53 protein-coding genes and 1 pseudogene (1 of these 54 running past the window's edge) are annotated in these 57,671 nt (G+C 36.7%); 13 read left to right on the top strand and 41 right to left on the bottom strand.

The features are described from left to right. On the bottom strand, positions 1-29 hold the 5' end (the start) of the coding sequence (colA, locus tag BAQ44_RS00945; protein WP_071720283.1) for a collagenase ColA. 2,887 nt of this gene lie to the left of the window's left edge; 29 of the gene's 2,916 nt are visible here — the first part of the coding sequence; it begins with the start codon at positions 27-29; its stop codon lies beyond the left edge, outside the window. 203 nt (positions 30-232) lie between these two features. Further along, positions 233-910: an MgtC/SapB family protein gene (locus BAQ44_RS00940; protein WP_071720281.1), complete on the bottom strand. Its 678-nt coding sequence runs from the start codon at positions 908-910 to the stop codon at positions 233-235. 303 nt (positions 911-1,213) lie between these two features. On the opposite strand from BAQ44_RS00940, the gene BAQ44_RS00935 reads away from it, so the two are divergent. Both BAQ44_RS00935 and BAQ44_RS00930 read left to right on the top strand, forming a co-directional pair. Beyond that, positions 1,214-1,732 carry a GNAT family N-acetyltransferase gene (locus BAQ44_RS00935; RefSeq protein WP_071720279.1) on the top strand — a complete coding sequence of 173 codons (519 nt, stop codon included), beginning with the start codon at positions 1,214-1,216 and terminating at the stop codon, positions 1,730-1,732. Further along, positions 1,729-2,646, top strand: coding sequence for a GNAT family acetyltransferase (locus BAQ44_RS00930; protein ID WP_071720277.1), 918 nt, complete (start codon positions 1,729-1,731; stop codon positions 2,644-2,646). The genes BAQ44_RS00935 and BAQ44_RS00930 overlap by 4 nt, the downstream gene beginning before the upstream one ends. A gap of 21 nt (positions 2,647-2,667) precedes the next feature. Here the strand turns inward: BAQ44_RS00930 and BAQ44_RS00925 are convergent, their stop codons facing one another. Together BAQ44_RS00925 and BAQ44_RS00920 are read right to left on the bottom strand one after the other, a co-directional pair. After that, positions 2,668-3,576, bottom strand: a complete 909-nt coding sequence (locus BAQ44_RS00925; RefSeq protein WP_071720275.1) for a VOC family protein — start codon at positions 3,574-3,576, stop codon at positions 2,668-2,670. A 173-nt stretch (positions 3,577-3,749) separates the two neighbouring features. Then, positions 3,750-4,661 (bottom strand): VanW family protein, encoded by a 912-nt coding sequence (locus BAQ44_RS00920; RefSeq protein WP_061677723.1) that lies wholly within the window; start codon positions 4,659-4,661, stop codon positions 3,750-3,752. Between the two features lie 531 nt (positions 4,662-5,192). Here BAQ44_RS00920 and BAQ44_RS00915 point away from each other — a divergent pair. Beyond that, positions 5,193-5,519, top strand: a complete 327-nt coding sequence (locus BAQ44_RS00915; RefSeq protein ID WP_063262520.1) for a hypothetical protein — start codon at positions 5,193-5,195, stop codon at positions 5,517-5,519. A gap of 116 nt (positions 5,520-5,635) precedes the next feature. Then, the gene (locus BAQ44_RS00910; protein ID WP_000345047.1) at positions 5,636-6,727 is read left to right on the top strand and encodes a DUF3900 domain-containing protein; all 1,092 of its coding nucleotides are present in this window, start codon (positions 5,636-5,638) and stop codon (positions 6,725-6,727) included. 394 nt (positions 6,728-7,121) lie between these two features. On the opposite strand, the gene BAQ44_RS00905 is transcribed toward BAQ44_RS00910, so the two are convergent. Then, complete coding sequence (locus BAQ44_RS00905) at positions 7,122-7,469, bottom strand: hypothetical protein (RefSeq protein ID WP_071720273.1); 348 nt, start codon at positions 7,467-7,469, stop codon at positions 7,122-7,124. A 262-nt stretch (positions 7,470-7,731) separates the two neighbouring features. Between BAQ44_RS00905 and BAQ44_RS31710 the strand changes: the two are divergent. Next, a pseudogene (locus tag BAQ44_RS31710) lies at positions 7,732-7,854 on the top strand (hypothetical protein); the annotation flags it as partial. 291 nt (positions 7,855-8,145) lie between these two features. Here the strand turns inward: BAQ44_RS31710 and BAQ44_RS00890 are convergent. The 7 genes from BAQ44_RS00890 to BAQ44_RS00860 all read right to left on the bottom strand — a co-directional run bounded on the left by BAQ44_RS00890 (position 8,146) and on the right by BAQ44_RS00860 (position 12,544). After that, on the bottom strand, positions 8,146-8,991 hold the full coding sequence (locus BAQ44_RS00890) for an exonuclease (protein WP_071720269.1): 846 nt from the start codon (positions 8,989-8,991) through the stop codon (positions 8,146-8,148). Positions 8,992-9,184: 193 nt separating this feature from the next. Then, a complete protein-coding gene (gene cspB, locus BAQ44_RS00885; RefSeq protein WP_001179148.1) occupies positions 9,185-9,385 on the bottom strand; it encodes a cold shock-like protein CspB in 201 nt (66 codons plus the stop codon). A 216-nt stretch (positions 9,386-9,601) separates the two neighbouring features. Next, positions 9,602-10,501 (bottom strand): hypothetical protein, encoded by a 900-nt coding sequence (locus tag BAQ44_RS00880; protein WP_071720267.1) that lies wholly within the window; start codon positions 10,499-10,501, stop codon positions 9,602-9,604. Between the two features lie 16 nt (positions 10,502-10,517). Beyond that, complete coding sequence (locus BAQ44_RS00875) at positions 10,518-10,961, bottom strand: flavodoxin (RefSeq protein ID WP_001062768.1); 444 nt, start codon at positions 10,959-10,961, stop codon at positions 10,518-10,520. A 142-nt stretch (positions 10,962-11,103) separates the two neighbouring features. Next, entirely contained in the window at positions 11,104-11,724 is a 621-nt protein-coding gene (locus tag BAQ44_RS00870; protein ID WP_000070938.1) for an acetate uptake transporter, read from the bottom strand. Positions 11,725-11,810: 86 nt separating this feature from the next. Further along, positions 11,811-12,206 (bottom strand): NUDIX hydrolase, encoded by a 396-nt coding sequence (locus BAQ44_RS00865; protein ID WP_071720265.1) that lies wholly within the window; start codon positions 12,204-12,206, stop codon positions 11,811-11,813. Beyond that, complete coding sequence (locus BAQ44_RS00860; RefSeq protein WP_061678466.1) at positions 12,203-12,544, bottom strand: ASCH domain-containing protein; 342 nt, start codon at positions 12,542-12,544, stop codon at positions 12,203-12,205. The genes BAQ44_RS00865 and BAQ44_RS00860 overlap by 4 nt, the downstream gene beginning before the upstream one ends. A 140-nt stretch (positions 12,545-12,684) precedes the next feature. Between BAQ44_RS00860 and BAQ44_RS00855 the strand changes: the two genes are divergently transcribed. After that, positions 12,685-13,242: a CatB-related O-acetyltransferase gene (locus tag BAQ44_RS00855; RefSeq protein ID WP_063262515.1), complete on the top strand. Its 558-nt coding sequence runs from the start codon at positions 12,685-12,687 to the stop codon at positions 13,240-13,242. A gap of 51 nt (positions 13,243-13,293) precedes the next feature. Here BAQ44_RS00855 and BAQ44_RS00850 read toward each other — a convergent pair whose 3' ends face one another. Beyond that, positions 13,294-20,766 (bottom strand): beta strand repeat-containing protein, encoded by a 7,473-nt coding sequence (locus BAQ44_RS00850; RefSeq protein ID WP_071720263.1) that lies wholly within the window; start codon positions 20,764-20,766, stop codon positions 13,294-13,296. Positions 20,767-20,882: 116 nt separating this feature from the next. Between BAQ44_RS00850 and BAQ44_RS00845 the strand changes: the two genes are divergently transcribed. Beyond that, positions 20,883-21,632: a (S)-benzoin forming benzil reductase gene (locus tag BAQ44_RS00845; protein ID WP_071720261.1), complete on the top strand. Its 750-nt coding sequence runs from the start codon at positions 20,883-20,885 to the stop codon at positions 21,630-21,632. 34 nt (positions 21,633-21,666) lie between these two features. On the opposite strand, the gene BAQ44_RS00840 is transcribed toward BAQ44_RS00845, so the two are convergent. The 6 genes from BAQ44_RS00840 to BAQ44_RS00815 form a co-directional block, all read right to left on the bottom strand. Continuing rightward, positions 21,667-22,500, bottom strand: a complete 834-nt coding sequence (locus BAQ44_RS00840; RefSeq protein ID WP_071720259.1) for a GNAT family N-acetyltransferase — start codon at positions 22,498-22,500, stop codon at positions 21,667-21,669. 66 nt (positions 22,501-22,566) lie between these two features. Further along, the gene (gene argH / locus BAQ44_RS00835) at positions 22,567-24,075 is read right to left on the bottom strand and encodes an argininosuccinate lyase (protein WP_071720257.1); all 1,509 of its coding nucleotides are present in this window, start codon (positions 24,073-24,075) and stop codon (positions 22,567-22,569) included. Between the two features lie 221 nt (positions 24,076-24,296). Next, a complete protein-coding gene (locus BAQ44_RS00830) occupies positions 24,297-25,406 on the bottom strand; it encodes a serine hydrolase (RefSeq protein ID WP_061678472.1) in 1,110 nt (369 codons plus the stop codon). Between the two features lie 116 nt (positions 25,407-25,522). Further along, positions 25,523-26,455 carry a nucleoside hydrolase gene (locus BAQ44_RS00825; RefSeq protein WP_071720255.1) on the bottom strand — a complete coding sequence of 311 codons (933 nt, stop codon included), beginning with the start codon at positions 26,453-26,455 and terminating at the stop codon, positions 25,523-25,525. A 117-nt stretch (positions 26,456-26,572) separates the two neighbouring features. Then, positions 26,573-28,012, bottom strand: a complete 1,440-nt coding sequence (gene panF, locus BAQ44_RS00820; RefSeq protein WP_071720253.1) for a sodium/pantothenate symporter — start codon at positions 28,010-28,012, stop codon at positions 26,573-26,575. 3 nt (positions 28,013-28,015) lie between these two features. Further along, entirely contained in the window at positions 28,016-28,294 is a 279-nt protein-coding gene (locus tag BAQ44_RS00815; RefSeq protein ID WP_000656242.1) for a YhdT family protein, read from the bottom strand. Positions 28,295-28,567: 273 nt separating this feature from the next. On the opposite strand from BAQ44_RS00815, the gene dhaS reads away from it, so the two are divergent. Beyond that, the gene (gene dhaS, locus BAQ44_RS00810; RefSeq protein ID WP_061678475.1) at positions 28,568-30,052 is read left to right on the top strand and encodes an aldehyde dehydrogenase DhaS; all 1,485 of its coding nucleotides are present in this window, start codon (positions 28,568-28,570) and stop codon (positions 30,050-30,052) included. 50 nt (positions 30,053-30,102) lie between these two features. Here the strand turns inward: dhaS and fabG are convergent, their stop codons facing one another. Further along, positions 30,103-30,843 (bottom strand): 3-oxoacyl-ACP reductase FabG, encoded by a 741-nt coding sequence (gene fabG / locus BAQ44_RS00805; protein ID WP_000395026.1) that lies wholly within the window; start codon positions 30,841-30,843, stop codon positions 30,103-30,105. A gap of 133 nt (positions 30,844-30,976) precedes the next feature. Between fabG and BAQ44_RS00800 the strand changes: the two genes are divergently transcribed. Further along, positions 30,977-31,126, top strand: coding sequence for a YfhD family protein (locus tag BAQ44_RS00800; protein ID WP_063262508.1), 150 nt, complete (start codon positions 30,977-30,979; stop codon positions 31,124-31,126). Positions 31,127-31,199: 73 nt separating this feature from the next. Here the strand turns inward: BAQ44_RS00800 and BAQ44_RS00795 are convergent, their stop codons facing one another. The 17 genes from BAQ44_RS00795 to fdhF form a co-directional block, all read right to left on the bottom strand. Beyond that, on the bottom strand, positions 31,200-33,053 hold the full coding sequence (locus BAQ44_RS00795) for a terpene cyclase/mutase family protein (RefSeq protein ID WP_071720251.1): 1,854 nt from the start codon (positions 33,051-33,053) through the stop codon (positions 31,200-31,202). A gap of 99 nt (positions 33,054-33,152) precedes the next feature. Then, on the bottom strand, positions 33,153-33,578 hold the full coding sequence (locus BAQ44_RS00790; RefSeq protein ID WP_061678478.1) for a divergent PAP2 family protein: 426 nt from the start codon (positions 33,576-33,578) through the stop codon (positions 33,153-33,155). A gap of 77 nt (positions 33,579-33,655) precedes the next feature. Continuing rightward, positions 33,656-34,597 carry an EamA family transporter RarD gene (gene rarD / locus BAQ44_RS00785; protein WP_071720248.1) on the bottom strand — a complete coding sequence of 314 codons (942 nt, stop codon included), beginning with the start codon at positions 34,595-34,597 and terminating at the stop codon, positions 33,656-33,658. 91 nt (positions 34,598-34,688) lie between these two features. Continuing rightward, the gene (locus BAQ44_RS00780) at positions 34,689-34,937 is read right to left on the bottom strand and encodes a DUF1294 domain-containing protein (protein ID WP_071720246.1); all 249 of its coding nucleotides are present in this window, start codon (positions 34,935-34,937) and stop codon (positions 34,689-34,691) included. Positions 34,938-35,100: 163 nt separating this feature from the next. Further along, positions 35,101-35,499: a nucleoside triphosphate pyrophosphohydrolase family protein gene (locus BAQ44_RS00775; protein WP_071720244.1), complete on the bottom strand. Its 399-nt coding sequence runs from the start codon at positions 35,497-35,499 to the stop codon at positions 35,101-35,103. Between the two features lie 42 nt (positions 35,500-35,541). Next, a complete protein-coding gene (locus BAQ44_RS00770; protein ID WP_071720242.1) occupies positions 35,542-35,766 on the bottom strand; it encodes a group-specific protein in 225 nt (74 codons plus the stop codon). 15 nt (positions 35,767-35,781) lie between these two features. Beyond that, the gene (locus tag BAQ44_RS00765) at positions 35,782-36,831 is read right to left on the bottom strand and encodes a P-loop NTPase (protein ID WP_071720240.1); all 1,050 of its coding nucleotides are present in this window, start codon (positions 36,829-36,831) and stop codon (positions 35,782-35,784) included. 60 nt (positions 36,832-36,891) lie between these two features. Continuing rightward, positions 36,892-37,128, bottom strand: a complete 237-nt coding sequence (gene moaD / locus BAQ44_RS00760; protein ID WP_071720238.1) for a molybdopterin converting factor subunit 1 — start codon at positions 37,126-37,128, stop codon at positions 36,892-36,894. Positions 37,129-37,132: 4 nt separating this feature from the next. After that, positions 37,133-37,597: a molybdopterin synthase catalytic subunit MoaE gene (gene moaE / locus BAQ44_RS00755; RefSeq protein ID WP_063262502.1), complete on the bottom strand. Its 465-nt coding sequence runs from the start codon at positions 37,595-37,597 to the stop codon at positions 37,133-37,135. Continuing rightward, complete coding sequence (gene moeA / locus BAQ44_RS00750; RefSeq protein ID WP_071720236.1) at positions 37,578-38,885, bottom strand: molybdopterin molybdotransferase MoeA; 1,308 nt, start codon at positions 38,883-38,885, stop codon at positions 37,578-37,580. The genes moaE and moeA overlap by 20 nt, the downstream gene beginning before the upstream one ends. A gap of 18 nt (positions 38,886-38,903) precedes the next feature. Further along, positions 38,904-39,920 carry a molybdopterin-synthase adenylyltransferase MoeB gene (locus BAQ44_RS00745; RefSeq protein ID WP_071720234.1) on the bottom strand — a complete coding sequence of 339 codons (1,017 nt, stop codon included), beginning with the start codon at positions 39,918-39,920 and terminating at the stop codon, positions 38,904-38,906. Between the two features lie 24 nt (positions 39,921-39,944). Then, positions 39,945-40,724 (bottom strand): formate channel, encoded by a 780-nt coding sequence (locus tag BAQ44_RS00740; protein ID WP_071720232.1) that lies wholly within the window; start codon positions 40,722-40,724, stop codon positions 39,945-39,947. 200 nt (positions 40,725-40,924) lie between these two features. Further along, positions 40,925-41,941, bottom strand: coding sequence for a GTP 3',8-cyclase MoaA (moaA, locus tag BAQ44_RS00735; protein ID WP_071720230.1), 1,017 nt, complete (start codon positions 41,939-41,941; stop codon positions 40,925-40,927). 20 nt (positions 41,942-41,961) lie between these two features. Further along, the gene (fdhD, locus tag BAQ44_RS00730; protein ID WP_061678489.1) at positions 41,962-42,759 is read right to left on the bottom strand and encodes a formate dehydrogenase accessory sulfurtransferase FdhD; all 798 of its coding nucleotides are present in this window, start codon (positions 42,757-42,759) and stop codon (positions 41,962-41,964) included. Positions 42,760-42,775: 16 nt separating this feature from the next. After that, entirely contained in the window at positions 42,776-43,120 is a 345-nt protein-coding gene (locus BAQ44_RS00725) for a Na-translocating system protein MpsC family protein (RefSeq protein WP_000039580.1), read from the bottom strand. 116 nt (positions 43,121-43,236) lie between these two features. Further along, a complete protein-coding gene (locus BAQ44_RS00720; RefSeq protein WP_000729894.1) occupies positions 43,237-43,719 on the bottom strand; it encodes a helical membrane plugin domain-containing protein in 483 nt (160 codons plus the stop codon). Between the two features lie 12 nt (positions 43,720-43,731). Next, positions 43,732-46,671 carry a formate dehydrogenase subunit alpha gene (fdhF, locus tag BAQ44_RS00715; RefSeq protein WP_071720228.1) on the bottom strand — a complete coding sequence of 980 codons (2,940 nt, stop codon included), beginning with the start codon at positions 46,669-46,671 and terminating at the stop codon, positions 43,732-43,734. A 449-nt stretch (positions 46,672-47,120) separates the two neighbouring features. On the opposite strand from fdhF, the gene BAQ44_RS00710 reads away from it, so the two are divergent. The 3 genes from BAQ44_RS00710 to BAQ44_RS00700 are packed head-to-tail and all read left to right on the top strand — an operon-like array spanning position 47,121 to position 50,890. Next, positions 47,121-48,659 carry a spore germination protein gene (locus tag BAQ44_RS00710; protein WP_071720226.1) on the top strand — a complete coding sequence of 513 codons (1,539 nt, stop codon included), beginning with the start codon at positions 47,121-47,123 and terminating at the stop codon, positions 48,657-48,659. Beyond that, positions 48,656-49,753 carry an endospore germination permease gene (locus tag BAQ44_RS00705; RefSeq protein WP_071720224.1) on the top strand — a complete coding sequence of 366 codons (1,098 nt, stop codon included), beginning with the start codon at positions 48,656-48,658 and terminating at the stop codon, positions 49,751-49,753. The genes BAQ44_RS00710 and BAQ44_RS00705 overlap by 4 nt, the downstream gene beginning before the upstream one ends. Next, complete coding sequence (locus BAQ44_RS00700; protein ID WP_071720222.1) at positions 49,754-50,890, top strand: Ger(x)C family spore germination protein; 1,137 nt, start codon at positions 49,754-49,756, stop codon at positions 50,888-50,890. It begins immediately after the preceding gene. 79 nt (positions 50,891-50,969) lie between these two features. Here the strand turns inward: BAQ44_RS00700 and BAQ44_RS00695 are convergent, their stop codons facing one another. The 4 genes from BAQ44_RS00695 to BAQ44_RS00680 all read right to left on the bottom strand — a co-directional run bounded on the left by BAQ44_RS00695 (position 50,970) and on the right by BAQ44_RS00680 (position 57,283). Then, positions 50,970-51,104: a hypothetical protein gene (locus tag BAQ44_RS00695; protein WP_001116178.1), complete on the bottom strand. Its 135-nt coding sequence runs from the start codon at positions 51,102-51,104 to the stop codon at positions 50,970-50,972. A 57-nt stretch (positions 51,105-51,161) separates the two neighbouring features. Continuing rightward, positions 51,162-54,524, bottom strand: coding sequence for a tubulin-like doman-containing protein (locus tag BAQ44_RS00690; RefSeq protein ID WP_071720220.1), 3,363 nt, complete (start codon positions 54,522-54,524; stop codon positions 51,162-51,164). A 73-nt stretch (positions 54,525-54,597) separates the two neighbouring features. Then, entirely contained in the window at positions 54,598-56,697 is a 2,100-nt protein-coding gene (locus BAQ44_RS00685; protein ID WP_071720217.1) for a vWA domain-containing protein, read from the bottom strand. 250 nt (positions 56,698-56,947) lie between these two features. Further along, positions 56,948-57,283, bottom strand: coding sequence for a hypothetical protein (locus BAQ44_RS00680; protein ID WP_071720215.1), 336 nt, complete (start codon positions 57,281-57,283; stop codon positions 56,948-56,950). A 135-nt stretch (positions 57,284-57,418) separates the two neighbouring features. Between BAQ44_RS00680 and BAQ44_RS00675 the strand changes: the two genes are divergently transcribed. Then, on the top strand, positions 57,419-57,671 hold a 253-nt coding region (locus BAQ44_RS00675), incomplete at its 3' end, for a hypothetical protein (protein WP_071720213.1).

The raw sequence follows: 57,671 nt of genomic DNA, 5'->3' as shown, positions 1-57,671 counted from the left end.
ACTAACACTTTTTTTGAATAGCCTTTCATGCTCTCCCCTACCTTACATTTTTTAGTGTCCCGCACCATTATTTTACTATTCTTACTTTTTATTCTGTATTGAGAAAAAATAAGGGAACGTTCACACATGTATCCATGCCTAGCAAAACTAACACTTGACTTTATGTGAATTTTATATCAAAAAAAGATAGATAATAGCGAAATTCCTGCTACATCTATCCTCGTTTTCAACGCTATGATTTTAACTTTATAAACGTAACTTCCTGTAATGTTTGCATATGCTGAATAAATTCATTCTTTTCTTCTGACGATATATTTTTCAGCTGCATCCCTACCTTATAAACTATTTCTGTACCTTGCTGTAAAGCTTCTACTTCATATGAAAGTATTGGAATACCTTTCACTTGTAGCATTTCTACTATTTGTTGTACCACTTCATGTTTATTTATACACATTTGCACTGTTATATTTTGCGGAAATAAAAATTGCACCTTAAAAATACGACTCACAATCTCTAAACCAATTAAAACGAGAATTGTCGCTCCAATCCCTACTACATACATGCCAGCACCAATTGCTAATCCAATTCCGGCTGTAGCCCATAAACCAGCTGCTGTCGTTAATCCTTTCACCGCCTGCTTTTGTATAATAATTGTACCTGCACCTAAAAACCCTACACCACTAACAACTTGTGCTGCAATACGGCTCGGATCAAGAGCCATATGTTCCTCGTTCATAATATCTGAAAAGGCATATTTTGAAACGACCATTATTAAAGCACTTCCTACCGCTACTAGGAAATGTGTTTTTAATCCCGCCTCTTTTGATCGAATTTCCCTTTCAATACCAATTATTGCTCCTAACAAACCCGCAACACCGATTCGTATAATTAGATCAACATCTACACTCACGAGTCCTTCCCCCTTTCGTTCATTATAGATAGATAAAACAAAAATTATCACACACATCTATTTATCGATATAAAAGCATTTCATTAAAATATACTTAATATCCCAGGTGATTTATGTTAATATTTTTAATATTAACATAAAATGAATTCAATCTACTTTTTATACGAAAAACCATAAACTGTACTTTCCATTTAAAAACGAGATATGGATTGCATAAAATGAGGTTGAGAAAGTTAAGAAAACGTTTTCATTTTGTGTCGTAATTTTTTAAAAATACTACATAAATAAAGGGGATTACCAACAATGAACGTCTCTTTACTAACACCTACTACTGATTTACAAGAAGAATACTTAGATTTTTATAAAGAATGGAAAGATAGCGGTGAAACGATGATTCCATGGGTTATCTCAAAAGATCCATCTAATTTCATAGCAATGATTCAAGAACTTCACGATGCGCATAACGGCATAAATCTTCCTGAATCTTGGGTACCAGACTCTACATATTGGCTCGTCACAGATGAAAATAAAATTGTAGGGGCTGTTAATATACGTCATAGTTTAACCGAACATTTATTTAACGCTGGAGGTCATATTGGTTATGGCATTCGCCCTTCTGAAAGAAAAAAAGGTTATGCTACGAAGTTATTAGAATTGTCGCTAGAAAAAACGAAGGAATTAAACATCGAGAAAGTACTTGTCGTTTGCGACGAAGTGAATACTGCTTCTGAAAAAACAATTTTACATAACGGTGGGCTTCGTGATGATGATTTCACTGAAGAAGATGGAAATGTAGTAAGAAGGTTTTGGATTAATCTATGAAAAAGTCATCCAATGAAAATAATCTTATTATAGAGAAATATAGTAGAAGTAACGAGCTAAAAGGAAAACAACTTATTGATTTATATAGTGAAGACTCTTATCTATTTAACTTATTACGAGATAGTAAAACAAAATGTGCGTATGTTGCCTGCTATAGAAAAGATGTAGTAGGCATCTTTTTCACTTGGAACAGTAGCTTCCATCCATACTGCACATACTTTCGAATATATACGAACCCTCTCTATTCAGAGCTACACATAGAACAATTTTTATTAAACGAGATTCTAAAACGAGAAAACTTCAAATTACCATTACAAACCTCTATATGGGAAACATCGGCTCATTTACAAGCCTATTATGAAGAACATAATTTTACGGAAATCCGAAGAACTTATATGCCAATGTTAGACGTACAAAAAATCATCCCTATCGATACAATGCTTCATTCAAATTATGATGTACAAAGCTTATCAAACATCTTGTCCAATAATAGTTTCTTTGAAAAGCTAGCTCACTTAGTAAAAACGAATTATGAGGATACTCACTTAGCAAATCCGGTTGCCTCATTCCCGCTCGAAGCTTGGAAAGAACAGATCTTAGCTGATGACGTATTACTAGATGGGAGCTTTGTAATGATAGATGAAGAGAATGAAATTATTGCGTACTCTTTCCTCCATACATCAGAAAAGACTAATACAGTAGAACTAGGATGGGGCGGGACCCACACTACAGAAAATTTACCCTTACTGAAACTTCTCGTTTTCAAACAAGTTATGTATGCAAGTAAACACGGTTATTCTTTCATTCAAGGTGAATTCGATTCAACGAGTATACATGCAATGGAAATATTAAAATCCTTTCCTTTCAATCCTTGTGCTACTTGGATTACATATCAAAAAGAAGCCGGAAAGTGATTATTCACCTTCCGACTTCTTTTATGCTGTTTCTATTTCAAACTGCACTGTAATACCGCTAGGATCTACTACTGTAAATCCGTTTGTATTTTCGTTTACTTTATGTTGTTTTTCTATTAATCTTTCTTTCACTTCATCTAACGCTTCTTTATGCGGTAATACAATTGTATACACTTTAAGTCCAGTTGCATGTGCGGGTGGGTGTGGATTATTTACGCCGTTCCACGTATTTGCACCTATATGGTGATGATATCCTCCTGCTGAAATGAATAAGCAGTCATCTTCGCGTTGTTGCACTTCAAACCCTACTGTCTCTACATAAAACTCATGTGACTTCTCTACATCAGCTATTCGTAAATGTACGTGCCCAACGACAGTATTAGCAGGTAATCCATCAGCCTCATAATCAACGAGTGTTGCCAGTTCTTTTAAATCTAGCGGCGTACTTCCTCCTGGTCCTTCTCCCCATTGATCACGCGGACGGTCTGCGTAAATTTCAATACCATTTCCCTCTAAATCTTGTAAATAAAACGCTTCGCTATACGTATGATCACTTGCACTATTAAACCTTGAAATTGGTAAAATTTCATTAGAATATGTATAACGCCCTTCTTGTTCAGCTGGGCTATCAATTACATTCTTGTTACGAATCACCCCAAATAAAGCCGAAGCAAAGGCTTCACGAGTCGGAACTAAAAAGGCTACATGATATATACCAGTCGTACGTGGCTCTTGCAGTACCCCATCCTCTAACTTTTCAAGAACAAGTAACGTGTTCTTTCCACCTTGTCCTGATAAATATGCTTTATTCCCCTCTTGTTTAATTACTTCTAGGCCTACTACACTCTCATAAAAAGCAATTTGACGCTCTAAATCTTGCACTTTAAATTCAACATGACCAATACGTGTTTGCGGATGAATTTGTATCATGAATAACTCCATCTCCTTATCCCAATATTTTTCCATTACATATTACCGTTACTTTGAAGGATACAACTAAAACCACCCTATGTAAATAAGAAAAGTCAGAATTTATACACTTTTTCTTTTCATAATAAAAAAGTCACCTCTTCTAACTTTCAGAAAAGGTGACTTTATAACTCTTATTTCATTTTATGTACTTCAGCAACTAATTTTCCACCTTGAATACCCATATAAAGCTTCACAGGTGCATCATTCGTGTTTTCAAACACTAAGTCTAAGTATGGATATGCAATTGTAGCATCTCTTCCTTGTGGAACGTAACCTACCGTTTTAGAATGTGTCGTTCTTTCTACCATTTTCAAACCAGCTTGATCTGCTGCATTGTATAATGTTGATGATGTTTGACAAACACCGCCGCCATATCCATCTACTAATTTACCATCTACAATTTCTTTTCCTAATTGATATCCTTTATCTGGCGTTGTATCACCAATTAATGCATTGAAAGAGAAACTGTCTCCTTTTGCTAATACAACTCCATTTATGCTCGCTGCTGACAAACGGATATTCTCAATACGGCCACCTGCTGAGCCACCTAAATTCGTTTCATATCTACCAATTACCGTACCACTTCCTTGCGCATCACTTAGTGTTGCAGTAGGCTTTTTCTCAACAATAGGTAATTGATATGAAGAATCCCACATACCAACATTTAATAATTTATCTACTAATTCTTTTTCCATTAATTCATAAGAAGGTTTTCCTTCCTGCCAACTTCCATCAGATGCTAAACGTGAAGGAACCATCTTTTTGTCAACGTTTTTACCAACTTCCTTAGCAACCTTCGTTACCGATTTTTTAAATTTTGCTTCGTCTTCAAAATAACCTAGACTCGATAAATCTAGCTTTTTCACTTCCGCACCAGTTCGACCATCCACTAAACTAATAGAATCCTGAACCTCTGCTTTAGCCTCTACCGTGTGTCCACCAATATCACTTACTAATGCAACATCACTTACTTTTGCACCACAACCACTCACTATAGCTACACATAACACCCCAACTAATATACCCTTTACTTTACGGAACAATATACTCTCCCCTTTTTCCCAATATTACTTTTATGTATTATTTCATTTTTATGTATGTTTTGTTACAATCATTTTACAATATATTTATAAATTGTTACAAGTTATTTTTTACTCTATATAAATTACCCTTTTCTTTTCCAAATGTCTATACATATTTACATAAAAGTTTGAGTTTGATTGAATTGTAACCTTTATGTAACCTCATTATATTATCCAGTATATACCATAAAACGAACGAAATACAAATGTAAAAACTCCATATTCTTATTTATAAAGGAACATCCTGTGAACATAAAGTGAAACTTTAATCAGTGGGGGTTTTCTTCATCCCCCACTGATTATTAGTTGAACCAATCGGACTTTTAGGGGCAGTTGATCCCCCACCTAACTTCTTTGCTTTCGCTGCATTTTGAGGTGGGGGTCTTACTGCCCATTAAAGCGGGATAAATAGGTATTTGCCGTGCCACCGCTCCGCTTTTGCACATACATTATGGTGAAATTAACCTATTTTAAAGAAATGGAGGATGTTTTATGTACCCCTACAATCCATACGATCCATATAACCAAAATGGTTATCAGCCTCAATATGATTTACAAGCACAATACCAGCAATATATAGATCCGGTAGAACAAGTTAATCCATATGATCAAAATCGACAATTCCAACTTCCAATCTCTTTTCCTGGTACTGGAAATCGTCAACTAGAAAGACGAGTAAATGAGCTTGAACAAAGAGTACGTCAATTAGAAAACACGGTTGAGCGTCATACACGTAGATTAAACCGCTTAAACCAACGTTTACGTACAATAGAAAATAGACTAAACATTCCATTTTCAGCATTAGAAGACGGATTTTAATTTCGAAAGGAAAAAATATATGAAGGAAGGGGCTCCCCCTTCCTTATATAAATTGACGAAAGTTTTTTCCATCTCTATACTGATAAGAGTTAATGAAATGAAACAAGGTGATAAATATGGATTTTGAAATAAATTATCTTTCCTTTTATGTTGTACAAGTAGAAGGAAAAGGTGAAGCTGTTGATAAACGCTACAAACATTTTCAAACATTAGACGCTGAAGAATATGAAGATAGCTCCTTAAAAGAATTTTTGAATGGTGAATTATTAAAAATTTCAAAGCGAAAAGTAGAACGTCATGCGAAAACAGAACAAGCTCCGACAAAGATTGGTCGCTTCATTGTAGAAGAAGGACACGAACTTGATTCAAACCCTCATTACAACCTATTTAATCGCATTCGCTTTGCAGAAACTAAAGAAAACTTTAAAGATATGAGCGAACCTCTCGTTTATACATATCTTGACACAAGTGCTGTACGCGGTGGTGTATTTTTAATTGCGCAAGCAAAACTACGCAAATACTTTGATGATCCATTCGTTTTCGTTATGAAATGTGACTTTGAACCGAAAGTTGCTTCAATTTCAGATGAATCTACACTGATTCGTAACGTTGAAATGGCCATCACAACAAAAAACATGAAATCTATCCAATATCCGTACATGCCTGAAGAAGGTATGGTCGAAGTGGGCGAATTAAAAATTCACCAAGCATCACACGCCCGCTACTTTGAAGACTTCTTAAAATTCGTCGAATACGAACGCTCTATGCCTGAAATTATGAAAACACAAGTAATGGACATGGTATATGACCAAATTGAAGATGTATTTGAAGAAGGTACGGAAGAACGTGAACAATTCGACCAAGCGATGGAAGTATGGGCTGCCAGTCCGAAACGTGAAATTATGGAACAATTTTCAACCGAAGAAGTAATGGAAGCTACAGCTCAAATCGTCGAGCATGCTCCTGAAGTGGAATTAAAGCTAAAAGCAGACCATATCTCTGTAAAGGCCCTGCTCGCTGATTTCGGGGATCAAATACATATCGCAAAGGTAAATGACCGATACGTATTAATGATTGAGGCTGATACACTTACGTTTGAGAAAGGCTTCTCTCCAATTGAGTTTCTGAAGCCGGATGAGTTGCAAGATGTGATTGAACGGATTGAGAATAAGCAGCAGTATTCTTATGACCCGAACGGGATTGAATAAAGTGAAACTTGAATCAGTAGGAGTTTTGTTTATCCCCACTGATTATTAGTTGAACCAATCGGGCTTTTACGGGCAGTTGATACCCCACCTAACTTCGTTGCTTCAGCTGAATTCTAAGATGGGGGGTCTTACTGCCCGTTAATGCGGGATAAATGCTTCCATATAACTATTTTTCCTGAGCGCTGTTAACAAGCGCTCTTTTATTTGTGGGGCATAGTTGATATTTATAAAAAAACCGATTCTACTAAGAATCGGTTGCTCTGTTTTATAACAATATATGCTTATTTTTTAACTCAAGATGACATTTGTTGCGGAATCTAGTAGATTCCTTCCTTTATTGTACAAGCGTATTTCCATTAGAGTAGTCACTATGTATGTGATTAAAATGAAAATTTCACTTTACTACCTCAAATTTATTGTACTCGTAAAAAGATAATTGAAAACGATATTCTGGATGCTCTCTCACCCAATCGTAAGCTTCTTCTAAAATATCCATTTTGTTTTGTAAGTCATTCAGTTCACTACATTCGTCCCTTTTCTGTTTGCACAGAGGGCAGAATCCATTCACTATTTCGGCACTCGTTGCCCTAATAGTTTTACTTTCTAAGTCAACTACTAGACGAAGAAGAAGAGAATGCTCTTCTTTTGTAGTCACGGTCATTTCAGCAATCCCATCCTCATTCCAAAAGACTCCATTTAATTCCATCTGTACCGTGACGTCTTTAATATCCATATCTATCACTATCGCACCCCCCTTGTATAAATTCTTATCTTACCCTCCGACTTTAATCTATAATACACCGCAACTTAAAGATATATTAAGCATTTTCCAAGTCTTCTAAATTAAGTTACCTTTCCTTTCATTTATACATATACTACTATAGATTAAACTTACTTTAATAGAATGGAGGATATATATGGGGTGTTACAATTCATCAGAAAGAAGAATATTCGAACTTGAACAAAAAATAAATAAGTTAAACTTTCAAGTGAATAACTTAAATGAAAGAGTTCATCAATTAGAAAATACAGTTGAGCGACACACCCGCCGGCTGAACCGTTTAAATCAACGTTTACGTACTATAGAAAACAGATTAAATATTCCGTTTTCAGAAAATGAATATTAACTCGTTAATTCGAACAATGTAAACAATGCTTTTCCTATTATATTTCAAACTGGAAATTCACGTTATCTCTCCCTAAATAATGAATCCTCTGCGTAATCTTCTCTCTTTTTTGTTCTATTTCTCACACTACTCTCAATTATCTTTCTTAGAAAACAAATAATATGTACATTCGTACTAACAACAATAAAATATTCCATTACTAATACGGGACAAGCCGGAAATTTTCCAACTAAACCTCAGCGACTTAATCCTGAAGTTTAGTTGTACATATGAATAAAATAGATTATAGCACTAACTTTCTTCTACTACTTTCTCCATCTCAGCCAAATGCCTAATCAGCCTTTCCGCCTTTCTAACCGCCGTAGGAAAATGCTTTTTCAACAGTTCTATTGTAGATTCGCTTATATAGTATCTTTCCGTTATATTTTCCCACGTGTCACTATTTTCAAATGTACTCCAAATGAAAGGACGCTCTGTATTTTTTCTCATTTCTTTAAATACCCATTTGCGCATCTTTTTTTTCGCTTTTTCTGTTAGTTTTCCGTTCTCTACAAGTTCAAGTTCACCATGTCTTTTGTACCGTTTATGAATATCTCTCTCGCTATATACTTTAAGAAGTATCTTGGCTGTATTTTCAGCATCTGCTAAAGCTCGGTGTTGCTTTCCTTCCCATGTTAAACCAAGCTGTTCTACTGCAAATTGTAAACTTGGTGTATGCTCAAATAGTTCTTCATACGCTTGGAAAACAAATTTCTGTAAATCAAATTTCCTCTCTTTTTCCATACTTGGACATTCTATACCGTGTAACGTACAATCATGAGATAGAAAACGATAATCTTCTCTTCCCCACGAAACAAATAGAGAGTCTTCTCCAATAAACTGAATAAATTTCTCTATAATTTGCGGGAAGTTCTCCACACCAATTAAATCTTCCTTTGTAATTCCCGTTAATTTTGTCGTATGCCGAGTAAGACGTGCACTCGGTTTTACTAACTCTGAAAATTCTCCAATTACCTTCATTGTACTTACTTCTATTTTTACAGCCCCGATATCAACTATCTCTGACGGATCTTCTGATTTATACGGCCTAAAATTTCTCTCTATATCAAACACAATAAAATGTGTAGCGTTTTCCAATTTATTTACCTCTTTCTACATTCCTTTTCACACACATACTCTATTTTCAGTATTTATTTATTCATTCATGCACTTTATGCATGAAATACTTCGTCTAAAAACGAAAATTAAATCTCATTATGCTATGTACATAGGAGGCTATTCAATAAAAAATGCAAAAAAAAAGAAGGGCAAGCCCTTCTTTTTTCCGTAATTACTTCTTGTTAACGTTTGTAGCTTGAGGTCCACGGTTACCTTGTTCTACTTCGAAAGTAACTTCTTGGCCTTCTTCTAAAGTTTTGAAGCCGTCGCCTTGGATAGCTGAGAAATGAACGAATACGTCTTCTCCGCCTTCAACTTCGATGAAACCGAAACCTTTTTCTGAGTTAAACCATTTTACTTTACCGTTTTGCATTTAAAAAATCCTCCTACAATGTACCTATATGTACATATTCATTTTCAACCACTTTACAATAATACTTCAGACATTAAAAAACTGCAACCCCAGAGGAGATTTAACATTGCTATCCTCCTCGGAAGTTACAGCTCATTTAAATCTCTATATTATTAAAAGTAAAATGGTTTAGATATAATATATCATATCACTATAATAAAAGCAAAGTTTTTTTTGCTATATAACTTTTTTCTTCCGCTGCATTGCTTTTGATTCACCTGATCCAGCTACAACATAGCCCTCTTTTTGGTTAACAATGCGCCAGCCATGCCCTTTAACTGAGTCACATACTGTAACAAGTCCTTCTTCTAGGAGTACACGACAAACCGTACTAATTCCCGCCTTATTTTGCGTTGACGTTGTATATAGCACATGTTGATCTACACTTAAGGCTAAATAGCTACTTGCTTTCTGCTCACTTTGACATGTGTGCCAATGTATTTTTTCACTATCAATACTTTCATCTATTTTACAAAAAGAAATATTCCCGCTACTCCCCTTGCACGACCCACTGGCTGCTACTATATAAGAATTGTGTAAAGTCAACGCTGAGATCATCTGATTTATCACGATCTTAATCCTCTTTAATTTACGTGTCTCCAAATTAAAGAGCCAAACACCACCATATTTAGCATGTATTTTCGTACCGATAAATAAGTAATGTTTATATAAAAATAACGATCGAATAGATGGTGCCTCGCCACCATACTCAAGAAATGGATGAATGGTTTCCCATGTCGAACCAAAATCATTCGAATGATACAACGTTTTATCTCCATGAGCAATGACAGTTCCTTGTACATTACTACACACATTCCAACTCGTTGCTTTTGTTGGAAAACGCTGCACCGTCCAGTTCTCTCCACCATTCATACTACGAATAAAAATCCCTTCGTCCCCTACACCATACACTACATTATCCTCGCTATGTAAATCCCTAATTCGTTTTTGAAAACCATTTAAAATTTGTTTCCATTCTCCGTCTTGTTCAATAAATAAGCCATTATATGTAGTAGCTAACATAAGTTTTCCATCTCTTAACTTTGTGATAGCGGTCGCACTTAGCATTGTCTCCACGTTGACACTCCCATTCTTAGAACTTCTCAGCAAATGCAATTGCAAAATTACTGCATTTTTCAACATCCTCTTCATCTTCTGGAGCTAGTTCAATTTTCAACCCTTCTTGTACAAGCTCTGCACCGCGTTCTACAAGTTTCTCTTCAAATATCGTTACCGCTTCACAAAACAGTTCATACGCCGTATCCCCTGATCCGAATACCGCTACTTTTTTCCCTGATAAATCTATATTATCCAAGTCATCATGGAAATCTTCCGCTTCAAATGGTAGTTCACCATCGCCCCACGTATAAGATCCTAAAATAATTCCATCATAGACTAACAATTCTTCTGCATCCATGCCTTCCATTTCTTGTAATACTACTTCATGATCAAAAGCATCTAAACTAACTTTAATTAAATCAGCAATACTCTCTGTATTTCCTGACATACTTGCATAAGCTATTAAAATTTTCGCCACTTCGGCATCCCCCTCTTACAATAAATGATTCTCATTCTCATTATATTAATAATGAGAATCAATTTCAATTATATTTTTTATTATTTCCGTTTACTTCATACAAAAAAGCACAGATGACTATACAATCATCTGTGCTTTTTTATTACTTTTTAAAAATACCAAACGGCTTTCCAACTGGTAAAACAACTTTTCCGAAGTGTGTATTTAACACTGCTGCTGCTGAACCATAGAAAGATAATAATGAAATAAGAAGTTCAGAATATGCTGCTAAATTATGCATTGCATGCGGCATAACACCTAAAGTACTTAATGAAAGACCGATAAATAAGAAATCAATAAGGACGAAAATCATAAATAATACTTTATGTGTTTCCATTGCACCAATTGTCATAAAGATCGTGAAAATCAAATATCCGATAAAGGCTACCCCAAGCTGTTTTGAATCTGCAGCTTGTGCTAATTTTTCGCCAAATACTCCAAGTTGAATTAACCAAGTCATTCCAACACCTAACCAAAATAGGCCGTATGCACCGAATGCTGTTGTACCGAACGTATTGTTATGCTTTGCATCGTGAATGCACGCAAAGATTTGTGCGAATCCTCCTAAAAAGATTGCCCATGGTAATACAAGTGAAACGCCATCTGTTAAGCCTAACTTTTGAGATGATGCTACAAGTGTTACCATCGCTAATCCAAATAGTCCAATTCCAGATGGATCCGCTGTTGTCATTTTCACATGATGTGTAGTAGTTTGATTGCTCATATAAACCTCCTGATTATAAACATACTCGAATACAATACTTAAATCAGAAGACTATGTCAATGGTTTTTTTTGTATGTTGTCAGACCTTACATTTTGTAATGATTGAAAATACTTCCGACCACTTCATACGGTTTTATATTCACTTTTTTCAACTCATGTATCGGCATCCACAATGGAATATAAATCCCTCTATCTTTCAGCTCGAATTCCTCAGCTTCACCACTTCCGAAAACTCCATCTGTAATATAGGCATTATAATAATACTCCGTACCCTTATACTCCACCGTTGCAATTAGATGCTCCACTTCTATATGTACCCCTAACTCTTCATATACCTCTCGCTTCGTTGCTTCTTCAGGTGTTTCTCCTTTTTCAATTCCTCCGCCTGGAAAAACATAATATGTTTCCCCTTCTCGAATACGTTTTATAAGAGCAATTTTACCTTCCTGCACAATGATAGCCGCGCCGCGATTTCTTATCATTTTATTCCCTCAATACCAATCGCAACTGTTCCCCACTTTTGTTCTTGTTCTTTCGTATATATTTTGTATGTATTTTCTAGCATCTCCTCCAAACTATCATTTTCACAATCCAATAATTTTTTATCAATTTGTTCGTACATTGCTTTAAAACTTTCGTATCGTTTTATTTCCGTTACTTTTACAGTCATCGTTGCTGACGTCGTAAGGTTCGTAAATACAATATGATCTCCTTGTTTTATAAGCTGACGTTTTGTATCGTATAAACGTACTTCATATACTTTTTGTCCTGATTGAATTGATTGAAAAGGTTTATTATATAACCCCATTTCGTATATCATTCATTCCACTCCTTTTTTATTCGTTGCATCTACTACTATATTTGTACATTACCAATTCATACAACACAGTTCGACTTATTCTAAGTTGCATATAATGTTCCATATCCATTACTTGCTTTAGAGAGGATGCTAAAATTGGTATGTTATATTTAAATCAAAATCCTGAATATAATAAATATGATATCGGTGATTATACTTACAGTAAAGTAGGTCCAACTATTTTTTCTTGGAATGATGAAACAAAATTAAAAATAGGTAAGTTTTGTTCATTAGGGGAAGAAGTCGTGTTCATACTTGGTGGTGAACATCGCGCAGACTGGATAACGACTTACCCATTTAATGCACTTTTTGATGAAGGAGCACATATTACTGGTCACCCTTCTTCAAAAGGTGATATCGTAGTCGGCAATGATGTATGGATTGGTTATCAATCCTGCATTTTATCTGGTGTTACGATTGGTAACGGTGCCATTATTGGTGCAAAGAGTGTCGTTACAAAAGATGTACCACCATATGCAATTGTAGCTGGTAATCCTGCAAAATTTGTTCGATATCGTTTCCCGCAGGAAATCATTGAAAAACTAGAAAATCTCGCATGGTGGGACTGGGATATTTCTGTTATAAAAGGAGCCATTCCATTTCTACTTTCCAACAAAATTAACGAGTTTTTTACCTCGCCCGAAAATGAATCTATATGATCAATACACATAAAAAGAGCATCCTATTCTTTTAGGATGCTCTTTTTTGTTTTATTTTTTATGCCTGTGCAACTGATTACACGGAGAACATTGAAATGGAATTATATCTAAGCAATTAAAGTTTGTTTCACAAATTTGTTCAATTGTTGGGACAAACGGTATGACAACAATATTACTTTCTATTATTTGTGTAACAGGTGGTAACACTGTACCTACTTGATGTTCAAAGCGAATACTCGCTTGATTTATATAATTCCCTGAACCGCTTGGCGCGCTCTCCACTGCTACTTGGAACGAAACTGTCCGTGCTTCACCTGGATTTAAACTTCCTATAAGAAATCCTGATACTGGGTTTACATTTGGCACTGGCGTATTATCAACTGTTACACTTCCAATGACAAATCGAACACTACTATCTAACATATCTTGAAAACGAATATTTTGTATGACAGTATCCCCCGTATTCGTAATAACTGTCGTAAACGTAATAACATCGCCTATCGTTGCTGTTTGATGATCTGCAGTTTTTACGACTGCCGTTGAAACATTTTGAGGAATAAACGGGATAACAACTGTATTACTATCGCCCTCAACTACTACAGGCGGTTCATTTGGATTCACAGTTGCAAATCCATTCGCTGTAGCAGTATTTGTAACTAAATTATTGATTTGCCCCCCTGTTATTACAACTTGGAAATTAATAATTGCTGCATCATTTGGCTGAAAATCACCTAACGGAATACCAGTATTCGGATTAGCAAATGGAAAAGGTACATCGTTTACTGTTACTGTGCCATTTATAAATAACGTATTCGGATCAATGATATCTGTTAAAACAATATTCGTCACTGGAACTGTACTATCATTAATAACAGCAATTCCGTAAGTGACAACATCTCCTACCATCGCTACTTCAAAATCCGCTCCTTTTGCAACAAATAAAATTGCAGTATTTACCGTTACAATAACAGTATTACTCGTGTCCATTACTGTAATTGGCGGCTCTCCTGGTACTAAAATATACTCTGCTAACGCTCCAGCAACGTTTACTACTGTACCACCATCTGGAAAACTTGTAATCGTAGCTTCATACGTTACAAGTACAGTCTCACCAACCGGAATATCTGGTATCGTAAATCCAACCTGCGGATTTAACCCCGGCTGCGGAACTCCATTTATCGTTACACTATTTGCGACAAAATCAGCTTCTTGAGATAACACATCTATAAATTGAACATTCATCGCATCAGCAGTACCGGTATTTAATATACGAACAGTATACGTTACTGTTTCTCCTACTCCAACAATTAGATGATCTACTTCTTTCAGCATATCTAAACTACCTCTATTTACTGGTGTGACTGTCGTATTACTTGAATTCGTAATTGTAAACGGAGGTTCTCCTGGAATCAATACGAAATCACCCGTTACACTCGCCGAATTCATAATACTATTAGAAGGTGGTATTGCGATTACAGTTACTTCGAACGTTATTAATACGCCATTTCCCACTGCGAGATCCGGTAATGAAAAGCCTACAAAAGGATCTAAACCTACTTGCGGAATCCCATTTATCTGTACACTTCCAGGAATGAATTCTAAACCAGGCGATGGAACGTCAATAAACTGAACATTCGTCGCTGTTACCGTTCCCGTATTTGTAACTTGCACACTATACGTTAACGTATCTCCTAATCGTGTTGCTTGCTTATTCACGGTTTTTATAACATTAAATCGTCCTCTATTTACCCTTGTTATTGTCGTATTACTCGGTTCAGTTACTACAACTGGTGGCTCTCCTGGCACTAAAGTAAAACTTCCTGTTATATTTGCAACGTTCGTGATTGTTCCTGATGACGGGATGTTTATAACTGTCGCTTGAAACGTCACTATAACCGTTTCACCAACTAGTATATCTCCAACTTCAAAGCCAGTAATCGGATTTAAGTTTGGTTGCAGGGCTCCATCTACCGTTACACTATTTGGGACAAATGACGCTCCTGCTGAAATCGTATCAATAAATTGAACATTATTTGCTGTTACTGTTCCTGTATTCGTTATTTGCACTGTATAGGTTAATACATCCCCTATTAGAGTAGCTGCTCTATTTACTTGTTTAATAATAGTAAAGCTTCCTCTATTTACAGTTGTTAGCGTTGTGTTACTTGGCTGATTCACTACAACTGGTGGTTCTCCTGGTACTAATATAAAACTTCCCGTAACATTCGCCGTATTGGCAATTGTTCCGTTTGATGGAACACTGACAACGGTTACTTGGAATGTGACTTCTACACTTCCTCCCGGGTTAATATCTGGAAGCGGGAATCCATTATTAGGATCTAATCCAGGTTGTAGCACACCATCTATCGTTACACTATCCGGTACCAATGTTATTGAGGACGGTAATACATCACTATATTGAACATTCGTCGCTATCACTGTTCCCGTATTTTGAACTACTGTTGTATATGTGATTGTATCGCCTACTGCAACAATTGGCTGACTTACTGATTTTAAAACGTTGAATCCAGGTTCATTGATTTCTGTTAATGTCGTATTACTTGTTGTCGTTTCAGTAATAGGCGGCTCTGTTTCACTTACAGCAAATGTAGCCGTAACATCTACAAAGTTTACAACTGTTCCCCCTTGAGGAATACTCGTTACCATCTCTTGATATGTGACAAGCACAAAATCATCTACAGGTATATCGGGAACTGTAAAGCCTATAAACGGATCTAATCCAGGTTCCGGGACGCCGTTTATACTCACACTTCCTGGTACAAATGCTACACCACTCGTACTTGAATCAAGAAATTGAACATTCGTTGCCGGCACTGTTCCAAAGTTAAAAATTAGGACATCATAAGTTAATATTTCCCCAACCGTCGCCGCCTCTTTATCTACTATTTTTACTGGGAAAATTGAAGCTATATTAATTGTCGTAACGACTAAATTCGTTAATATCGTTTGCGTAATCGGTGGCTCCTGCGGATTCGGTTGTGAAGTAAATGTAACGTCAGCATCATTTAATATGACTTCATTATCTGGAATTTCCGTAATGGTCACTTGGAACGTTACAGAAATACTCGCTCCAGCATTTAATAATGGACTAACTGTAAAGCCTATTTCTGGATTTAATCCAAGTTGCTGTATTCCACCTATCGTTACACTATTGTCAACAAACGTTGTCCCTTCCGGAATGACATCTTGAAAAAGTACATCTGTAACAGGAATAATTCCTACATTCGTTATTAGCACTGTATACGTTAATACATCTCCAACAGCTCCAGCGGCAACATTTACTGTTTTTATTGCTGTTACTTCACCAGGAGGAGGTAATGGTATTGTAACTACTGTCGTATTACTTGTATTCGTCGTTGTTACAGGGGGCTGTAAAGGATTTAATAAAAAAGTAGCTGTAGCAGATGCCGTGTTTAGTACAGCTCCTCGTGTGGATGGCGCAACTACTGTTACTTGGAACATTACAGTCAATGCTGTTCCAGCAGCGATATTAGGAAGCGTAAAACCTATATTTGGATCAAATCCAGGTTGAGGCGTTCCATTTATCGTTACACTATTTGCTACAAAAGTGGTTTCTAGAGCAATTGGATCAAGGAATGACACATTCGTCGCTGTTACCGTTCCATTATTTCTAATGACTATAGAATACGTGTAAGTTTCTCCAAGTGCAGCTTGTTGTACAGATGAAGATTTTTGTATATTTAATCGAGCTGTATTTACTTGCGTCACTACAAAGTTACTATTCGTAACAGTCGTTATTGGAGGGTTTGCAGGATTTATAAGAAAACTTGCAGTAACGTTCGATTGGTTTCTTATATTTCCACCGCTCGGAACACTCGTCACTGTAACTTGAAACGTAATCGTAGCCGTTTGTCCGACCGGAATATTCGGTACTGGGAATCCTGCCATAGGATTCGCACCTTGTTGAACAACTCCATTTATCGTCACACTATTTGCTACAAACGCAGTACCCGACGGAATTGGATCTTGAAAAATAATATTCGTTGCAGGAACAGTTCCTGTATTTTGAATAAGAATCGTATACGTTAACGTATCTCCTACTCCTGCTTGTGGTGTATTTACACTCTTCATTACATTTAGTGATCCCACATTTACTCGCGTCACAACAATATTACTAATCGTCACGATTGTAATTGGTGGCTGGAGAGGACTTACTTGGAAATCCGCAGTTACATTCGCATTATTCGGAAGAACTCTATTTGGTGGTACACTCGTGATCGTCACTTGAAAAGTAACTGTTACCATCCCTCCTACTGGAATATTAGCAAGTGGAAATCCAGTTGTTGGGTTTAAACCGGGTTGAGATATCCCGTTTATTGTTACACTATTCGCTACAAAAGTGGTTCCAGATGGAATTGGATCAAGGAATGACACATTTGTCGCTGCTACCGTTCCACTATTTTGTATACGAACCGTATACGTTAACGTATCTCCTACTCCTGCTTCAGTAGCGCTTACACTCTTCATTACATTTAACCCTGAAGAATTCACCACTGTCATAACAGTATTACTTGGTACTGTTACAGTAATTGGTGGCTCTGTTGGATTTACAAGGAAATCTCCAGTTACATTCGCATTATTTACGACATTATTTCCTTGGGGAATTTCATCAATTAATACTTCAAACGTAACAATTGCACTCGCGCCAGTAGGCAAATTATTTAATGGGAATCCAAGTTCTGGATCTGCCCCTTCTTGTAAAACACCATTAGCAACTACACTATTTTCAATAAATAATGTCCCTTGTGGAATTGAATCTTGGAAAAATACATTTGTAGCTGGTACACTACCTGCATTTATAATTTCGATTGTATATACTAAAACATCCCCTACTGTTGCAACATTCGTATTCACTGATTTCACAACTTCAAAGTCCCCTGATTGTACTGTTGTATTCACAACATTACTCGGAACATTGATTGTTACTGGTGGTTGACTCGGATTCACTTGAAAACTTGCTGTTACATTGGCTTGATTTAAAATATCTTCATTTCCTGGATCCTGTACAATTAATACGTCAAATGTGACTACAACTGTTTGAGCCGCAGGAATATTCGGAAGAGAAAATCCTGTATTTGGATTCAATCCACTTTGTGATACTCCATTAATTGTTACAGAATTTGCAACAAATGAAACAGCAGAGGGAATAGGGTCTTGGAAAAATACATTTGTTAACGGAACGTTTCCTGTATTTTGAACGGCAATCGTGTACGTTAAAGTGTCACCGACTGCTGCTTGTGTTGTATTCACTTCTTTTATTACATTTAAACCGCCTGTATTCACTTGTGTCACAACTGTATTCGTTTGTCTATTAATCGTTACTGGTGGTTGATTCGGTTTAACGATGAAATTAGCAGATACATTTCCGCGATTCGCAATCGTACCTCCTGATGGCGTAGAAGTTACTCGTACTTGAAATGTAACTGTCCTACTTCCACCTGGAGATATGTTAGCAACTGTAAACCCAGTTCCCGGATTTGTTCCAGGTTGCGAAATTCCATCTACAGTTACACTATTTGCGATAAAAGTCGTTCCAGTTGGGATTGGATCTTGAAAAATAATATTCGTCGCAAGTACATTTCCTGTATTTTGAATTGTTACCGTGTACGTAAGAACATCGTTAACCGTCGCAAAAGCTTTATCCACTGTTTTTCTCGTTGTTATTTCAGCTATATTAATTGTCGTAACTACAGTATTACTTGTCGCTTGCCCTGAAACTGGTTGTTGACCAGGCACTGGAATAAAGTTAAATGTTACACTCGCGCGGTTTGGAATTGGATTGATAAGAGGATTCGATGTTACTCGAACTTGAAAGCGCACTACAGTCGTTTGCGATGCATTAATACTTCCTATATTAATACTGCTTGCTGGATTCGCTCCTGGACGTGCTACTCCATTCACCGTAACACTATTTGGAACAAATGTTGTTCCACCAGGGATACTATCGACAAAAACAACATTATTGGCAGTGACATTTCCATTATTCGTCACATTAACCGTGTATGTTAATACATCATTAAGTGTTGCTGTCTGTAAATCTACAGATTTTTGCATACTTATAGTTGCTTGATTCACTGTCGTTTGTACTGTATTTGAAGAAGACATACTAGTAATAGGTGGACTACCGACAAAAGGAAGGAATTGATATGACACCATTGCACGATTTGAAATAGGATTTGGGTTTGGGAACGATGTTATTCGCACTTGAAATGTAACAACTCTTTGCGTGTTATTTGGGATTGTGCCTAAATTAATTCCATTAGCAGGGTTCGCATTCGGCTGTGTTACTCCACCTACTGTTACACTACCTGTAACAAACGTCGTTCCGTTCGGAATACTGTCTTGTAATATGACATTCTCTGCACTTCCCGTACCTGTATTAGGAACTGTAATTGTGTAGGTAAGAATATCTCCAACTCCTGCAACTGTTCTATTGACCGATTTAACAGGATTAATAATTGGCCCCGTTGCATCAATTTGAATCCCAAAACCAGCTGCCGCATATCCATCTCCATTTGTAACGAATCGAACCGTTGCTGACGTTTGATTATTTACTAATGATGCAGAGGCATTTACATTTGTAATATCCCACCCTTGTCTTCGGACCGCTAAAGCTATCCCTAATGGCTGATTCAAATCTCCAAACGTTCCAGTTGTATCTAACTCTCCAATGTCGTTACAAATTTGTGACTGAAAGAAATTATTAGCAGGGTTTCTCGGGCCGGATAATGCAACTGTAGCATTTGCATTCGGTCCAAAGCGAAGTTGATCTCCAACAATGTTAGAATCACCTTCTTGAGCAGTTACAAGCACTCGTCCTGTTACAGCTCCTGTCGCTGGAGTAGCAAATCCTAAAATAGTAGCATCAACTGGTGGTGATGAAGCATCGATAATTTCTTGACCTGCATAAACTGACAAATTTCGAAGTGGCAAACTTGCATTTTGATACACAACCTCAAGTGTCCAACCAGCCGAACGACTGATAGTTGGATCAGATGAAGTTCTTGCAGCTGGCACCGCACCCGTCGTATATGTGCCTGCCCCACCTACACTAACAAGATTCGTTACATTGGCAGAGCGCGCATAATAAAACTGATTTCCTACAGAACCTTGCTGCGCGGTAGCAGGATCTGGCGTAACAGAAAAGATCCCTGCTGGCGTTGTAAATGTAATGTTATCATTTAAAAATGGTAAAACATCTTCCGTATCAGTCCGGAAAGTACCAGCCCAAACTAATTCTGCATATAACACACTGCTTCCCGCTGGAAGGTTTAAAATTGCACTTGAAGAATTCAATTGCCACTCATCTGTTGTCCCTGCTGGGAATCCTGGTACTTGCAACGCTGTATTTACTGTCGTAAAAACAGCAAGTGTACCAAAAATATTACCTGGTGCAGGTGATGTAGGACTAAGTCCCAGCGTATTCCCAGTGAACGTGACGGCACCAGGTACTGTTGTCGTAAAACGATTTATAAAAGGCACACAATCATCTCATTTCAATTATAGTAAAAAGTGCTCTATACTATAAAATGTAGACAAACTATGCAATGTACTTTGTCCAACAAAATTCCGCACATACGAGAGGAGCTTACTACACTATGCGTTATGTTATCGTAACAGGAACTTCACAAGGTTTAGGTGAGGCAATCGCCGCACAGTTGTTAGAAGAAAACACGAGTATCATCTCTATTTCTAGAAGAGAAAATAAAGAGCTTACGAAACTCGCAGAGCAATATAATAGCAATTGTATTTTCCACTCCTTAGATCTTCAAGATGTACATAATTTAGAAACGAACTTTAACGAAATCATTTCATCTATTCCAGAAGACACTGTATCCTCTATTCATTTAATTAATAACGCTGGTACACTTGCACCAATGAAACCAATAGAAAAAGCTGAAAGCGAACTGCTCATTACGAACGTTCAAATTAATTTACTTGCACCTATGATTCTTACCTCCACTTTCATGAAACATACGCAAGACTGGAAAGTAGATAAACGCGTTATTAACATTTCATCTGGTGCAGGAAAAAATCCTTATTTTGGCTGGGGCGCTTATTGTACAACGAAATCTGGTGTAAATATGTTTACACAGTGCGTAGCAACCGAAGAAGCAGAAAAAGAATATCCGGTAAAAATCGTCGCATTTGCACCTGGTGTTGTTAATACAAGTATGCAAGCACAAATTCGTGAAACAAATAAAGAAGACTTCATACATTTAGATCGCTTCATCACACTAAAAGAAGAAGGAAAACTACTATCACCTGAATACGTTGCGAAAGCAATTCGTAGCTTACTAGAAACTGAGAATTTCCCGCAAGGTGAAGTAATTCGAATTGATGAATAACAAAAAGGCACGCTCTAATAGCGTGCCTTTCATTTTATTTCTCTAAAAATATAAGTACAGACTTCGCAATTTGTTCATAACCAATCTCTTGGTAAATTTTATTTGATGTCGGATTTGCTAGATCCGTATATAAAGTCGTTGTTTTGTAACCTCCGTCTAACATACGTTGACTAAGTGCAGCGACACAACTAGATGCGTACCCTTTTTTCCGTTCTTCTTTCGGCGTATATACGAAATTAACTGTTATATTGTTTGTAGTTGGTCTCGTTTTTGCAGCTACAGAAACAAGTTTCCCGTCTACTTCTAGACCAAAAAGACGACGATTAGTAATTAATGTATGGGCGGTTTGTTTCGCTTCTTCTTTCGTAGTAGGAAGCTTCACATCTTCGCAAAATTGATATATCCACTGTTCTATTAATGGTAGCTCCTCACTACTTACTTCTCGAAAGATTCCATCTCCGTTCCACTTTTTCTTTACTTGTTTTAATTCATATACACCTTGCTCCATTGCAACAATAGTTTTTTTCTGTTCTAACGTCGCAATCTTTTCCGCTAATTTCTGTACAATTTTCTTATTACCAATCAATCCTGGAACATTTGGGTATACTTCCGTTAATTTTTTTGCAAGTTCCACGATGTCCGCTTCCGCAATTTCAGACGTAGCAACAATGATTTGTTTCTTCTCTTCCGTTTGAAGAAATACAACTGCAATTTCTTCCTCTTGTTTTACTACCCCCATAAATATCGGTTGTTGGACCATTTGTAATACACCTAATATAAGATTATTTTCCTGCTCATTCTTTTCTAAAAATGGCGTAACTTCTTCTTTAAAAGTAAGAATCTCTTCATATACATGTAATTGAATCATCGACAATCTCTTCTCTCTATTTATAGTTTCATAAAGTATTGGCGATTAATTCTCTAAATCCTTCTTTTACGATTCAATAATATTCAAAGCTAACGTATTCAAATCATTTTCAGCTTGTAAAATTCTTTGTTTTTCCCTTTCAAATAGCTCTTCTTCATTTTGAAATGTCTCTTTTCGATTTTGAATCATGCGCTCCATTTCTTTTTTACTCGGTCCACCGTATACATTTCTTTTTTGAATAAAAGCTTCTGGCGATACAATCTCTTCCCACTCGTTTTCTAATAAATGTATTTTAAAATTTTCTTGTAAGTATATATTTACATCTTTTAAATGTAATTCATGTAGCTCCTTTTGTTGCTCCAATGACATTTTCGCAATAACACTTGCTGCATGATGCGCCTGCCGAAATGGAATGTCATAATTTTTGGTTAAAACATCTGCGAAATCAGTTATCGTAATTGCATGTTTATAGGAACGACTTTTCAACGTTTCTTCTTCTACTTTCATCGTTCGAATCACTGCATTCATAATACAAAAAACACGAATAGTCTTTTCAATTCCTTTATATAAATACGGCTGCAAGTCATCTTCCGTATCGACAATATCGCCAAATGGCGTATTATGAATCATTTGAAATACTGTAAATGCTTCTCCTAAAGCGCTACTCGTAATTGCACGCGCATGCTCAATTGAAACTGGATTTCGCTTTTGCGGCATAATACTACTAATTTGTACATATGGCTTCGCAACGGTAATACCATCATATTCTTTCGTCGCTAATAGTAAGAAGTCATGAATCCATCGGCTCGTATTCGTCATAATTACCATAAGTAACGAGCTAACTTCTAATAAATAATCCGCTCCAGCAACAGCATCATATGAGTTCTCAATTACATTAGTAAATCCGAGTAAATTGGCAACTCGCTCTCGTTTAATTGGGAAACTTGTTGTAGAAAGAGCCGCAGCTCCCATTGGAGATTGATTTAACAGTTTGTACGTTCGTTTCATTCGTTCTAAATCTCTTTGCATCGTATCATAAATCGCTAACATATAATGACCAAATGTTGTTGGCTGCGCTGGTTGTGTATGTGTATAAGCTGGCATAATCGTTTCTTTATGATCAGCAGCAAGTTGTAGTATACTTTCTTGCAATAACAAATGATGCTCCATTAATCGTAGTACATATCGCCTTAAACTCATACGATACATCGTTACACCCATATCATTTCTACTTCTGCCAATATGCATATTACTTACAAAATCGCATTTCGCTTCTTGAAAAATTAAATGTTCGACTAAAAAAAAGAGATCTTCATGCTGTTCTGTATATAGCAATTGATCTTTTGGAATTCTCTCTATCTTTTTTAGTACGTGTAATATAACTTTAGCTTCTTCCTTTTTCATTAAATTCTCTTCCGTCAGCATCGCAATATGCGCTTTATGCACTTGAAACATATCATTTAATAAGTAATCTCGCTGAAAATGAAATACATGTTGTAATACACAATCCACATATGTTTTCCCAGGGAAATCAGCGCCTTCACTCTTTATAAACTCTTCTTTACTTTGTTTCATCACCTTTTCCCCTCTCACCTAAGTATTACTACCCATCATACCCAGAGATAGAAAAAAAGTGCTTGTATATAAAGTGAAACTTTAATCAGCACTCACCAATCGGACTTTTATGGGCAGTTGATCCCCCGCCTAACTTCTTTGCTTTCGCTGAATTTTGAGGTGGGGGTCTTACTGCCCATTAAAGCGGGATAAAAATAAACTCGGTGCCCTCTGCACCGAGTTTACTTAATAAAAGTCGCATCATACTTATCACTTTGCAACACTTGGAAATGTAAGTTCGCTAAATGTTTTCGTATTTCTGCACTGTCGTCTTCATTTAAATTATTTGCTAAGAACACAATTTCTGTACAGTTCCCGCGTTTATCCATCGCATAAACTGCTTTTGTAACTGTCCATGGCGTATAGCCATTTTTTTGCCCTGCATGTCTAAATGTTTTACGGTATTTCTTAGCACTCATATCTGTTTCAACGATATTCGCCCACACTTTTTCTTCGGCTTCTGTTAGGCCACCTTTATGATTCGCCTTTTGAAGCAATACCATATAATCATTTGCAGAAGCTGCTGGTAATCGATCTGACCAAATTTTATCGTAACGTTCCTCTAAGTAAAGAGGAATTTCCTTCTGTAATAATGGCCCCTTCTTTTTTAAGCGTTCATGAATAATCATCGCATATTCACGATATTGCTCTTGAGACATTTCTTTTAACTTTTTCTCTATTTTATATTTCGGAACATGTAGTTCTTTATGCAAATATCCAGGGATGTATAAAGATGAAACAATCGGAAATAGCGGCTGATGTGCTGGAAGTGATAAACTTTGTAAATTCCGATTAATATTATCTAATCCTAACACTTCCATTAAATATTCAGCATTCGCATTCGAACTAAATTTGACCATTCCTTTTGCCACTTCTTCTAAAGAAACTGCTCCTTCTGTTATCTTGTCTGTCTTTTGTAAATACTTTTGCCATCTATCTTGTGCACCGCCATCTGTATTCGGTACGTAATAACGATTCACATCATTAATGGAAACAAAACTAGACGGATCAATTTTCCCTTCTGTAACTTGTTTCGTATATTCAAGCGCCACGATTAATTTCATCGTACTAGCAACTGGCAATACAACATTTGGATTTACAGAATAAACAATTTTATCATTTCTCTTTACTAGAAGCGCACTATTTTTTTCATCTTTATGTTCTTCAATAAAGGATGCTATATACTGCGCATCATCATTATTTGAACTCCACACTTTTTTCACTAAAAAATTACCCGATATTAGCAAAACGAAAATACCCACAATTACTGCGCATACTATAGTTTTTTTCAAGTAAAATTCCTCTCCTATTGTGTAACTCTTCTCTATTTATCTAAAAAAACAAAATAATGGAGATGGTTATTTAAATAACCATCTCCATTATTTTAACTTGTATTCTCCTATTATGTCTACGTCATAATTTTCACGAAGTCTTCGAGAAATTTTTTATAATGTAATGACCAACCGATTCGCACCCAATTCTTTAAAGCTTTTGAGTCGGGTTGCGGACGGAAATCAGCAATACTTTCACCCTTTGCAATTCCAACTGTATCTACATCGACACGGCGATATACATAATCTAAAAGAGACGGATTCGCCGCAACCATCATTGTAACGACATCATGTACTGGGCTACCTGTTATTTTTGGGTTTAACTTTTTATACGCTTTATAATAATACGTAAATATTGGTTCAATTAATTTATTAAAATTCGTTTTAGAGTGTTTCGTAATATATTTCACCATTTCTGGCGTAATAATTGCTTCAGATGTAACATTAAGTGGTACTAATGTCACATTCTTGGCATTTTGCATAACTAATTGTGACGCAATGGGATCACCATGAAAATTAGCCTCTGCTACTGGTGTCACATTGCCAGGCATTAAAAAAGCACCGCCCATTATATAATATTCTTTCACATACTTCATCATCGGCTTTTCTAAAATAAATGCTGTCGCTAGTGTCGTTGACCTACCAGCATCAACAATGATTAATTCTCCTTTATACTTTTCAAGAATATCAAAAAAAGAACAAAAAGGTTTTATATTTGGCGAAAAAGCCTTTGGAGGTTTAATTGGTCCTAATCCATCTGCCCCATGAATTTCTGGATAATACGTTGTAACATCCCCGGATAAAGGGATCTTTGCACCATTTATAACAGGTATATCTTCCCGCCCCGCCATTTGCAGCAAATATGCTGCATTACTCGTCGCCTTTTCTTGTGTTACATTTCCATATCCGGTTACAACACCAACAATATCAATATCAGGATGCATAATTCCATACATGATGGCTAAAGAGTCATCAATTCCCGGGTCTCCCAAAAATAATACTTTTTTCATCGACCTCAACTCCATCCCCTCAATTGTTATTAATTTATGAATCGCAATAGGTATACAGAATAAAAAAGAACAAATTTACACGAAAAAACGCAGTCCTATAAGGACTACGTTCTTCCTCTAACCTATACTGTTTTTCTTCACAACGCTCATACTTCCAATGATATAAGCGATAAACGCAAAACAAATTGGGAAGACAACTGTATGTATACCGAACGGATTTGGATAGAAAAGATGAATACACATATATGAACCGACCCCAACTAAAATAGAGGCAAGCGCTCCTGTTGCATTTCCTTTTCTCCAATATAACCCTAATACAATCGGCCAAATGAATGCTGCTTCTAATCCACCGAAAGAAAATAAATTTAACCATATTAAAAAATCTGGTGGTTTAATAGCTGCTGCATAAACGAGCAGCCCTACGATACCAGTAATCCACAAACTTCCTTTTCTGATCGTACTGTCTGCTGCATCTTTATTTATGTAATTTACGTATATGTCTTTAATAATTGATGAACTTACAAGTAACAATAACGAGTTTACTGTAGACATAATTGCTGCCATTGGCGCAGCTAAGAAAACACCAGCTAACCAAGGTGGCAACACTTCCATCGCGAGTAGCGGCATGACTTTATCCGGTACCGTTATACCTGGAAGTACGACTCTTGCAAATACACCTGTTAAATGCATACCAATCATAATTGTACCTACAACAACTGTTCCAATTATTAATGCTTGATGCATAGCTTTTGAATTTTTATAAGACATGGCACGCACGCTAATTTGCGGTAAACCAACAACGCCAATTCCAATTAAAATCCAAAATGATGTCACATATGATTTCGTTAAACTACCATCCGCTCCGAACGGTGTAATTAAATTCGGATTGATTTGAACAAGTTCCTGCATAATCTTTTCAATTCCACCACCAGCAATGACAGTAGCAATTAAAATGATTGTCGTTCCAACTAACATAATGATTCCTAATAGCGTATCTGATAAAGCAACTGCACGAAATCCACCAATTAATACGTACACAAGTACAGAAAAAGTAAATAGAAATAGTGCTGTTGTATAAGATAGACCCGTTAGCGACTCAATTAATCGGCCACCGCCGACCCATTGAGCTACTGTTGCTGAAAATAAAAAGATAATAATACATAACGCAGAAAGTATAACAACTGCTTTATTATTGTATCTTCCCTTTAAATAATCGATAAGCGTAATGGCTTCCATCTTCCTAGCGATAATTGCAAACTTTTTACCGATAACCGTTAAAACGATATACCCTGTTACAACTTGAATCGCAGATAATAATACCCATCCGAGGCCCATATTGTACGCAATACCTGGACCACCAATAAAGCTACTAGCACTACCGTACGTAGCAATCATTGTCATCGCTAATAATAAACCGCCAAGTTCACGACCACCAAGAAAATATTCTTGTAAGAATTTATTATTAGCAGTCGCTTGTACGCGTCTTGAAGCATATACACCAATTAAAAATACAACGATAAATGAAATTATCATTGGAATGATTACATACCAATTCATCTATTATTCCTCACTTTTTTCTTCCTCATCGAGTGAAATATCTTGAAATACAAAACGAACAACTAAACTAAGTAAAATAACCATAACGACAAATCCAACGATACAGCTATAAAAAAACCATGCTGGAAAACCGAATACATATGTATATTCACTTGGATTTTTACTACCAAGCCCATAAGCAAATCCGTACCATATTATAAAATTGATAATAGCAAGTCCAAGACCAATTAACGCTTCTCTATGGGCGATTCGAAAGCGTGGATCATCATGATAATCCTTCATTTTTCTCCCTCCTCTCACGATGTATTATTGTACCATTGTTCTTCTAGTTTTTCCTACTAGAAAGCAAAAACAAGCAGGATTTTTTAAATTCATATAGAAGATTCTCTTACATTACATATTTTTTACAATTGTAACACAAATGAAATTTGAATTTTCAGTATTTGTTAATTATGATTTAAATTAGAGGCTTTCCATCTAGTTCCCACATCCTTGATCTCGGAATAAACGCCGTCTTGTACTGCGTTTACATTATATTTTCAAGGGGGTTATACAATGAGTCAACTAGCTGTAAATCTTCATGAAAAGGTAGAAAAGTTTCTTCAAGGTACAAAAAAGTTATATGTGAATGGATCTTTCATCGAAAGCGCTTCCGGCAAAACGTTTAAAACACCTAACCCAGCAACCGGCGAAACACTTGCCGTCGTTTCTGAGGCTGGTCGCGAAGATATTCATAAAGCTGTTGTTGCAGCTCGCATGGCTTTTGACGAAGGTCCTTGGTCTCGCATGAGCACTGCTGAGCGAAGCCGTCTTATGTACAAGTTAGCTGATTTAATGGAAGAACATAAAGAAGAGCTTGCACAACTCGAAACATTAGATAACGGAAAGCCAATCCGTGAAACAATGGCAGCAGACATACCACTTGCAATTGAACATATGCGCTATTATGCTGGCTGGGCTACGAAAATCGTTGGTCAAACAATTCCTGTTTCCGGTGATTACTTTAACTATACACGCCATGAGGCTGTTGGTGTCGTCGGTCAAATTATTCCTTGGAACTTCCCACTTCTTATGGCAATGTGGAAAATGGGAGCAGCGCTTGCTACAGGATGTACAATCGTTTTAAAACCTGCAGAACAAACTCCACTATCCGCTCTATACTTAGCTGAATTAATTGAAGAAGCTGGATTCCCGAAAGGCGTTATTAATATCGTTCCTGGATTCGGTGAATCAGCTGGACAAGCTCTTGTTAATCATCCACTCGTTGATAAAATTGCATTTACTGGCTCTACTCCAGTCGGTAAACAAATTATGCGACAAGCATCTGAATCATTGAAACGTGTTACTTTAGAGCTTGGCGGTAAATCACCGAACATTATTTTACCAGACGCCGACTTATCTCGCGCGATTCCTGGTGCACTTTCTGGTGTTATGTTTAACCAAGGACAAGTATGCTCTGCTGGATCACGCTTATTTGTTCCAAAGAAAATGTATGATAATGTCATGGCTGATCTCGTCCTTTATTCTAAAAAATTAAATCAAGGCGCTGGTCTAAGTCCAGAAACTACAATCGGTCCTCTCGTTTCTGAAGAACAACAAAAACGTGTAATGGGCTTCATTGAAAAAGGGATTGAAGAAGGCGCTGAAGTACTTTGCGGAGGAAGTAATCCATTCGATCAAGGCTACTTCGTTTCTCCTACAGTATTCGCTGACGTAAATGACGAAATGACGATCGCAAAAGAAGAAATTTTCGGTCCAGTTATTTCTGCAATACCTTTTAACGATATTGATGAAGTAATTGAACGTGCAAATAAATCACAATTCGGCTTAGCGGCTGGTGTGTGGACAGAAAATGTTAAAACAGCACACTATGTTGCAAGTAAAGTGCGCGCTGGTACTGTATGGGTAAACTGTTATAACGTCTTTGATGCAGCATCTCCATTTGGAGGATTTAAACAATCCGGTCTTGGTCGTGAAATGGGATCTTACGCATTAAATAACTATACAGAAGTGAAGAGTGTTTGGCTCAACTTAAACTAACGAAAAAGAACCTGACCTATCCGGTCAGGTTCTTTTCAATATGTATTCCTTCAAACTTGCAGTCCACCGCTCACATTTAATACTTCACCTGTAATATAGGATGCGTATTCTGATGCTAAAAAGGCCGCTGCGTTCGCAATATCTTCTGGCGTTCCAATTCTACCTACTGGAATCGCACCAACCATCTTTTCTTTCACTTTATCTGGTATCGTTTTTGTCATATCTGTATCCATAAAGCCTGGACAAATCGCATTACATGTAATACCGAAACTTCCAACTTCTTTCGCCGCTGTTTTCGTTAAACCTACAACTCCTGCCTTTGTAGCAGCATAATTCGCTTGGCCTATATTTCCTTCTCTACTAATTGAAGATATATTAATAATGCGTCCATACCCTTGTTGTCTCATGTAAAGAAGCGCTGGCTGCATACAATAAAAAACACCAGTTAAGTTCACTTGCAATACTTGTTCCCAAGAAGACTTCTCCATTTTATGTAACATTGCATCTCTTGTAATCCCAGCATTATTCACCAAAATATGTAATGTACCGAATTTTTGAACCGCATATTCAATTAATGACTTCGCTTCATTTTGATTACTCACATCACATCGATATAAACTCACTTCATATCCTTCATCCAATAACTCACGTGTCGTTTTTTGTAGCTTCTCTTCATTTACATCGCTAATTAATACTTTCGCCCCTAGTTTTGCATAAACCCTTGCAATCTCTTTTCCAATTCCTTGTGCAGCTCCTGTTACAACAGCCGTTTTCCCATTTAAAAACTCCATCCCTATCCCCCATTTCTATTACTTATACTGTATATTTCGGCTTTTTGCCTTCCAATCCCTCTTTGTATAAAAAAGTCTATTTGTGTCAAACTAACTTTGCAACGTCGCATAAAACACAAGGAGATTGTGTCGAATGAACAAAAAAAATTTCAAACAAAACAAAGCTGCTGATGGCATTGATGTTGAGTTCTCTCGTGAACTCGCTGACAACAATGACTTAGAAGCAAACGCACGTGCAAATGCCGCTGATGCACGTCAAAAACGCCAATCAACAGAAAAATAAGGAAAGCACAACCTTATTCTTTTCAACAGGGACCTACTACCCAACAAAATAAACCGAGAGATATCCTCTCGGTTTATTTTCGATATTTTTTTATATAATGTGCCAAAGTAAGTAGCGGATATATATGGGCATAGCTATGATAACGAATATAAAAACCACCTGGTAAACCTGTTCCAGTAGGATATTTTTCATTTACATAACGATTCGCAAGCAAATATGAGATACCCTTTCGAATTGCTGGTGTTTCCTTATCATAGTAAGAAATGAGAGCATCTAACGCCCATGCTGTTTGGGACGGTGTACTGAATGGTAAAGTAACGAACCTTTTTTCCACACTACTGTGGCATGATTCCCCCCAGCCACCATCTTCATGCTGTATATGTTCAAGCCATAAAGCTGCTCGTTTCAATGATGGATTGCTAGATGGAATGCCGAGTGACCGTAAACCGGTCATCACCGCCCACGTACCATATATATAACAAATCCCCCATTTTCCATACCATGATCCATTTTTCTCTTGTACATTCATTAACCAATTTATCGCACTTTGTTTTTGTTTCTCAGGCAATTCATTTTGCGCATATGTCCCGAAAAGCTCTAACACTCTTCCTGTAATATCTGGTGTAGAAGGATCTGTAATCATGTCGCTTGCATTTTCAATTGGTAAATTTGCTAATAAATTGCTCGTCACACCTTTTTCAAATGCTCCCCAGCCACCATCATTATTTTGTAATCCTTTAACCCAAGTGACCCCTTTCTTCCAAGCATAATCTACATTTTCGTTCCCTCTACTTTTTGCCAATACTCTTAGCACGGCTGTTGTATCATCAACATCAGGGATTGTCGTATTCACATCTGAAAAACCCCAACCACCTGGTGCAAGCGCTGGTGCATGTACGCTCCAATCAGCTTTTTTTGTATGCTGTTTTTTTAATAAATATGTTACTGCATGTTGAATCATCTTATTATCTTTCGGTACTTGGGCCTCTTGTAACGCATAGCTGAGTAACGCCGTATCCCATACAGCTGAAGGCGAGTTTTGCAAATGATTCCCGCTTTCCATCTTCCATATATACGATGTTATCCCGGTTATAGCCTTTTGAATCATTGATGATTGAAGAGAATGTCCTAACGCGAGTAAAGCATAAATCATATAAAACGAGGCAGTTGCGTAACTATATAACGTTCCATTTTCATCAATACGTTCTTTCATAAAACGTTCGATTTCCTCATTCCCTTTATGATGTAAAGATAGTGGATACGATATAATTTGTTTCACATCACTTACTAACGTTTGAAACAACGGAGACCGGTCCTCTCGAAACCATTGCCCGCCCCCTCCCGAAATATGATTTAAGTTTGGCAGTAACTTTTTCCCTACTCGAAATCTTTTATTTAAACAAACCATCATCGGAATTAAATGAATACGCGCTGAGCTACTTAACTCAAATATACTGAGAGGTGAATCACTTTGGAGAAACATAATTGGTGTTGGCAAATGAAAGAGCGAAGGATATTCATATTCTCCATGAACCGCTAATAAAAACTTCGTCATAAAATGAGCACGCGCTACCCCACCACGCTCATTTATAAACATTTCGGCTCGCTTCATATTCGCATCTTCTTTTGTATATTTTTTTGAAGCAAGTAAGGCAGCATAAGATTGGATTGTAGCAGATAAATTACCACCCACTTCATCTTCATACAATTTCCATGTTCCTTCATTTGTTTGAAGTGATGCTAATCTTTTTACAAACGGTCCTATCTCTTTATCTCTACCTAATAATTTTAATAAAAAGATCATATGGCAATCTGTTAATGGTGCTCCTTCAAAACAAAAGTGCCACGTTCCATCTCGCCGTTGCATCGTTTGAAGTGCAGTTGTTCTTCTTGCTATCTCTTCATGCACTTTTTCATATAATAACAAGTTACTCACCCACCCTTTCGAAATCCGTATAACGATATTCAAAAAGGTAGCTGAATATGTATGAAAACAAAGAAAAGCAGAACATATAAAATGTTCTGCTCATAAACAATATCCCACTCCGACAATTATCCCTACTAAAGCACCGACTACTACTTCATACGGTGTATGCCCAACAAGTTCATTTAACTTCTTATATTCTGTTTGTTTACCGTGAAAAAACTCATTCAATATTTTCGCTTGTTTACTTACCGCGAGCCTTACTCCTGAAGCATCATACATAACAATAATGGCAAAAATAGCAGCGATCGCAAACATGGAACTTTCCACACCTTCCACAACACCAACACCTGTCGCAAGTGCTGTAACAGTAGAAGCATGAGAACTTGGCATCCCACCTGAAGCGAAAAACTTTGCAAAATCAAATTCACCCGTTTTGAATAATTTAAAGACTACTTTCGTTAATTGTGCTAAAAACCATGAAATTACAGCGGCCATAAGCGGATCATTATGTAAAATTGTTTCCACGTTCTCAGCTCCCTACTGACTATAATGGAATTTCTATAGTATCAGTATAAAGAAAAATGCGTAGAAAATACTACGCATTATGATACTTTTGCTGATTTATTTTTTAAAAATTTCGGTTGTTTCTGCACTAAAAACTTTGTTTTTGCTATTGAAAACACAAATAATGCAATCCATATACAGAAAAATGCCATCATATGAGTAGATGTGAAATGCTCACCAAATACGAATACACCTAAAATTAAACTAATTGTTGGTGCAATATATTGTAAAAATCCTATCATATAAAGCGGAATAAGTTGTGCTCCTTTTGCAAAATAAAAAAGTGGTAAAGCTGTAACAATTCCTGCTCCTATTAATAGTAACGTCGATAACATGGAAATAGATCCAAATGAACCGAAACCATGTACTCCTGTCATAACGAGATAAATGATCGCAAACGGCGTCACTAACATCGTTTCCATCGTAAGACCAATTGTCGCATCATAGTTTAACAATTTTTTCGTTAATCCATATAATCCAAATGAAAAGGCAAGTGATAAAGAAACCCACGGAATAGATCCAAAACGTACTGTTAAAATGATAACTCCTACTCCAGCTAAACCAACTGCAACATATTGCCAAAAGTTTAACTTTTCCTTTAATACAACGGTACCAAGTAAAATGCTAATAAGTGGATTAATATAATATCCGAGACTGGCTTCAATGACATGATTATGATTAACGGCCCATATGTAGACAAACCAGTTTCCGCTAATCAAGACCGAAGCTATTGTTAATGACATTAATAATTTAGGTCGTTTAAAAAGATTCACGAACTCCCCAATAAACTGACGAAATCTCTTCGTAACACCTAATACAAGTAACATAAAAACGAATGCCCAAACGATGCGGTGTGCTAATATTTCATCTGCTGGAACTTCCTCAACCCATTTCCAATAGATTGGTAGGATTCCCCACATCGTATAAGCACCAGCCGCATATATAATCCCCTTTTTTTGCTGTGCTGATTGACTCCCCATCTTCCTTTTTCTCCTCTTCTCATTTTTCTCCATTATACGGTCCCACATGCTCACTTTACCAATAATCAATCTGCAATTCTTTCGACATTTCTCATACAGCAAAAAGTAAACATACTGTTATAACGACAAGTAACGGTATACCGAAAACAAATTTCTTTTTATGTGTTTTATGGTGAAACATATACATACCAATCCACGCACCAACTGCGCCTCCAGCTGCCGCTGATAAAAACAACGTACTTTCTGGTGTTCTCCACTGTTTCTTCTTCGCTTTTCGTTTATCAAGCCCCATAAGGCTAAAAACTATAACGTTAATAATAATAAAATAAATCCATTTCATCGCTTTCTCTCCCTATGAAAAATTCGCTTAATGGTAACATGAAAAAACGACGGAAACAACTGAAGAACGCTTTTTACTAAGCTAATTAGTTATCTTTATATTTACATAACCAACTAAAACCGCAGTTACAGCAATTAAATAGAGCGATGTTATGAGCAGAACCTTATATTTCATTTCCTTCACCCACTACCATATCATCGAAAAAACTTCTCTCAATCTCTTTTTCATCAAAATGAAGAACTACAATTAGTCCTATATATAAAGAAACGAAATTTAGAAACCATTCGCCATTTTCATCTTTGTTAGCTAAACATTTAAATATCTCTTGAAATTGCATACGCTCATCTGCAGCAGCAACCGGACGCACACCAAAGTATTTCAATACGAGATTCAGCTTCAGTTGCACGGATAATGATAAAATATATTTTAATAACTCCGTATATTCTACACTATCTTTTTGACTATACAACTTCACAAGCTTTTGATGTAAAGTAGAAATCGATAATTCTTCGTCGGTCACTTTAGTTGCTTCTACCATTTCAATCATCTTTTTCATATTCATTACATTCATCCCTTCTGCAAAAAAACAAAAGCCAAAGCGTATTTATTTTATAATCAGCAATAATTGAGTATTTCTCATCTCTCGTTCTTCTTCACTAACTAAGTCATACTTCTTTAGAAGATGAAAGACATCATTTAATATTTCCTGTGAATGATTCCCTTGCAAAAATCCCTTTACCTCTTTAAAAATCACTTCCGGTAAAAAACTCTTTTGACTTTCAAGCTTATTCATTACATCTTCCATAGAATGATCAATATTACAAGCCATACTAAACTTCCCCCTCTATCCTTTATAAATAATATCCTCCGCTAACGATGTAAACACTTCTCCTACAAGAGAGTCTTCATCATATACAGATGAACCGTTATTTTCTTCTCGTTTTGCAAAAGGTATTTGCGCGATCACTTCTGTTTGCAATTGTTCTGCAAGCATTTCGCCCCCACCTTTTCCGAAGAGATAGTTTTTTGATCCATCTTGTTCTTCATAATAAGCCATATTTTCTACAATCCCTAAAATCTCGTGTTTCGTATGTTTTGCCATAACACCTACTCTAGATGCTACGAACGAAGCTACATTGTGTGGTGTTGTAACGATAATCTCTTGCGCCTGTGGGATCATCGCTGCAACATCAATAGCAACATCTCCTGTACCAGGTGGTAAATCAAGAAGTAAATAATCTAATTCTCCCCAGTGCGTATTCGCAAGGAAATTTTGAATCCATTTATTTAACATCGGTCCGCGCCACATAACCGGGTTATTTCCTTCCGTAAAAAATCCCATCGACATAATTTTAACACCGTGACTAACGACTGGAATTGCTGTTTGATCAATCATCGTCGGTTTTTGATTCGTTTCCATCATAGCCGGAATGCTAAAGCCATATATATCTGCATCTAATATCCCTACCTTTTTGCCCATACGAGCTAAAGCAGTTGCAAGATTAATTGTCACTGTTGATTTTCCAACTCCACCTTTACCGCTCGTTACAGTAATAAATCGTACCCCTGAATCAAGGCGAAGCATGCTCGGCATACCAGTTTCTGTTCTCGTAGTTTTCTTCAACTTCTCTGTTAGCGCAGCTCGTTCGTCTTGTGTCATAGAACCAAATGTCAAATCTACCTTAGATGCACCAATTGCATGAAGAGACTCTTCCACATCTTGTTGAATTTTTGCCTTTAATGGACAACCTTGAATCGTTAGCACTACTTCAAGTTTAACCTCTGTTCCATTCATTTGTATATTTCTAACCATATTTAATTCTACAATACTTTTGTGTAACTCCGGATCCTCTACATGTTTTAATGCGTTCATTATTTGTTCTTGCGTAATCATAGCACTCATCCCTTCTCGTATTCGAATTTATATACAACATTTTCTTGGCGAAAAAGCTTTTTATCCCCCGCTAACAGGCGTGATTAATGCGACTATATCTCCAGCTTTTATCATCTCATCATTCGTTACAAACTCTTCATTCACAGCCACCATCACTCTATCAAGCGATTGTAAACTATAACTTGCTTTCAGCCATTCTTTTAATTGCAGAACTGTCATTTCTTGTTTTTCTAAAATTACGAATCGGTCCGATCCGACTTCCTCACGCAAATTTGCGAACAATAAAATTGTAATCATCTTCTCATTCTTCCTTCTTCGGTTTTCCTTCTGGATATGCCGTATTTTCAAGTTGATCTCCAATCCACATCGTTCCATCTTCCCAAAATTCTTTTTTCCAAATTGGGACGATTCGTTTTATACGTTCAATCGCGTATTCATTCGCTTCATACGCTACTTTACGATGCGGTGATGAAACTGCAATGACTACCGCAATATCCATGATTTCTAGCCGCCCTACACGGTGCGTAATTGCTACTTTTGCGTCCGGCCACTTTTCATTTATTTCTTCACCAATTCTTGTAAGTTGTTTTACTGCCATCGGTTTATATGCTTCGTACTCTAAATGTAGCGTTCGTTTTCCTTTTGTAAGTTCTCTCACCGTACCAATAAATGTTGTAATTGCACCTGCTTCTCTTCTTGCGACTTTATTCGTTACTTCTTCAACTAAAATCGGTATATCTACAATTTCAAATAGCGCTTGTCCCATTAGAAACACCTCTCACTTTATAAAATATCCCAGGCCATTCACTACCTTCATTATCTTCTAGCAAGAGAATATCTACGAACATATCTTTTTTATACCCTCTAGTACCACCTGGAAGTACAATAAATATATTTGTCTCTGCTAGGGAAGAAACCGAGCTAGATTTATCAAACCCTGACGGATAAGCAATTAATTGCCCTTCTTTATATGTCAGTTTTGCTCGCACAAATCTTGTAAATGGATTTGGTTTTAGAAAATCTTCTCCTAATAACGCTTTTTCTCTTTTCATATGTGCTTTTTCACTAAACATATACGTCCGAATACAAGGTCTTACAAACAATTCAAATCCTACGTAACAAGCAGATGGATTTCCTGATAAGCCAAATAATAACTTGCCATTTAATTGCGCTACAGTCGTAACACTCCCTGGCCGCATTGCAACTTTATTGAAAAGAACAGAGGCACCTAACTTTTCGTAAATAGCTGGTAAATAATCGTAATCCCCTACTGATACACCGCCTGTTGTAATGAGCATATCTACTTGACTTAACGCTTCTTTTACAGCTGTGAAACATGTATGAAAATCATCGCTAAACTTCCCGAAATATTTTACTCTGCCGCCCGCTCTTCGAATTTGAGACAATATCATATACGTATTACTATTTCGGATTTTCCCTGGCTGTAGTGAATCATTTACATCCAGTAATTCACTACCAGTCGCTAACAATCCAATTACAGGCTTTCTCGCCACTGGCACCTCACTATAACCGAACGTAGCAAGAAGAGCTGAAATACCCGGATGAATGTATGATCCTCTCTTTGCAAGAACCGTTCCTTTACGAACATCTTCACCTTGAAAAGAAATATTGTCACCCGTTTTGAACGATCGCTTCACTTCCATATAATTGTTGCCAGCTTTCTCATATTGACAAGTCAGCTCTAACATAACCACCGCATCACACCCATTCGGAATTTGCGCTCCCGTCATAATTCGAACTGCTTGAAACGGACCTACTTTCTCGTGGAATATTGATCCCGCACCAATTTCACCAATTACTTCAAACACAATTGGCGTTTCATAACTTGCTACATTCGTATCTTCTGCTCTAATAGCAAACCCGTCATACGGTGAACGATTGAATGAAGGCACATCATGGTCAGCTACTAAATCCTCTGCTAATATACGCCCGTAAGCTAATTCAATAGGTAGTAGCTCCTTTAGTCCCTCATTAGCAAATCCCATTACTTTTCGAATAGCTTCTTCAACCGTAATTGGCACTCTTCTTTCCATTATTGACAACCCTTTCTATTAACCGAATACGCGATAATATAATTGTTTTGCTTTCGAAATATCATTTGTACCATGAATGAAAACACGACCGTCTCGAAAAATAACGACGCGGTAATCATCTAGTTGGCAAGATAGTAAATACGGATTCCGATTTACTTTCCCTAGTTTGTTTAATACTTTTTCTATATCGTCAAAATCGTACTTTCTATTTTCTACTGACCTAATTTGTACTGTATTTCTTCCGCATAAAGCAGCTACCTTCGTTTGGTTTTCGTATGATAAATAAGGATAAGTTCGATTTAAGCCGCACGAAGGGCAATCGTCTGTTTTGATTTTCCCTAGTTTTATAAAATGGTTTTGATTACTCCATATATCAAACATGAAAAATGTTTTTCTAATTGCCGCGGAATCTCCTACTAAAATTTTGAATGCTTCCGCCACTTGATATGCTGCGACGATTTGAACAGTCGGGCTAATAATTCCAGCGGTATCACATGTCATACCTGTAACAGGAACATTCTTCAGCACACAATGTAAACATGGTGTCTCTTGCGGAATAATTGTATAACTCATACCGTACGATCCAACGCAAGAACCGTATACCCACGGGATATTATGTTTTTGTGATAAATCATTTATTACAAATCGAATATCGAAATTATCTGTTGCATCAATGATTACATCTACATTTTTTAATAGGTCTTCCATGTTTTCTGCACTTGCATCCATTACGAAAGCATCTATGTGTACTTCCGAATTAATTCGCTCTAACCGATTTTTAGCAGCAATTGCTTTCGGTATTTTCTCTCTTGCATCTTCTTCAGAGTACAATTGTTGCCTTTGTAAATTACTCCATTCAACGTAGTCACGATCAATAAGCGTCAACTTGCCAATACCTGCACGTACGAAACTTTCAGCACTCGCACTTCCTAATGCGCCTGCTCCTACAATTAACACATGTTTATTTCGAATTTTTTCTTGTCCTTTACTCCCAATCGGTTTGAACAACTGTTGTCGTGAATACCGCTCAGCCATTACATACCCTTCCTCTCACGAACTCTATTTCATATTAGAATGTTGTTTTTGATAACAAGCAAAGTAAGCAAATCCGACAAATCCAGCTCCTCCAATTACATTTCCGATAAAAACAGGAACAAAATTTCTAGCAAGATCCATCCACGTCAGATGACCTGCAAAAATAACTGCTGAAATAACAAACATATTTGCTACCACTTGCTGAAATCCAATCACTACAAATGCCATAATTGGAATCCAAATTCCGATTATTTTTCCGACAAAATCACTCGTCCCATAAGCGAGCCATAGCGCAAGACAAACGAGCCAATTACATCCAATCGCTAAAATTAAAGTTCTCCCAAACGTTTCATGTAACTTTCCTTCTGCTATCGCTACCGTTTTATTTAAATACTCTCCCTCTGTTAATCCGCCAAGATGACCGAAACAATACGCAACAAAAATGGCTCCAACGAAATTCATGAAAGTAATCCAAACCCAATTATTTAGTACACTTACCAATGTAATTTTCTTGGCATAAAGCGCCATAGAAAGTGACATCATATTTCCGGTAATTAATTCTCCTCCTGCTAATACAACGAGCATTAATCCCACAGGAAAAACCGCTCCTCCTAAAATATTGACTAAACTACCCCAGCGCTCAGGTAAATTACCTAAAACGCGAATGTTAAGCAAAAAACCTAACGAAATAAACGCTCCTCCTAAAAAACCGAGAATAAGCATTGCTGGCAACGTCTGACTTACCTTTTGGACACCGGCCTCAATTACAAGCTCAGCAATTTGTTCCGGTTTATGAAATGCCATTACCAATTCCTCCATTTTCTCCAAATAAAAAAGCAGCTTCAAAAAACCTCCTCAAAATGAAGGTTTTTGAATGCTGCTTAATTTCTCTGCACATCTTTTACAGAGATATCAATCATCACTTTTACTATAAAATAGAAAATCTACAACCGTTGCACATTTCCCATTTTGTATATACTTCATCAAAGCGTCACTCTTATATATCAACCACCAATATGTGACATTTCAATTTTAGGCGCTCTTTTTTTACTAGTATGACTTAAGCGTTCATCTGAATAACGATCTTCTCGGTTGTTCCATATATCACGTACGATATATGTTATTTCATCGTCAGTATATCCAGATCGAAGTAGTTCTCTCAAGTCATTTCCTTTAGAAGCGAACAAACAAGTATATAATTTTCCTTCTGCAGAAATACGGGCTCTCGTACATGAGGAGCAGAAAGAATCTGTTACGGATGAAATAATACCTATCTCTTCACTACTTCCAATATAACGATAGCGAGTCGCAACTTCACCTGCATAATTCGCTTCTATCCGTTCTAATGGCATAACTTGATGAATCGCATCTACTATTTCTTGTTTCGAGACGACCTCTTTTAATTCCCAACCGTTATAATTCCCAACGTCCATATACTCAATAAAACGAAGAATATGCTTATTTTCCTTAAAATATTGTGCCATCTGCAAGATGTCCTGTTCGTTTTTTTCCTTTTGAACGACCATGTTTATTTTAATTTTCATACCAACTTCAGCTGCAGCCTGTATTCCTTCTAGAACTCTTTGCACTTTGCTTCTATTACCATTCAAATAGAAAAAACGATCTTCTTCTAAGGAATCTAAACTAACTGTCACACGTGATAAACCTGCCTTATATAAATCAGGAGCAAACTTTTTAAGTAACGATCCATTGGTTGTTAAACCGATATCCTCCACACCATCTATTTTATTAAGGCGCTCAATAAGCTGCGGAAGACCTCTTCGAAGTAACGGTTCTCCGCCCGTAATTCGTAACTTTCTTACACCTAAAGAAACAAAAATACGTGTTATCCTTTCAATCTCATCAAAAGATAAAATTTTATCATTAGACAAAAACGAATAATCAGGACCAAATATTTCTTCTGGCATACAATAACGACAGCGAAAATTACAGCGATCAGTAACAGAAATACGTAAATCCTTTAAAGGACGTTGTAGTTTGTCTAATGTGACAGATTTCATATTTATTGCCTCGCTTTTACTTATTTTATATTTAAAACACGCTCTGGATGTGTATATACGTTTAAGGATTGATTCCGAATAAATCCTATCGTAGTAATACCTAATTCTTCTGCTAGCTGCAAAGCCAACTCAGTTGGAGCTGATTTTGAGAGTATAATTTCACAACCAATTTTTGCAACTTTCAATAATATTTCCGAAGAAATACGACCACTAAAAACAATGATTTTATCACTTATAGAAATATTATTTTTTAAGCAATAACCGTAAATTTTATCTAATGCATTATGTCTACCGATATCCATTCGGCTTAAAATAATAGCATTCACATCACACAAAGATGCATTATGAACGCCACCTGTATGACGAAATGTCTCTGCAGATTGCTGCATTTCTTTCATTAATCGAAAACAGTCTTCTGCAGCAACCTGTACATGGACGCCATTCATTTTTTTTGCGCTTAGTGCATCATTCGCAAAAACAAACCCTTGTCTACTCATACCACAGCATGAAGTAATATAACGTTTATTTTGCATTTGTTCGTAATACGGGTTCACTTTTTTCGTTGTGACATGTACAAATCCTTCTTTCTCTTGTACCCATATGTCATCAATATCTTCATACTTCCGAATGATTCCTTCAGATGCTAAGAAGCCTATTACCATGTCTTCTATATATTCTGGAGTACTAACCATTGTAACAAACTCCTGTCCGTTCATTTTAATCGTGACTGGAAACTCTGTTACAATGCTGTCCTCTATATGTTTAAACGCCCCTTGTTCATAACGAAAGATTTCTCTTTCTACCTGTATCGGTTTCACGATCAGTATCCTTCTCTCACGTTATATTTTTATCAAAAACGAATACCGAAACTGCAATATCTTCTTCTACTTTCATATCTGAAAATAAATTCACTAATTTCGCTCCAACAAGTTCCTCCAAATGTTCACGGGAATTCGCAGCATACACTTCTTGAATCATTTTCGTTCTAGCCAAATGAACCATTTCCGCACCGTCCATCGTACTTGAAATGAATTTTTCAGTAGGTGTTAAGTTTCCGTAAAGGGTCGCAATCGCCATATTTTCAGCAAAAACAGTATGAATTCGTTCCGGTCCTTTTCCGAAAAGTTCCTTTCGAAGTTTTCGTATCATATCATTAAATTCATGTACTTTTTTTGACATACAATTATACCTCCAAAAAATCCTCATTTTACTTTATTATATATTTTACCAAAATGAGTCTTCCGCCCAAAATATTTCGTACAAACATTTGGGCGAAAAGATTCACTTCATGAAGATTATTCGTCTTTTAACCCTTTACCCATACCTTTTAAGAAATGAAGCCCAAACCCGATAGCACGGTTAATGTCTGGGTCTTTCAATACTTTCATAAGATCGAATACCCCTACTTTTTTATTACTCTCTAGATGTTCATTACCTTCTTCTAGTCCTACTAATAAACTACCTATAAGCTTTTTCGTAAGTTCCGGATCAAGTTCTGTTAAAGCACCTGCAGCGCCCATCATATTATTAATTAAATTTGTAACAGGCTCACGAGTCACTTGGCCAAGAACAATTTTTGCGATTGGTTCTTTCGCTTTTAGCATAGAATTTGCGGCTTCTAGCATTCCGATGTCATTTAATTCACCGACAATATTAAACATTTGATTTAAAGCTTCTTCATTATTAGCTAGAAGTTCTTTTAAATCATCTAATTTTTGCTGTTTTATTTCTTCCTCAGTTAATTCTTGTTTTTGAATCATTTTTATAGGTGCAGCCATATTTTTCTCCTCCTACTTATCCGTTAAATGCACATACCCTGAACGTGCCCACTTACGATCTACCTCAATACCAGCTTGAGGGTGACGTTTTTTATTGCGTGGGTTCGCTTTTGGCATCGGATTTTCGCCATCAACTTCTAGCAATTCCATACGCACTTTCGTCTGTTTATAAGCAGGTGTGTTCGTACGCGTATCAACTGCAGGACCTGTTAAGAAATTAATTGCTGTTTCATTATCTGTAGAGTTCATCGGTAAATATAACTCATTCGCTTTTACACGGTCTGTTACAAGTGCGCGTAATTTTAATGCTCCAAAAGGAGAGACAAGACGAACTAATGAACCTGTTTTCACTCCACGTTCTTTCGCAAGCGCTGGAGAAATTTCAACGAAAACGCCAGGCACTTTCGTTTGAATACCTGTTGATTTATTTGTCATATTCCCTTCATGGAAATGCTCAAGCATACGGCCGTTATTAATGTGAAGATCGAACTCCGCTGGGAATTCAGCTGGACGTACCCAATCAGCAATTGCAAAACGCGCTCTTTTATCTGGGAAGTTAAATCCATCTTGGAACAGAAGTGGTGTATTTGTTCCATCAAAACTTCCCCAATGGAAACTATTCCATCCTTCAAGTACTTCATAATTTGCTTGTGAGAATAGTGGTGATAAACTTGCCATTTCAGCAAAAATTTCACTTGGATGGCTATAATTCCAGTTTGCACCTAATTTATTCGCAATCTCCTGCACAATCCACCAGTCTGGCTTCGCATCTCCAAGCGTAGGAAGAACTTGATACAATCTTTGTACACGGCGCTCTGTATTTGTGAAAGTACCTTCTTTCTCAAGAGACGGTGCTGCTGGTAATACAACATCTGCATATTGAGCAGTTTTAGATAAGAAAACATCTTGCACAACGAAGAAATCAAGGCTTGATAATACTTCATGTACATGGTTCGCATTAGAGTCTACAAGAGCCATATCCTCTCCAACAAGATACATAGCTTTCATTTTCCCTTCATCAATTGCATGAAGCATTTCAATATTATTAAGACCTGGTTCACTATTAATTTTCACTCCGTAAGCCATTTCAAATTTCGCACGCTCCATATCGTTAGTAACGTGCTGATATCCTGGAAGCCATCCTGGTAAAGTACCCATATCACAAGCACCTTGTACGTTATTATGACCTCGAAGTGGATATGCACCAGCACCTGGACGACGATAATTACCTGTTGCAAGAAGTAAGTTTGAAATCGCAGCGGAAGTATCAGAACCACCCGTATTTTGCGTTACGCCCATACCCCAAAGGATACATGTACCATCTGCATCACGAATCATTTCAGCCATTTGAATAAGTGTTTCTTTTGAAATATCAGTCATTTCTTCTGCATATTCAAGTGTATATTCTGTCAGACTCTCTTTGAAATCTTCAAAGAAGTTTACATTCTCATCAATAAATCGTTGATCGTGCCAGCCTTGATCAATCATATATTTCGTAACAGCCATTAACCATACTTGATCTGTTCCTTGTTTTGGACTAATAAAGACGTCTGAGCGCTCTGCCATTTCTGTTTTACGCAGATCAGCGACAATTAATTTTTGTCCGTGTAATTTATGCGCACGTTTAATACGTGTAGCTAAAACAGGATGACCTTCTGTCGGATTACAACCTACAATAATAACAAGACCGGATTTTGCGATATCTTTAATCGTTCCTGCATCTCCGCCCATACCAATTGTACGGAATAATCCGTCTGTCGCTGGTGATTGACAATAACGTGAGCAGTTATCAATATTATTCGTTTCAAATACTTGTCGAGCTAATTTTTGAATAACATAATTGTCTTCATTCGTAATTTTTGATGAAGAAATAAAACCGATAGCATCTTTACCGTATTCTTCTTTAATAGATCCTAATTTACTTGCAACTACATGTAGTGCCTCTTCCCATGTAGATTCAACAAATGTTCCATTTTTACGAATTAAAGGTTTTGTAATTCTTTCTTTAGAATTTACGAAATCCCAACCGAATTTCCCTTTTACACAAGTAGAAATTGCGTTAACTGGCGCATCAGAAGAAGGCTGTACTTTAAGGATTTTACGCCCTTTCGTCCACACTTCAAATGAACAACCTACACCACAAAATGTACAAACTGTTTTCGTTTTCTTCGTACGAGTATCACGCATGGCCGCTTCCACTTCTGATACCGCAAAAATGCCGCTATATCCAGGCTCAACTTCTTTAATTAAATCTACCATTGGTTCAAGAATATCTGGTTTTAATCCCGTCATAAATCCAGCTTCACCGAGCATCGTTTTCTCCATTAAAGCATTACAAGGACAAATGGTTACACATTGACCACAGCTCACGCATGAAGAATCATTAATATCGACTCCTTCATCCCAAATAACTCGTGGGCGTTCCGCTTCCCAGTCTATTGATAACGTTTCATTTACTTGTAAGTTTTGACATACCTCAACACATTGACCGCATGCAATACATTGATTAGGATCGTAGCGATAAAACGGATGCGTCATATCAACTTCACTTACATCTACTTTCGGTTCATAAGGATATTTTTGATGTTCAATCTCCATTAGTTCTGCTGTATTATGCAGCTTACAGTTCCCATTGTTGTTATCACATACAGTACAGTATAATAAATGATTTTCTAGTAACCGATCCATCGCCTCTGTTTGTGCTTCTTTTGCACGAGTAGAATTACGTTCAATATTCATACCTTCCGTCGCCACTGTCGAACAAGAGCGCATTAACTTTCCGTCAACTTCTACAATACAAGTGTCACATGTTTGAATAGGATCTACTTCTGGCACGTAACAAATTTGCGGATGTTCAATCCCGTTCTCATTAATAACACCCAATATCGTTGAACCAGGCTCCGCTGTATACTTTTTTCCGTCAATTGTAATATGAACCATGTTGTTATTCATGGTCTTTCCCCCTTTTTGAGAATAAAAAAACTCCACCACGAAAATACACGCACCACATTTCGGCACGTTATTATCATGGTGGAGTAGTTTATTAGCACATCTTGCTAAAATACCAATCCATTTATTCATAAATAAAACGATAGATTCATAACAGGTCATATCACGATTCCATCTTTAACACTATAATTATAGCGTTAAAACTAAAAATATACAATATAAAATTTAAACTACGCATATGTCCGCATAGAACTATCCATAATAACCCATATAAAGTGAAACTTTAATCAGTGGGGGTTTTCTTCATCCCCCACTGATTATTAGCCCTCACCAATCGGACTTTTATGGGCAGTTGATCCCCCATCTAAATTCTTTGCTTTCGCTGTATTTTGAGATGGGGGTCTTACTGCCCATTAAAGTGGGATAATACATGACAAGGAGTAAGCGAACAAATGGGGTCTTTTAATAAATGGATACGTGGTGAAAAATCTTTTTCTGCACAAGAGCAAGCTGATCACCAATTAAAAAAATCTATTTCTTCTTCTCTTTCCCTTAATCTAAAGCACTTGTCCAAACTGTTTAGCGGTATTCCAGAATTAATTACACGCACTTTTCCGTTAAAAAACGGAAAAGAAGCTGCACTTATATATATGGAAGGACTTGTCGATAAAACTGTTATTAACATTGATATTCTCCGCCCCCTCCTATTTAAAGAGTGGAATGAGGACGATTTTTGGGAATCCTCCGTTACAATCGGGAATATACAGAAAGTTCAGCAGTGGGCAGACATCGAGCAGTCCCTTTTACATGGAAAAAGCATTTTATTCATAAATGGACAACTTACAGCTTTAGAACTAGATACGCAATCCGCACCAAAAAGAAGTATTGAAGAACCGACTACAGAAACTTCCATAAAAAGCTCGCACGAAGGATTTAATGAGGTAGCGAGCGACAGTCTTGCACTTATTCGTCGATATATTCCAAATCGCGAATTGAAAGTGAAGGAATTCACTGTTGGTGAACGAGCTACTTCAAAGGTTTTTTTGCTATACCTAGCAGACACTGCAAATGAAGATGTCGTACAAGAAATGGCATGCCGTATCGAATCCATTAAAGTGGATGCCATTCTTACTACCGGAGAATTAGAAGGATTTGTTGAAGATAATTCCTACACTCTCTTTCCGCAATTATCTATCACTGAACGTCCTGACACAACGGCCCATCACATTCTGGATGGACGAATTGCTGTTGTTGTAGATCGCTCACCAGGCGTATTAATTGGACCTATGACTTTTTCAGCTTTTTTTCAGACGATAGATGATTACAGCTTTAGGCCAATGATTCCATCTTTCATTCGATTACTTCGTTTCACCGGATTATTTATTGCAATATTTGCACCAGCTCTTTATATTGCTATGATTTCCTTTCATTATGAAGTGATTCCCCTTAAATTATTGTTAACAATTGGAGAATCTCGAGCTAAAATTCCTTTTCCTCCTATATTAGAAGCACTTTTGATGGAATTAGTACTTGAAATGCTCCGCGAAGCTGCGGTTCGGCTTCCTGGTCCTGTTGGACAAACGATCGGCGTCGTAGGAGGGATTGTCATTGGACAAGCCGCGGTTCAAGCAGGAATCGTAAGTAATGTTATGGTTATCGTCGTATCGATTACTGCAGTCGCTTCTTTCATCATTCCAAATATGGAAATGTCGGCAGGAATTCGGCTTCTTCGATTCCCAATGATGGTAATCGCTTCGTTATTTGGTGTCATTGGCATTATGGTCGGGATGGCAGTTATCATCATCCATATTCTTTCTATGGAATCACTTGGTGTACCATATGGTAGTCCTTTTTCTCCATCATTTGCTTCGGATTTAAAAGACATTCTCATACGTTCCCCATGGAAAATAATGAAAAAACGACCACTCTCTCTTAACTTGAAACAAGAAAACCGACAACGAGATATGAAGGAAAGGAAGGAAAAGAAGTGACAAATCGCGCAAAGAGGGAGATCACTTTATTTCAATACATTCTAACAATTAGTGGTGTTCAAGTTGGATTTGGTGTACTCACACTTCCACGTGAAGTTGCACAAGGGGCGAATACCGATGGCTGGATGTCAATTATTATTGGATGGGCTATAACTACTTGTGTAAGTCTTTGTATTATACAAATTATGGCGAAACATCCTGGTTATTCTTTACTTGATGTGTTAACACGTTATTTTGGGAAATGGCTAGGAAAAATCGCGATGCTACTGTGGATTTTATATGCTGTACTTGCAGCTGTTTCTTTAATATTCTCCCTCTTATACGTTATTCACATTTGGATTTTACCTAGATCTCCAATGTTTTTAATTATGATGTTACTATCTATTCCAATGCTTATGCTCGCATGTAAAGGTGTTCTTATTATTAGCCGCTATGCTGTTTTTACTGTCTTCTTTACACTCTGGATGCCATTATTATTATTTATCCCACTTAAAGACGGGCATTGGGTTTATCTTCTTCCTCTCCTGAAAGAGGGATGGATACCCGTTTTCAACACAGTAAAATCAACTATTATTGCGTTTCTCGGATTTGAATTTGCATTTGTCCTTTATCCTTATCTCAGTAATAAGTCATCTGCCAAAAAAGGGATCGTTCTTGCGAATTTGATTACGCTATTTGTTTATCTTCAAGTCACGTTCGTCTCTTTTGTTTATTTTAGCCCGGATGGTATAACAAAGTTTTTATGGCCCACTCTTTCTCTTGTTACACCCTTTCACTTTTCATTTCTGGAACGGTTTGAAATTATCTTTTTGTCATTTTATCTCTTCATTATTTTTGATTCTTGCATTCCCTATATTTTCACTGCTTCAGATGGAATCAATCAATTACTTAACAAAAAAGAGAGTTCATTACCTGTTTGGTTTTTACTATTTGGGTGTGTTTTCGTTTTATTCTTTTACATCCCATCCTCGTATCAAATAAGTGCATTGCGAGAATTTTGGGGAACTGCAAGTTATTTTATCGTTTTTCTATTCCCAGTCGTATTTCTCTTATACATGACACTTTATCAGCATTGGAAAAGGAGAAGAATTTAAATGAGGCGCTTTATTTTCACTATATTTTTCTTTCTCATAACCTTTTTAACAGGATGTGGAGGAGATCGGCTCGACTTAGAAAAACAATCCATTTCATTAATTTATGGGTTTGATGCAAAAGCAAAAGGAAAATTAATTGTGTACCACGTAAACCCTATTTTTAATGAAGATGTGGAGAAAAAATACGAAACTCATGAAGCGACAGTACATACCCCTCGAGAAGCAAAAGCAACATTTAATAGTTCAAGTAGCGGTTTAGTATCTACAGAAAAGTTACAGCTCATTTTATTTAGCACGAAGTTTTTAAAACAAGAAGGCGCTATGCCTTACCTTGATGTTTGGTATCGCGACCCTAAAAATACTGGAAATATGCGCATGGTTGCAGTTGACGGTCCAATTTCTTCTGTTATATATAATAATTTCAAGGATAAGCCTGCACTTCCTGAATATTTAACAGATTTAATTAATACGAACAAACTATACAATCGAACCGCGTTTACGACATTCCATGAATTTCATAGGCAAACTTTTAATAAAGGTATAACACCTGCTATCTCAGAAATAAAAAAAGGAAAAAAAGATATTATCGTTACCGGTTCCGCACTATTAACTTCTCGCGGAATCTATAAGATGTCTTTAAATCGATATGAAAGTGCCCTCCTTCTTCTATTACAAAAGAAGGCCAATACACCAGTTTCTCTTACAATGAAGATCCCTTCTACTCAAGTTGAAAGTAATAGTGATTTAAAAGATACAGAAGGCAAAGATTTCGTAACAATAAATGTTCTTAGCATGAATCGTGACATTCACACAAATTATAACGATAACCACTTCAAATTTAATATTGCAATGGATTTTAAAGTTTCCGTATCTGAACTTACATTCAACATGGATATAGACAAAGATAGAAAGAAATTAACCTCTCTTATTACAAAACAGCTAAACAAAGATTTAAACGATTTAATCCACAACATTCAAAAGCAGCAACTTGATCCGTTTGGATTTGGTGATTATGCGAGAGCGTTTCAATATAAAGAATGGAAAACTGTCGAAGATGATTGGCCAAGTGCCTTTTCAAAAGCTAATGTGAAAGTAACTCCTACTATTAAAATTTTAGAAAACGGGATCATTAAATAGTAAAAACACGCTACTTACTCTTATACGTGTAAAGAGTAAGCAGCGTGTTATCATTTTTATTTTGAAACTTCTTATACAGTTACGCTTCTGTTTCTGGTTCTTCGTTTTCCGCTTGTTCCAATCTTTGCTGCTCCGCAAGTTCAGCTGAAATCATTCCATAATAAATTTCTGGATACAATCCAAATATTTGATATACACTTCCTAAAAACGGCATCGGAATCCCTCTTTTCTAAAGTTGTATTGCCACTTTTAAGGATTCCCTTTTCATTCATTAAACATTCGTTTTTGGTGTTTCCTCTTCATCATAAACGCTTAATAAATTTTGCCACTTTTTATAAGGAGCACTATTTGGGTCTACATAACCTTTCGCATACGAACGATCCCACAATTGTTTAATAAACATTTCTTTCTCTTTCTTTGCAACCATATCGGCACCTGTACCGTAATAGTTTTGGAAATACAACTCAATTTCATCAAGAAATAGCCTTAATAATTCATCAGAAGTTTCTTCTAGCGTTGGGTCATATTTTGCTTCACGGTCATACATTAAAATCATATCTAAAATATTATGGACATGCTCTTTACGAAGCCATCTAATATCTTGAGCACCTAATACGAACGGATGTGTATATAAATGTCCGCCCTGTATCATCGCTTTTTCTTGTTCTTCTTCAAATCTGGACAAGATGTTTTCATAAATAAACGGATTATGAAGCAATGCTCTGTGTAATTTGTAACTTTCACTTGAAATATTTTTTCCCATCGACTGAATTAAGAAGCTACGCCCAACACCGTTATATTGATACACGAACTGACCATCAACAGCAACTAAACTAATCCAGCGATACATATACGCGTATAGAAGAGCTCGATTACATTTATCGTAATCTAACTTCGTTTGTGTTGCATTTAAGTCTGGCATGAATGCTGGTAAGTGCCAATACTTATCTAAATGCGGCGTTAAACTAGATTTTTTACTATTCAACTTGTTTACACGGCGATAGTATGACTGAAAATAATCACCTTTATCATTCATAAATCCATTTGCAATGTGTCCAGACGAAAGCTTAGGAAAGTCTTGCAACGATAAACCGTAATGCGCACGATAACAAATGACTTCAAATGGCGAAAAAGCTTCATGTACTGTATCTTTTTCTTTAAACATTTCTTGAATTAATTCCTCTTGTAGTTCTTTCTTTAAAGATGGATGTATACCCCAATATTGTAATTCCCTATGATGTGAAACTTTCGGCACAAATGGACTAGCTAAATGGAACAAGTCTTCAATTTTTTCACGGACGTATTCATCACGATCACGCTTCTTATAATCCGCTTCTTTTCGTAACGCCTCAACGATATTCAGTTCTAACTTATCGCGATAGCGTATTTGTAATTCATCGTAGCAATAACTTAGTATGTGCTCACGATAAAAGTCTTCTACCTTTTTCGATTGAATCTCTTCTGTTTTCGCATCCCGGCAATATTCCCCGTATAAACTCATATAAATTTCCGCAGATATATCTTTCGGTAATACTCCTAAATTTAAATGTTGCTGCATATCTTGCCATATTTTTCCTTGTAACTTCTCTTCAGCTAATACGTATACATTCGTTGGGTTTGTTTTCCCTTCAAATTCCTTGCTTCGTTTTTGAATTTCGAACAATAAATTTTCACGTGTTTCGTGTAAATTATCAAAAAATCTTTCCCAATATTGAATCATTTTATTAACCGCTTGATATAGTGATTGATAAACGAGTTCTAATAGCATTTCTTTACGATACTCGTTTAATTTGTGTACATACTGCGTTACAATATCTTCAAATTCTTTTTTAAACAAACGCTGCTGATTATTCATCATTTTTCCAAACCAGCCTTGTTGCTGCGCGATTTCTACTCGGCGAACAGCTGTTACCGTTCCATCAATATTACTCACATTAAATTTCTTATCGTAGTTTTGAATTAAATTGCGCTTTTGTTCATTATTTTCATGTAGTCGATTCATTTTCTCGACTAACTGCTTTCGAATTTCATATAACATAAAACGAGCTGATACTGGGTGAACAGGATCTGTTTTCTTTAAAAACCATGTATTTAGTTGATATGACTGCCCTTCAGAACCACTTGGTGAAAAACGGTCTGATTCAATCATGTCATATAAAAGTGTCGTTACATGTTCATGTACGCGGCTCGGAATCGCATACGCATATAAACGAACCGCATGATCCACTCTTGCTACTTCACCTTTCATTTGCTCCATCATTTTCAGCTTCGCAGCCGAAATTTTACACTCATGCTGCAGACGGTTTAATTCCTCATCTTTTTGCACCGTACGCTGTACATAGCTTTCTACAGCTTCTAAAAATAATTTAGATTTCGCTACACCAACCTTACCACCTTCTGCTCCTTCACGCGTTTCATTGTACATTTGTCTATAGAAAATATGAGCCTGTTCCGGACGAGTAGCAAGATGTTCTAAGTCTTCTAAATAACTTTTCCCACGCTCTGGCTTTTCACGTTGCATCCCTCGTTTTACATCTTGATCATATCTTTGTTTCTTCTCTTGAAACAGTTGATCTAAATGAAGCCACGATTCATCTAAACCTTGCACTGCCCATTTTAAAGCACAATATTTTAACACGTGCTCATACGGATAAATAATCTTTGCCGTTCCTGCCCCGCAATATCGTCCTTTCCCGCTCGATTCTGCTAATTGCTGAATTTGATTATCTTCCTGCGCAAAATGGTTTGCAGACATCGGACTAAATAACTGTAAATAAATCGTATTTGCCATTTGCTCCATATAATCTGATAAATTGTGCAGATGGTGTCCATGTAGATTTTCATAATCGTATAAGAAACAATAATTGTACGGTAAATGATGCTGTTTAATCGTATGATTCGTTCTCCCATCCTCATCTACTTGATCAGGACGATACTCTAATTCAATCGTGACGCCACCGCGTTTTGATAATTCCCCCGTAGAACCGAGTGTAATGGCATGTAATTCTTTTAACGAGGCATAGCCGTTTGCCTGCACCGTTTCAAACTCTTTCGCACTAACCGTTCTCGTCTTAACTAAAACGTCAGGCATTAGAAATGCACCACGTATTAAAATGTTGTGATGCTGCAGTTTTTTCCGAAGCATTTCACGTAAATATAATGCAATTTGTAGAAACATCCCTGAACCTGTTCCGCCCGCTAGTGACGTTACTATAATGACACGTACTCCATATTCCGTTTGATCGCTTGTAACCGGAAAAATCTTCTCGATTTCTTGCCAAAAGGATGTCAATTTATCTTCTTTCATCGCAGCACGTAACGCTAAACGGGAAATGACGCGTAACTGTCCTGCCCCTTCCGTCAGTGGTTTATCAAGTATAGTCGGGTCCATTGGAAACCATTCTGGAATCGTTGGATCTCCCGCAATATACTCTCTTGGCGTTTTACTTGAACTCGTTTGTGTTTTAAACTTTCGAATATGATCAAATTTACTCAATGTATTCACATCTGTATCAAATACGTGCATTGCTACCTTTTTCCGGCGCTCCTCAGGTAGTCTTTCATATATTTGATGTGTTACAGTACTACCGATTCCACCTAAACCAATTAATATCGTTGGAACTTGTAACGTCATGTGAACCACCTTCCTATTCTTGCTTGTTTGAAAAGAGGAGGGAAAGCTAAAATTCCCCTCTTTGCCCTATCTACTATTCACACTCGTACCTGTAAATCTCTTTACCATATCCTCTATCAATTACTAAAAGTTCATTTGGATATAGCGTCTTATGCTCCATTCCAACCTCATCCTCTGTTATAAACATCCCATCAATAATCATTCCTACTACTTGTGACTCTTTCGCTACAAATATTGATTTCGATCCTTTCTTTGCTATAAACGTAACAGATTGCACAGTCTTTCTTTCTGCCCTAAACGGAATGCCAAAATAGTGCTTCCACCATTTATTTTTAAGTAACTCTGGTTCAGATTGATATAACCAATCTTTCGCTACCTCTTGATCCCATTCGTAATACAATAGTGCTTTCCGGTGAAATCTTGGACGAACAATCCATCCTAAAACGATTATTCCTACTACTAACAGTAATAAAGTGATAGGAATAACAAACTTAAAGATAAGCGCATATTTTTCATAAAACGGTGCATTTTGAATATGAAGTGAAATACTTTTCTTTACTTCTTGTAATTTTGAATCTTGCACTGCGATGGTAGCTTCTACGGTGCCGGTATCTGTAAAATTGAATGTGTCGGAGTAATGAGGTCGAGGATAAATATAAATTTGATTACCATGTTGTTTGATTTCATAGTTGATTGATTGTTTAGATGTGACACCAGTAGATTTTAATAGTTTCTTTACAGCCTCTTCTGTCATCGGCTTACCATCTAACTGTGGTTGTATAATAAAGGGTTTACTATTCTCTAAATTTGTTACTTTTTCTTCATAATCTTTCGTAATAGTTTGCAGTGATAATTTTGGTTTTTCCGTTACTTCGACTTTAAATTCTTTCGTCTGTCTGTAAAATCCCTTTATGTTCATATGAACTTTCCCGCGCACTAACCCTTTATCAATCTTCGTTTCGTAGTAAAATACATGTTTTTTATCGTCCCACTTCATCTGGTACTGTTTTCCGTCTATTTCTACTTCTGCCTGAAAATATGAAGACTGAATTGGTAATTCGGTAGGCTTCGCTTCAATAACAGCAGTAACACCTTCGTACATTTCTTCCACATTTTTTTGACTACGATCATCTTTGTCATAAGTAGAAACAGTATAGTTAAGCGCTGGTTCAACTAGTACTTGTAGTCCTTCTTTCTCAATGTCTCGATCCACCTCTATCGTATAAGTTCCTGGTTTAATAACTTCCTGATTTTCCGTACTGATATGAACTATATTTCCGAATAATTTCGCTTCTCCTGGTGCATGTATGGAATAGGAAGATTGGAATTGTAACGGTTTAGAAATTTGTGTGACCTGATAAGTAGACAAAGAAGGCGATTGTCGTACAAGCGTCATACGCTTTAATGGAAATGGTGTTGTAATCTCTACTTTCTTCCCTACTACTTTCGTTTTTACAATCGATTCAACAGAAGAGAACGGATCACGATTTGCAACTAATGCAGCCACTTGATTGACGCTTTTTACAATACCATCCTCTCCACTAGATGGCATCGCTACTCCGTTTATCTCTTTCTTCCATATCTCTTTAAACGTATTTAGTTGTGCCTTTTCTTGCTGTCCTAAATCCTCTTCCATCGTAATTAAAATTGGATGTAGCGATATCTTTTTTGCATCCATATCCTTCTTAAACTGTGCTAACTTCTGCAAGATTTGTTCTTTCCCGCCAACCTTATCTTTCTCTAAATCATTAAATGCCCCGTCAGTTAAGACAATAAGCCAAAATTCACGTTTTCCATCTATATCTGCTTCCTTTTTTATAGATTGCATCGCCGTTTCTACTGCGCTAAACGGAGTATTTAAATACGTTTTCCATGCCCCAATCCCCTCAATTTCTGTTTGTCTCTTATCCTTCGTTAACGAAATGTTTAATGGATCATTCGGCTTGCTCATTGGAACATACGAAAATTTATCTTTTTCATCTAATAGCGCAACTAAACTTTGCAAAGCGTAATTGGCATATTTCCAGCGATCGTTATTTCTCATGCTGCCCGAATCATCATATACAAGTGAAACGACCCTTTCCTTTGCCTCCTCTCCTTTTGCAAAAGTCCAAAAAGGATGTAACCATATAAATAGAAACAACATGAATGTGGCACAAATTCGAATTTTCATGATGAGGCTTCGCCACCTTTGTAGACAAATTCCTATGTTTAAATTTATGAGAGGAAACAAGATATATGACTTGTATTTTAGGACAACTAACATAGCATAACTTTATTATGTAAACAGTTATATAAACTGAATAGTATTCCTTCTAGCGTTTTCTATCCGATACTATAAGTAAAAAAGCCTGTTTAAGCTCTACACTTAAAACAGACTTTTCCTACTTTTCGTATTCAAAACATATATCAAAAAGTTTGATTTATTGCTTCACATACACTTCAACAACCGGGTTATCTTTATTATCCGCATGCAAGCGTATATTCTCTTCACTTGTACTATAAATACTAGCTAATAACATAATTGTTAACAAATTAGGAGTTTTTGCATCGCTTCCGTATTTTCTTTCAAGTGCTTCCTTATATTCAAAATCCAAATCCCCCTGCACATATGTATACACTTCAAAGCCATCTTCTAAATTGCAAACTACTGTATCAATTATATCTGCCCCTACTTGCTTCTTCATCTCCTCTCGCAATGCTTCAATAAATTCTTCCCACGGTACTTCGTATGTCTGAAACTGATCTGTAGATTTCATTGCCTTTTCCTCCTTATATATCCTTCTCCTATATTTCCCCTTTCCTATAACAATTATGATAGATAGGGCATTCGTACAAGCCGCACTTGTCCCCTTTACATATCGTATTACTGTAATGGGGAAGGAGGAAAGAACATGCATAGACAAAAATGTTACGATACGTGCCAACGTTATTTCGGTAAAGTCGTTCGAATTGAAGATCGTGATGGTCGCATTCATTTAGGTAAAATAATTGATGTGACAAAAAGCTCCGTATGGATTGAACCAGTGCAACAGCGCTCATCTTTTGATACAGGATTTGGATACTATGATGCTTATGCAAACGGTGGCTGTGATCTTTGCGGCGGCATTAGTAGATGTGATAGCTGTGGATTTGGTTGTGGTGGTG

This window comes from Bacillus mobilis (genome assembly GCF_001884045.1).
Lineage (GTDB): Bacteria > Bacillota > Bacilli > Bacillales > Bacillaceae_G > Bacillus_A > Bacillus_A mobilis.
This window is presented reverse-complemented; position numbering and strand designations above follow the sequence as displayed.

What these genes read in the sequence shown, in the direction of transcription:
- BAQ44_RS00930 (WP_071720277.1), top strand. Translation starts at nt 1,729, where the DNA reads ATGAAAAAGTCATCCAATGAAAATAATCTTATTATAGAGAAATATAGT.
- BAQ44_RS00870 (WP_000070938.1), bottom strand. Translation starts at nt 11,724, where the DNA reads ATGAGCAATCAAACTACTACACATCATGTGAAAATGACAACAGCGGAT.
- BAQ44_RS00845 (WP_071720261.1), top strand. Translation starts at nt 20,883, where the DNA reads ATGCGTTATGTTATCGTAACAGGAACTTCACAAGGTTTAGGTGAGGCA.
- BAQ44_RS00775 (WP_071720244.1), bottom strand. Translation starts at nt 35,499, where the DNA reads ATGAATATGAAAAAGATGATTGAAATGGTAGAAGCAACTAAAGTGACC.
- moaE (WP_063262502.1), bottom strand. Translation starts at nt 37,597, where the DNA reads ATGGGACAAGCGCTATTTGAAATTGTAGATATACCGATTTTAGTTGAA.
- BAQ44_RS00915 (WP_063262520.1), top strand. Translation starts at nt 5,193, where the DNA reads ATGTACCCCTACAATCCATACGATCCATATAACCAAAATGGTTATCAG.
- dhaS (WP_061678475.1), top strand. Translation starts at nt 28,568, where the DNA reads ATGAGTCAACTAGCTGTAAATCTTCATGAAAAGGTAGAAAAGTTTCTT.
- moaD (WP_071720238.1), bottom strand. Translation starts at nt 37,128, where the DNA reads ATGATTACAATTTTATTGTTCGCAAATTTGCGTGAGGAAGTCGGATCG.
- BAQ44_RS00700 (WP_071720222.1), top strand. Translation starts at nt 49,754, where the DNA reads ATGAGGCGCTTTATTTTCACTATATTTTTCTTTCTCATAACCTTTTTA.
- cspB (WP_001179148.1), bottom strand. Translation starts at nt 9,385, where the DNA reads ATGCAAAACGGTAAAGTAAAATGGTTTAACTCAGAAAAAGGTTTCGGT.
- BAQ44_RS00925 (WP_071720275.1), bottom strand. Translation starts at nt 3,576, where the DNA reads ATGATACAAATTCATCCGCAAACACGTATTGGTCATGTTGAATTTAAA.
- BAQ44_RS00770 (WP_071720242.1), bottom strand. Translation starts at nt 35,766, where the DNA reads ATGGCTTGTAATATTGATCATTCTATGGAAGATGTAATGAATAAGCTT.
- BAQ44_RS00840 (WP_071720259.1), bottom strand. Translation starts at nt 22,500, where the DNA reads ATGATTCAATTACATGTATATGAAGAGATTCTTACTTTTAAAGAAGAA.
- moeA (WP_071720236.1), bottom strand. Translation starts at nt 38,885, where the DNA reads ATGGAAAGAAGAGTGCCAATTACGGTTGAAGAAGCTATTCGAAAAGTA.
- BAQ44_RS00910 (WP_000345047.1), top strand. Translation starts at nt 5,636, where the DNA reads ATGGATTTTGAAATAAATTATCTTTCCTTTTATGTTGTACAAGTAGAA.
- BAQ44_RS00745 (WP_071720234.1), bottom strand. Translation starts at nt 39,920, where the DNA reads ATGGCTGAGCGGTATTCACGACAACAGTTGTTCAAACCGATTGGGAGT.
- fabG (WP_000395026.1), bottom strand. Translation starts at nt 30,843, where the DNA reads ATGGAGTTTTTAAATGGGAAAACGGCTGTTGTAACAGGAGCTGCACAA.
- BAQ44_RS00720 (WP_000729894.1), bottom strand. Translation starts at nt 43,719, where the DNA reads ATGGCTGCACCTATAAAAATGATTCAAAAACAAGAATTAACTGAGGAA.
- BAQ44_RS00825 (WP_071720255.1), bottom strand. Translation starts at nt 26,455, where the DNA reads ATGAAAAAAGTATTATTTTTGGGAGACCCGGGAATTGATGACTCTTTA.
- BAQ44_RS00855 (WP_063262515.1), top strand. Translation starts at nt 12,685, where the DNA reads ATGTTATATTTAAATCAAAATCCTGAATATAATAAATATGATATCGGT.
- argH (WP_071720257.1), bottom strand. Translation starts at nt 24,075, where the DNA reads ATGAAACAAAGTAAAGAAGAGTTTATAAAGAGTGAAGGCGCTGATTTC.
- BAQ44_RS00815 (WP_000656242.1), bottom strand. Translation starts at nt 28,294, where the DNA reads ATGAAGGATTATCATGATGATCCACGCTTTCGAATCGCCCATAGAGAA.
- BAQ44_RS00685 (WP_071720217.1), bottom strand. Translation starts at nt 56,697, where the DNA reads ATGAAAATTCGAATTTGTGCCACATTCATGTTGTTTCTATTTATATGG.
- rarD (WP_071720248.1), bottom strand. Translation starts at nt 34,597, where the DNA reads ATGGGGAGTCAATCAGCACAGCAAAAAAAGGGGATTATATATGCGGCT.
- BAQ44_RS00680 (WP_071720215.1), bottom strand. Translation starts at nt 57,283, where the DNA reads ATGAAATCTACAGATCAGTTTCAGACATACGAAGTACCGTGGGAAGAA.
- BAQ44_RS00800 (WP_063262508.1), top strand. Translation starts at nt 30,977, where the DNA reads ATGAACAAAAAAAATTTCAAACAAAACAAAGCTGCTGATGGCATTGAT.
- BAQ44_RS00765 (WP_071720240.1), bottom strand. Translation starts at nt 36,831, where the DNA reads ATGATTACGCAAGAACAAATAATGAACGCATTAAAACATGTAGAGGAT.
- BAQ44_RS00710 (WP_071720226.1), top strand. Translation starts at nt 47,121, where the DNA reads ATGGGGTCTTTTAATAAATGGATACGTGGTGAAAAATCTTTTTCTGCA.
- fdhF (WP_071720228.1), bottom strand. Translation starts at nt 46,671, where the DNA reads ATGAATAACAACATGGTTCATATTACAATTGACGGAAAAAAGTATACA.
- BAQ44_RS00695 (WP_001116178.1), bottom strand. Translation starts at nt 51,104, where the DNA reads ATGCCGTTTTTAGGAAGTGTATATCAAATATTTGGATTGTATCCAGAA.
- BAQ44_RS00780 (WP_071720246.1), bottom strand. Translation starts at nt 34,937, where the DNA reads ATGAAATGGATTTATTTTATTATTATTAACGTTATAGTTTTTAGCCTT.
- BAQ44_RS00725 (WP_000039580.1), bottom strand. Translation starts at nt 43,120, where the DNA reads ATGTCAAAAAAAGTACATGAATTTAATGATATGATACGAAAACTTCGA.
- BAQ44_RS00865 (WP_071720265.1), bottom strand. Translation starts at nt 12,206, where the DNA reads ATGATAAGAAATCGCGGCGCGGCTATCATTGTGCAGGAAGGTAAAATT.
- BAQ44_RS00935 (WP_071720279.1), top strand. Translation starts at nt 1,214, where the DNA reads ATGAACGTCTCTTTACTAACACCTACTACTGATTTACAAGAAGAATAC.
- moaA (WP_071720230.1), bottom strand. Translation starts at nt 41,941, where the DNA reads ATGAAATCTGTCACATTAGACAAACTACAACGTCCTTTAAAGGATTTA.
- BAQ44_RS00740 (WP_071720232.1), bottom strand. Translation starts at nt 40,724, where the DNA reads ATGGCATTTCATAAACCGGAACAAATTGCTGAGCTTGTAATTGAGGCC.
- panF (WP_071720253.1), bottom strand. Translation starts at nt 28,012, where the DNA reads ATGAATTGGTATGTAATCATTCCAATGATAATTTCATTTATCGTTGTA.
- BAQ44_RS00860 (WP_061678466.1), bottom strand. Translation starts at nt 12,544, where the DNA reads ATGATATACGAAATGGGGTTATATAATAAACCTTTTCAATCAATTCAA.
- BAQ44_RS00690 (WP_071720220.1), bottom strand. Translation starts at nt 54,524, where the DNA reads ATGACGTTACAAGTTCCAACGATATTAATTGGTTTAGGTGGAATCGGT.